This is a genomic window from Oceaniserpentilla sp. 4NH20-0058, from assembly GCF_040371755.1.
Taxonomy (GTDB): Bacteria; Pseudomonadota; Gammaproteobacteria; order Pseudomonadales; family Oceanobacteraceae; genus Bermanella.
In genome coordinates this window covers 1-57,671 of the sequence record NZ_BAABWE010000001.1, presented here as the reverse complement: position 1 = coordinate 57,671, position 57,671 = coordinate 1, and the positions used below count along the sequence as shown (strand labels likewise).

The following is a 57,671-nucleotide window of genomic DNA, read 5'->3' as shown; positions in this document are numbered from 1 at the left end:
GCACCAATTAATCGGGCAACACTGTGCTTCTCCATAAATTCTGACATATCCACTCGAATCATGGCATCTTGAGAATCAAACATGAAGTTAGCTAATGCTTTACATAATTCAGTTTTACCCACACCAGTAGGGCCTAAGAATAAGAAGCTACCATTTGGTCGACGTGGGTCACTTAATCCGGCTCGACTACGACGCACTGCATTCGATACTGCTTGAATAGCATCGTGCTGACCTACAACATGCTTATGTAGTTCGTCTTCCATGCGTAATAATTTTTCACGTTCCCCTTCAAGCATTTTCGAAACTGGAACTCCAGTCCATTTCGATACTACTTCAGCAATCTCTTCATCGGTAACTCTATTTCGAAGTAGCTTGAATTCACTACTGCCTTTAGCGACCTCTTCCGCTGAGTCAATTTGTTTTTCTAACTCGGGGATTTTTCCGTATTGCAGCTCTGACATTCGCTGTAAGTCACCAGCCCTACGCGCTTGTTCCATTTCAACTTTTGCCTCTTCGAGCTGTTCTTTGGCTTGCTTTGAACCTTCTAATATAAGCTTTTCTTTTTTCCACACCTCTTCAAGGTCAACATATTCATGACCTAGGCGGTTAATTTCTTGGTTAATTTCACTTAAACGTTTTATGGAACCCGCATCATTTTCTTTATTTAATGCTTCTCGCTCAATTTTCAATTGAATTAAGCGACGTTCTAAACGATCCATGTCTTCTGGTTTACTATCGATTTCCATACGAATAATTGAAGCGGCCTCATCAATTAAATCAATTGCTTTGTCTGGCAATTGTCTATCTGTAATATATCGATTTGATAATTTAGCCGCTGCGATTATGGCACCATCTAAAATTTGCACCCCATGATGAATTTCATAACGTTCTTTTAATCCACGTAATATAGCAATGGTATCTTCTTCATTTGGCTCATCTACAAGCACCTTTTGAAAACGTCGTTCAAGTGCCGCATCTTTTTCAATATACTCTCGATATTCGTCTAAAGTAGTTGCACCTACACAATGTAATTCGCCACGACTCAATGCAGGTTTTAGCATGTTGCCTGCATCCAATGCACCGTCCGTTTTACCAGCACCAACCATTGTGTGAATCTCATCAATAAACAAAATAATATTACCTTCTTGTTTACTGACTTCTTTTAATACATTTTTTAAACGCTCTTCAAAATCACCACGGAATTTTGCACCAGCCAGAAGTGAACCCATATCTAATGATAGGATTTGTTTATTGCGCAACCCCTCTGGCACCTCCCCGTTTACAATACGTTGAGCCAAACCTTCAATAATGGCCGTTTTACCAACACCTGGCGACCCTATTAAGACAGGGTTGTTTTTGGTCCGGCGTTGAAGTACTTGAATTGTGCGACGAATTTCATCATCACGACCAATGACAGGGTCTAGCTTCCCTTCAGCAGCACGCGCCGTTAAGTCCACTGTAAATTTATTAAGTGCTTCGCGGTTATCTTCTGCATTTGGGTCATCAACAGATTCACCTTGGCGAACAGTATCAATAGCTCGCTCGATTTTTTCTTTATCTAATTTACAATCTGCTAATACTTTTCCAGCTTCGCCTTTATCTTCTAGGGCTGCCAGTAATACAAGTTCGCTCGAAATATATTGATCGCCTCGCTTTTGCGATAAACGATCTGTCAAATTTAATATGCGACCCAACTCAGGTGATAAACTTAAATTACCATCAGGAGAAGTCACCTTGGCTAAGCTTTCTAGCTTTTCATTAAGTTTACTTTTTAATTGATTAACCTGAACATTCATACCTTGGAGTAATGGGCGAATTCCGCCTGGGGTTTGATCTAGGAGTGCCAACAATAAATGCAGAGTATCAATTTGATTATGGTCGTGGCCCAAAGCCAAAGATTGGGCATCAGACAATGCTTGCTGCAAGCTACTAGTAAATTTATCCATTCGCATTTATGAAATCCTCTTACATATTATGCTTGCATTAGTAATGGTGGCGGCATTGTCTTTTTCAAGTGGCCAACCCTTGACCTACATCAAAATAAGTTAGTTTCTGTATAATAGCTGGCCTTTCATGATCTTTCGAACTACCAGAATATGCCAAACAATGTGATTCAAGGTGCCCTGCTTATACTTTTAGGTGAAGGGTTACTCTCTATTATGGGGGCGATCATTAAATATCTAAGCAACGATATGCCCACTGAGCACATTGTATTTTACCGAAACCTTTTTGGTTTAATCATGCTTGTACCTATCATTCTGCATAGCGGTGTCTCGCAACTTAAAACGAAAGTTATGCATTTGCATTTAGTTCGTGCTGGTGTTGGTCTCACGGCAATGTACGGGTTCTTCTATGTCATCGCTAATATGCCGCTAGCAGAGGCTTTTCTTGTTAAGCTAACGAGCCCATTTTTCATGCCAATTGTAGCCGCCATATGGCTTGCCGAGACCATTAAACCTAAAACTGGGTGGGCTATAGCCATCGGTTTTATAGGTGTCATGTTTATTCTTAGGCCCGGTACGGAAGAGTTCACCCCTATTGCCCTAATAGGCTTACTTTCTGCAGCACTTGCCAGTACCGCAAAGGTGTCTATTCGTCGTATGAGTATGACTGAATCCAGCGTGAGAATAGTGTTCTATTTTGGCGTCATTAGTACAGTGTTGTCTGCTATACCACTTATTTGGAGCCCATACCTTCCCAGTTTAGAATTACTACCTTGGATAGTATTAATGGGTCTTGTCGCCACTTGTGGGCAATTAGCCCTTACTCGGGCGTATCGCATCGCCAATCCGGGCCAAATAGGGCCTTATGTTTATAGCTCAGTGATTTATGGTGCCGTACTTGGCTGGGTATTTTGGGGGGAAACCCTAGTTTTAACCACCATAATTGGCAGTGCATTAATAGTCACCGCAGGAATTTGGAATGCGAGTGGTAAAAAGCAAACAAACTGAATCACAATGAAACTAGCTGTTTAAATTATAAGTGCTAGATTTAATCATCATGCTAGTAAAAAATTTTATGCTAAATATACGCAAATTAGCTATTTTTAGCTTCGTCTATCTATACGCCACCTTAGCCCAAGCTACACCTACGACTATTAATGTTGGCGGGTATCTATTCCCGCCATTTGTACAAGTAAATAACGCATCAGTAAGCGGCTTAACACTCGATTTAATTGAGCTTTTTAACAATACTCAATCTGAGTACAATTTTGAATTCATATTAACCTCCCCTAAACGTCGCTATCGTGATTTTGAGCGTGGTTTATTTGATGTTCTCTTCTTCGAAAATAAAAACTGGAGTTGGCAAAAATACGATTTAAATGAAAGTATGGTTTTTCTATCTGGTGGCGAGGTATTTATTGCAAACCTTCATAACAATAGAAACCAGACATATTTTGATGATCTAGGGGATAAACAGCTAGTGGGAATTTTAGGTTACCACTACGGATTCGCCAATCATGAAACTGATATACAGCACCTAAAGAAATCCTTTAACATACGTTTCGTCAATTCTCCTCAAACCGTTATTAGTCAAGTAATCTCTGGTAAATCAGATATCGGCATATTGACGTATTCATACATACAACAGAAAATAAAAAATAATCCAGAATTAGCATTAAAACTGCTCATCTCAAATAAATTTGATCAAACCTACCAACACAAAATTATAATGAGAAACAACAATTTAATAACAACAGAGGCCATTAATCGTCTATTAATGAAAGTATTAAACGATGGTTCATTAAATTCACTGCTAAACAAATACGGATTATCCCCTCTAAAATAACCATTGTCTTTTATCTACAGATCCTTAAGAATCAAATAAACAAAGGAATTCACCATGGATAAAGATAACTTTAAGCAAATCTACCCTTTCCATATCAAACAAGATGTCATCTGGGGGGACATGGATGCCTTCAAGCATGTTAATAACACTGTGTATTTTAGGTATTTTGAAGGTGTAAGAATGGCGCTTTTTGAAGTCACCTCGGTTATTTCAAATATGAATGCCACACAAATCGGACCAATCATGGCTAGCATCCAATGTCAGTTTAAAGCCCCCTTAAGCTTTCCAGATAAAATATTAATCGGTACAAGAATCAAGGAAATTGGGGCAAAAAAATTTACAATGGAATATGCTGTATTCAGCGAACTACAAAATACTATTGTTTCAACTGGTGAAGGGCTGATTGTTTTTTATGACTATAAATCAGGTAAAAGTACAGAAATACCGAATAATATTAGAAGAAACTTCAATGATACTTTAAATAGTAGACACCATTAAAAAGGGGCTAACAGCCCCCTTTTAAATCTAAGTGCTATTTTTTCGTAAACAACAAATCAAAAGTAACAGGGACATCTAAACTTATTGATGAGAGATTAGCCACTTTACGAAGTGCTTCTACACCCTCAGCCAAGCCATAATCACCCGCTTTGATGAGCAAAGGTTCCACGCTTAACACTTGTACTTTATTCGCTGATTTTTTCGTAACCTTAACATTAATCGATACTTCTTTATGTATACCGTGTAAATGTAAGGTAAGTTTTAAAGTTTCAGTATAAGACTGACCTACAGCTAGGGCATTTGTTTTAGCGACATCAACATTACCCTTAACACGTGCCCCTGAAAACTTACTCACATCAAATAATAGAGTATCAAGGCGTTCATTACGTATCTCTATGTTTGTTTGTGCGCTAGCTAAATTAATATCAATCGTCGCACGACCATCCTTTAATACTTGACCTGCAAATTCTTCAAATGTGTGAACTTCGACTACATTTTCTTTTTTAGTAGAGCTAAATGTAATTTTAGATTCATCCTTACTTAGCACCCAATTAGCAAATGCCGCTGGTGACGCTAATAAAGCTGCCATTGTTAAAATAGAGATTAGTTTCATTTTACCCCCTTAAGTTATTTTTGTATTACTGTGATATTCAATTATATCCTATCACATACTGAACATTCACAAATTAATTACGTTGGTTCTACGTTTATTAAGAAGTTCACACTTTCACATAGCATGCTCTCCTCACCTGCAACTCGTTCTTTCAAGTCAACCCCACTAAATCCCAGCCTAATTGACTCATTGATCAGGTATTGCGCTTTTATTGCAGCATCAGAATAAGTTAAACCGCCAATACGAATATTTGAAATACAGTTTCGCATAGCATCATTTGTCCCGACAAACGGCCCATAGGTTAAATACACACCAAGACTATCTGGACTTAAAAGCCCTGGCCTCTCACCAATCAACAGCAAAACTGACTTTGCGCCTAAAGATTGAGCTATATGGTCACCTAATGCTACTCGCCCTTGCTTAGCCACCACCAAAGGCGCCAAATTCAAATGGGAAATTTTTGGAAGCAGTGATTCCAAGAAAGCACCAACATTTGCCGTCACCGCCAACGATGACAAACCGTCAACCACACAAATAGCTAAATCATAATAGCCACTATTTCGTTTAAGCTGTGTCTCGCTACTTTCATTAAGTACACGACCTAAATCCGGCCTTTGCAAGTACTGCTGTCTATCAACCGCTTTTGATTGAACAAGCAAAGCCGGTTCTACCATAAACAAATTATGGTTATAAGTAAGCAGATTTTCTCTCAAATCACGGTATGTCTTATGTGTATCTAAAGACAAGTGCACCGCATCTCTTGCTTGTGCATGCTCCAACTGAAATTTAAGTAATTCATGAGTTGGCAATGAACTCCCAGCACGACCCAAAGCAATTCGCGCAGAGGTAAACTGCCTTAGTTTACCCCACTGGTTACTATTAACATTAGAAGTACTCAATGATTTCATTCAGCAATCCTTCATAATCGATTAAGCGCCTGCTGAAGCTCATTAGGCATTAAACCAGTTAACTGAAAATTTGAATCAACAATTCCCATTTGAACAAGCCACTGATTAAATTCAGGTGCTGCTTTAAAACCCAATAACTGGCGAACATACAAAGCATCATGAAAAGACGTGGTTTGGTAGTTCAGCATAATGTCATCAGAACCGGGGATTCCCATTATAAAATTACACCCAGCATTAGCCAGTAAGGTTAATAATGCATCCATATCATTCTGATCTGCCTCAGCATGATTGGTGTAACACACGTCACAGCCCATAGGTAAACCTAACAACTTACCACAAAAATGATCTTCTAAACCCGCTCTTATAATTTGCTTTCCATCGTATAGATATTCAGGACCTATAAAACCCACTACGGTATTCACTAACAAAGGATCAAAATGTCGCGCAACCCCATAGGCTCGCGCCTCACAGGTTTGCTGGTCCAACCCATGATGAGCATTAGCACTTAAACTGCTCCCTTGCCCAGTTTCAAAGTACATCAGGTTTTGACCTAGTGTGCCTCGCTTTAACGATTGTGCCGCTTGTTGAGCCTCACTCAAGTGCTCTAAGGTAAAACCAAAACTATTATTCGTGGCTTGGGTCCCCCCGATACTTTGAAAAACCAGATCAACCGGTGCACCGTTCTCAATGCATTCAAGAGTATTCGTCACATGGGTAAGTACACAAGATTGAGTCGGTATTTCATAATGTTGAATTACTTCATCAAGCATGTGCAATAAGCGGGTGCATTGCTCAACATTGTCAGTGGCTGGGTTAATGCCAATGACAGCGTCACCATTCCCATATAATAGACCATCCAAAATACTGGCTGCGATGCCCGATAGATTATCACTAGGGTGATTCGGTTGAAGGCGAGTTGAAAAGTGTCCAGACAATCCAATGGTATTACGAAATTGTGTCACCACATTACACTTTTTTGCCACCAGAATAAGGTCTTGATTACGCATGATCTTACTCACTGCGGCTGCCATTTCCGGGGTTATGCCCATTTTTAAATTGGCTAACGCTTGGCTGTCACACCCATAAGAGAGCAAATAATTACGAAAATCCCCTACTGTAAAATGACTTATTGGCTGAAAAGAAGCTTGGTTGTGGTTATCTGATATCAGACGGGTGACATCATCATCTTCATACGGAATAAGCGATTCATTTAAAAATTGCTTAAGCGGAACATCAGCAAGGCACATTTGAGCCACGGCACGTTCTTTTTCAGTGAGTGCCGAAACACCCGCTAATACATCGCCACTTCGTAAGGGCGTGGCCTTAGCCATGAGTTCCGCTAAATCAGAAAAGATATAGGTTTCGGTGCCTAATATATATTTAAATTGCCCCATTAAAGACCCGCAAATGCTCCTAATAAATTCGGATTAACATTACATTAAATCGATGACAATTCTAATATACGGGTTTCACATAAAATGGAAAGCACAAAAAAAGCGCCAGGAGGCGCTCTTAAATCAATCAGCATTAATAATAAAATCAGTTAAACCCACTAACAACAGAAAACGCCCCGTCTGCATCTGGCATTAACTGAAATATGCCTTCTTCACCGACGGTCACAAAGTGCCCGCCACCAAGATGAACGAGATCATTACAAGGTGCGTCAGCAAAAGTAGAAACCGTTGAAACCGTTAAAGGGTCGGTAACATCCAACTGCATCAAACCATCAAGAGGGTCGCATACCATTAAGGTTTTATCCCATAATGCTAAGCCTTTTAAGTAACCTAAGCGTGGATAAAAGGCGAGTTCAGTGATGTTATTGGCAGAATCGATTTCATAAACATATAAATCACCTTGGCCTATTTTAGTGCCATCTTCTGTTTCCGATTCTAGAGTGATAACCGTAGAGTATGCATATTCTCCATCGGTTATGACGGGGTCATCGCCAGGAATATCTCTAACGGCTGAATCAATAAATCGAATTTGGCCATCTGCGTAATCATATATTCGTACCTCACCTGGGCTACCAAGGTATAGTTGCTCGCCATCAGTGGTTAACGTTTGGGCTTCAAAAGAGCCTAATCGTTGTTCGTTATCAATTACTGGCTGAGTCACATCGTCAATATCCACTCTCACCAACTTATTAGACGCCAATGAATAAACGGCCCCATCAAAAAGGATTAATTGAGCACTGGAACCGGACACTCCAGAATGCTTGTCAGATGAGTCACTGGACTCCGTTGTTTGACAACCATTTATGAACATACAAGACAAACTAATTAGAAATAACTTATAGGCAGAAGAAGAAACATGTTCCATGATCGCCCTCCTCTAATGTAAAACCAATCACAACTTCGTCATCCCCTAACTCAATGTTATACCACTCAGCACCATCAGGTATAACCAAGTAATCCTTGTAGTCATACATATTATTAATACGGGAAATTTCTGTCTTACCATCAATAGATACAAACACCATGTCTGAATACTGTTGAGTAATTAGCGTTCCTTCATGTATGACGACATCTTTTGCACCAGGAAGGTTTATAAACTCTTCATGAACCGGATTTAGAGGGTCCGTATTATCAACAACTTCTAAACCCTTATCTTTTACAGAGACAATTATTTTTTGATCATAGGAATAAATTTGGGAATACGGAGCACCTTGCTTAACCGAAGATGCTCCGATTTCAGATTTTAGTTCAGCCCGTGTTTTGGTAATGGGCTTAGCCACATCATGACACGCTACCAGCAGCAAACTAGACAGCACTACTGTCAGTTTAAACTGCCGCTTAAAACATAAATATTTCAACACTTAACATCCTTATTAAATCGAATTTATTTCTTAACCCAAGTAGTGCCTTCACGGCTATCTTGTAGCTCTATTCCCTGCTCATCCAGATCATGGCGAATTTTATCAGCCAAGGCAAAGTCTTTGTCCTTCTTTGCTTGTACGCGTTTCTCGATCATCTCTTGAATATAAGCTTCATCAACATCCACGCCTTGTTTGAAGTAATCCTCAGGATTTGTTTGCAAGCACCCTAATACATCTGCAAACGTTTTAAGCAAGCTGGCCAGTTTATCTTTAGATGCACCCTCCGCTTTATTTATATGAGATACCAAATCAAACATTACGGCGATGGCTTTGGGCGTATTAAAGTCATCATTCATGGCCGACTTAAATTGATCAATGAAAGCAGACACATCAGCATCATTTTTATCCACTGCCACCCCTAAATTACAACCCTTAAGAGAATTGTATAAGCGATCCAGTTTGCTTTGCGCGTCTTGCAGACCTGCTTGGCTGTAGTTAATTTCACTACGATACTGAACAGAAGCCAAGAAGAAGCGAATCACTTCTGCATCGTATTCTTTTAAAACATCACGTATGGTGAAAAAGTTGCCTAACGACTTAGACATTTTCTCACCATCTATACGTAACGCACCTGCGTGCATCCAAGTATTGGCGTATTGTTCACCAGTTGCCGCTTCACTTTGTGCAATTTCATTTTCATGATGTGGGAATTTTAAATCAGGCCCACCACCATGGATATCAAAATTATTACCCAAGCAGCAGGTAGACATAGCAGAACATTCAATGTGCCAACCAGGGCGTCCCTCACCCCAAGGGCTAGTCCAAGATGGTTCTTCTGGTTTAGCCGATTTCCAAAGTACAAAATCTAGAGGGTCTTCTTTTTCTTCAGTTACTTCGATTCGGGCACCGCTTTCCAACTCTTCTAAAATTTTGCCCGATAGCTTGCCGTAACCTTCAAATTTACGCACACGGTAATACACATCACCATTAGTCGCTGCATAAGCAAACCCTTTTTCAATTAAGGTTTGCACCATACTAATAATGCCTTGAATATGATCTGTTGCTTTTGGTTCGCTATTTGGGGTTAACACATTCAGCTTGCCAAAATCTTCGTTCATGGCATTTACCATACGATCAACCAGCACATTGAATTCTTCACCGTTTTCAGCTGCACGGTTAATAATCTTATCGTCAATATCTGTGATATTACGAATGTAATTCACATCGTATCCAATATGACGCAAGTAACGTACGATCACGTCAAATGACACCATCACACGCGCATGACCCATGTGACAAAAATCGTAAACGGTCATACCACACACATACATGCCAACCTTGCCAGCTTGCAGTGGTTTAAATTCTTCTTTTTGACGCGTTAACGTATTGTATATATTTAGGGCCATAATCTTTCTACTTTGAATAACGGTTTCAACCGCCTTACATTTGGAATTATTTTTTGTAGGAGCGTGCTCGCGCGCGAACAGGTTAAATTTAAATCTCGTGCAAGCACGCTCCTACATTTATTACTTTTTAGCTATTTAACGCTCTGTCTTCACGCAAACCAATGGTTAAGTTAAATACAGGTTTATCGCTTGAGTGATTAAAACGATCCGCTACATAGTAACCTTCCCGCTCAAACTGAAACACAGTTTCAGCACTCACACTTGCTAGTGCAGGCTCAATTAAACCCGTTTTAACCACTAAGGACTCAGGGTTCAAACATTCCATAAAGTCTTTTTTGCCGCCATCTGGGTTGGCATCCGTAAACAGTCGACCATACATGCGAAGTTCCGCCTCTACTGCATGTTTACAGCTTACCCAGTGCACTACCCCTTTTGGTTTATCGCCATCTTCCGGATCGCATCCTAATGTATTTTCAATTAACGTGGCCTTCACTTGTGTGATATTGCCTTGTGCGTCTTTTTCAAATCCATCTGCTTGAATCACATAGCCGTGACGTAAACGAATCCGCTTGCCCACACAGAATTTTTTCTTGAATTTTTTACTGTACTCTTCTTTAAAATCATCTTGATCAATGAATATTTCATTGGTGAACGGCACTTCTCGCTCGCCCAACTCTTCACGGTCTTGTAAGTATGGAACGGTAAGTGTTTCATCATGGTCGGCATTCATATTAGTGATCACAACTTTAAGAGGGTTGATCACACACATGGCGCGCGGTGCGTTTTGATTTAAATCATCACGAATAAAAAATTCTAACTGTGCAACGTCCACTGTGCCGTCTGTTTTGGCAACCGCCAATGAATCACAAAAATTACGGATTGCCGCTGGGGTATAACCACGACGGCGCATACCGCTAATGGTTGGCATACGAGGGTCATCCCAACCACTTACCACATTGCCTTCAACCAAGGCGCGTAATTTACGCTTACTGGTCACGGTGTAATTAATATTTAAACGACCAAATTCATATTGGTGAGGCTCAGCCGGTGTTTCTAGGTTTGCTATAAACCAGTCATACAATGGGCGGTGATCAGCAAACTCAAGGGTACACACAGAGTGGGTAATGCCCTCGATTGCGTCTGATTGCCCATGAGCAAAGTCATAACTAGGATAAATACACCATTTGTCACCGGTTTGATGGTGTGTCGCTTTCTTAATACGGTAGATGTAAGGGTCACGCATGCTCATATTTGGTGAAGCCATATCAATCTTCACACGAAGGCCACAAGCACCTTCATCGAATTCACCGTTACGCATTTTTTCGAACAACTCTAAGTTTTCTTCGACACTACGCTCACGGAACGGGCTGTTTTTACCCGGTTGCTCAAAGCTACCACGGTATTCCTTGGCTTGCTCGGCAGATAAATCACACACATAGGCTTTGCCTGCTTTTATCAAATCCAATGCCCATGCATGTAATTGATCAAAATAATCAGAGGTGTAATGGATATCCCCTGCCCATTGAAAACCTAACCAGCGCACATCTTCTTGAATAGATTGTACGTATTCGTCTTCTTCTTTCTCTGGGTTTGTGTCATCAAAGCGTAAATTACACTGCCCTCCAAATTGCTGGGCCAGCCCGAAATTTAGGCAGATGGATTTTGCGTGACCTATATGCAGGTAGCCATTTGGCTCCGGCGGGAAACGGGTAACGACGGTGTTATGCTTACCACTGGCAAGGTCTTCGTTAATGATTTTCTCGATAAAATTAACGGGTTTTGCCTTTTCTTCTGTCATTTCTTAAGCTCAATTGGATATGGCCTTAGGCAGCTCTTGAATAAAGAGTGAGGAGATTCCCCCTGCCCGCTGGCTAGAAAAATATAAAAGCCGTATTATACGCACCCTTTAAACACAAGCACATAGAAAAGGTGATCCCGTGACTCAGGTTGTACTAAAAACCAGTTTTGGCGATATTAAGTTGTCATTAAATGCAGAAAAAGCCCCTAAAACTGTTGAAAATTTCATCAATTACGTAAAAGAAGGCTTTTACGATGGCTTGATTTTCCACCGCGTAATTGACGGTTTCATGGTTCAAGGTGGCGGCATGGAAAAAGACATGAGCCAGCGCCCAGCTACTCAAGGTTCTATTCAAAACGAAGCTGACAACGGTTTATCTAATAAAGAAGGCACCATTGCCATGGCCCGCACCATGGACCCACACAGTGCTTCAAACCAATTTTTCATCAATGTAAAAGACAACGGTTTTCTTGATCACACAGGCAAAAACCCTGAAGGCTGGGGCTACTGTGTATTTGGTGAAGTTGTTGAAGGTATGGATGTGGTTAACCGCATGAAAGGTGTTAAAACGGGTATGGCTATGGGTCACCAAGACGTACCAGTTGAACCAATCACCATCGATAGCACTGAAATCGTAGAATAAGCCTATCTATGAGCACTTGGTTTATTAGTGATTTACACCTAGCGCCTGAGGAAACCCGCATTACTGCGGGTTTTCTTGATTTTATGCTTGAGCCTCAAAGTGGTGACGCCCTATATATTTTGGGTGATTTCTTCAACTACTGGATCGGTGATGATACTCAAGACCCTTACATTGATCAAATCAAACAAATCCTAAAGGCGACACGAGACCGAGGTGTTGCTATTTATTTTATGCATGGCAACCGCGACTTTTTGCTGGGTGAAGCGTTTTGTAACGCTGCAGGCATGACGCTTTTAGCCGACCCAACGGTGGTAAATTTAGACGACGAGAGCGTAGTATTAATGCATGGTGATAGCTTATGCACTCGTGATATTGCCTACATGGAATTTCGTAAAATGGCCCGCGACCCTCAATGGCAAGCGCAGTTTTTAAATCAATCGATTGAAGATCGCACTGCCTATGCACAAAAGGCTCGGGATGAAAGCAAATCCAGTAATAGCATGAAAGATGATTCTATTATGGATGTCACCCCCACTGAAGTGGATGCCGTGTTATCCCAGCACGCAGCTAAGCGTATGATTCATGGACATACCCATAGGCCTGCTACTCACAACTGGCAATATAACGGGGAGAATAGAGAGCGAATCGTACTTGGAGACTGGTACACACATGGCTGGTATTTAAAAGTAGATAACGGCGTATATCATTTAAAGCAGTTTGATTTACCCAACCCTTAAGGGAGGCCTAGATGCTATTACGCTTACTAATTACGGCAATGATGCTATTGGCCATCGCCAAGTTTTACTTACACGATAATCAGCAAGCCGAAAAAGTTAAGCCCGCTCAGCAATTAGAAGACGTTAAAACTCAACTTAAGGACATAAAAAACGAGCAAGAAGCACAACAACAAAAGTATTTAGAACAGATAGGACGCTAAACGCCAGTTTAGTCCCCCTCCATATTTTTCAATTCCATTTTATTCCCAAATCCATTTATACTGATTTAAATACATCAGCAAGGGGAATCATCATGAACGATAATATTGCCAGTATTTTTGGTTACTGCGGTTTAATCAACATTGGGTTTATGATGTTTTGGTTTATTGCGGTATTAATTGCACGAAAAACCATTATTAAAATGCACAGCACTTTATTTGCAATAGATGAAACACAAATCATACCCATACATTATCAACTGATGGGCATGTTTAAACTAATTAATGTTTTATTTTTTATTACTCCTTGGATTGTTCTAACGTATATCATCCCCGCTTAAGATTTAGCAGAAAACGCTCATTTAACTCTATAAATGAGCGTTTTAATCAGAACTCAAAACACACTAAAACCTATTCCTTTCTGTTTAGACTCATTAAAAAGTTAAAAGCCTTTTAACTTAGCCAAGCATCTACAATATTGTCTTAGATCAGGTTTATTTTCTTTAATGAAAAAAAAGTTACTTTAACTTCTGGAGTTGACTTAGATCATTCATGCCACATTTCAAAGGCATATCATAATGAAAAATCAACGGGAACTCTAAGGAAACCCCATGTTAAAACAACTACAAACTTCGGCCCTCATTCTTTCATCTACCATCGCATTTGCAGCACCAGCCATGGCATATGACGCTGGTGATATTCTAATGCGTGTGGGTACAGCCACAGTTACACCTGAAAGTATTTCGGATGATCTGGATCAAGTTGCAGGCGCTCAAGCCTCTGCCAATAGTAATACTCAGCTTGGTATTTCAGGCACATATATGCTTACCAATAACATTGGTGTAGAAGTTTTGGGTGCTACGCCTTTCACTCATAAATTAAAAGGTAAAGGTGGACTTAACGGGGTCAATATTGGCGAAGTTAAACATCTTCCACCAACAGTCAGTGCGCAGTACTACTTCATGGACTCTACCAGCCCGTTACAACCTTATGTTGGTGCAGGCTTAAACATCACAGTATTTTTTGATGAAGAAGTACACTCTGATTTAAGTGCAAACTACCAAGAGCTAGACTTAGATGAGTCTGTTGGAATCGCCGTTCAAGCGGGTTTGGATTACAGCTTTGACGAAAAAATGTTTGTAAATGCCTCAGTTATGTACGCAAAAATTGGTACAACAGCCACTCTGGATGGCACCGCTGGTAAGTTAACTGTCGACTACGATTTAGACCCTATGGTTTACCGCTTAAACTTTGGTTATAAATTCTAAAAAAAACTAATTAGCCTCACCTTGAAGCCCACTTTTAGTGGGCTTTTTTCATTTATAAGCAATGATTGTATTCTCCCCATGAATTGTTAATATCTCGCCAAATGACTAAATTATTGATGCTATGAAATCGATCCTTACTATTTTTATTCAGTTTTTCACACTAGGATGCACCAGCTTTGGCGGTCCTGCCGCTCATCTTGGGTACTTTCGCACTGTGTTTGTAGAAAAGCGAAAATGGATAAAAGAAGATGAATACGCACAACTCATTGCCCTGAGTCAATTTTTGCCCGGCCCAGGTTCCAGTCAAGTTGGATTTGCAATAGGCATGAAAAAAATGGGGGTTCTTGGAGGGATAACGGCCTTTATTGGGTTTACCTTACCCTCTTTTGCTTTAATGGCAGCTTTAGCCGCTGGGTATGTCCATTTACAAGAAGCCTCATGGCTGGATACTATTATCCACAGCTTAAAACTGCTTGCGGTTATTGTAGTATTGGATGCCACCCTATCCATGAGTAAATCTTTTTGCAAAGAAAAATACACACAAATTATTGCCCTGTTAACCTGTGCAGTTTTAATCATTAGCCCGATACCTTTTAGCCAAATTTATTGTCTTATTGCTGCCGCAGCAATAGGAAGCTGGCTACTAAAGAATGACCTTTCAAGTGAAAGCACAACTCCCCCACAAAAAATATCAATACATAACCTTACATTGTTATTTGGTTTTGTGATTTTATTTACCTTATGCTTATTCCAATACACACCCTTCAATGAAGTATTTGAAGAAACCTTCGTAGCTGGTAGTTTAGTATTTGGCGGTGGCCATGTTGTATTACCTCTTCTGAGTGACTTTTTTAATCCTTTAATTGGTGAACAAAGTTTTATTACCGGCTATGCCGCTGCACAAGCTATCCCTGGCCCCATGTTTACATTCGCTACTTACCTCGGCGCTTTAAGCCATGAAAATCCTTTAATTGGTGCCAGCTTAGCAACTCTTGGAATATTCTTACCTGGGTTTATTTTATTAATTATCTTTGAAAAACATTGGCAACAACTGGCTCAGCGCCCAAAAGTGTCAGGTATGGTTAAAGGAGTGAACGCTGCAGTTGTTGGATTATTAGCAGCGACCCTTTATAACCCTATTTTTTCATCTAGCGTCATATCCTCTGTCGATATGGCTTGCGTAGTGATCGGGATATTACTGCTAAGGGTTTTAAATTGGTCAATCTTCCGTTTAATTAGCTTAGCCCTTGTTTTGAGCTTACTTCAAATTGTCATAATGCCCAGATAAGTTGGTAGGTTTGAATGGGGGCTAAAAATGAAAATATGGTTACTGATTATATTGATATCGACTTGCCGTTGGTTATACGCTGAAGAGTTAAACTGTATCATCGAGCCAAACACTCCTAGTATTCGGTATCTTGGTGTAGGTGCCTTTGATATCCACTACCAAGGCAGACGGATTATCACAGACCCGTTCTACAGCCCTCAATCACTCACTGACCTAATAACATTTACGCCCTACACATCAAATCCAATGCAAATTAAAAAAGTGTTGGGTGACACATCAAATACCATCGATGGGGTATTAGTCGGACACGGTCATTATGATCATGCTGCAGACATCCCAGCCATTAATAAATATTTAAACCAAAACACCAATATTTTTGCGAGTAAAAGTACTGAATATATTTTTAATAGTTTTAGTAACCAATATAACGTAACTGGCCTAAAAGAAGGTATGTTCAACCAGTGGTATTACATAGCTAACGGTTTCATTCGCATTAAAGGCTTTCCATCTGAGCATGCACCGCAGTCTTTGGGAATTAACTTGTTTGCTAAAAACCATGACCATGCACTAGATACGCCCCCTAAATACATATGGGATTGGTCACAAGGTGTCAACATAACTTGGCTTGTGGATTTTCTGAAAACTCCCAACACAGAGAGTGTTAAAGAGCGTGTTTTTATTCAAACGTCTGCTTCGGGTTTCCCAATAGGGCTTCCTGATATAAGTGATCAAATTCCGGTTGATAAAGTTTTTTTAGCAGCCGCCTCTTTTGACCATGTTGATAACTACCCTACTGGCATCATAAAGTCTTTAACGCCAAAAAAGATTTACCTGATTCATTGGGAGGATATATTCAAACCTTGGTTTGAAAGCCCAACCACTTTATCGCTTATCGACTTTGATAAATTAATGAGTAATGAAGTGCTCGCCAATCAAGCTAATATTAGCCAAATAGCTCAACCAAACCACTGTTATTAGCCTATGATTCTTGCTTCAATTGTTTTAAAAGTCGGGCAGGAAGATTACTAATAATCAACGTTTCTTTAGTAGCATCAAACTGAATATCATTACCCAATGCCATTGCCGAAAAGCTTAAGGTAACGTCTTTGTTTTTACCGCTGAATCGCACATAGTTTCTTAAGCTTTTTCTATCAGGGATAAATTCTTTTTTATCCTCGACTATAGTATCTTGTTGCTCTGGATTTTGGCTTCTGATTTCAATACGTTTTTCTTTTATAAAGTTTTCAAATTTATCAGGCGATGATTCGTCTAATTCACTTGAAAGTGCTTTAAATTCCACTGTAGAACCATACTTATCTTGTTCCATGCAATAATCAACGATTTTACTGCGAGTTTCATTAGCTTCTTCATCTGGTAATTGTTGTGCGTATTGCTCTACAATTTTCAGGAATTCTTCAGTTTCTTGTTCGACATTAACACTATCTTTAAACCCAGTGAATTCTAAAAATGCATTTTGAAGGGCCTTTTCACCTCGCCCATAACTAAAACTTAAATACTTTTTAGACTCCGGCTGCTGCAATAAAGTGGTATCCAAACACAATGCAAAACCAGTATTAGAAAAGTCGATAAATCGAGTCTCAATTAACTCTTTGTTTTCATTTAAAGCGACATTGGATTTTTCACGAATGTGGTACACATAAAACCGATCTCCATCGGCCAGTTGCTCCGCTAAAAAAGCTAAATAGCCATCCACTTCTAACTGTGTATTGTCTAATGTTTCACAGAATAACTTGGTTAACCTTTGAGTTAGCGAGGTGAAGGTCTGTTTATTATTCAACCAATCCAGCATCAAGCCCTTGAAATGTGGTACTTCTGAACCAAACTCACCATATCGCTTGCTGGCTCGTCCAATAAAAGTATTACGCAACTGCACCATCACCCGTGTGGCGTAATCCTCTTGAAACTCATCCTTTTCAGAGCAGTTAACAATCGCTCTGGGAGCTTTAGGGTCTTTATCTATTTGATGCGTAATAAAATGGGTAACAGGCATTATTCGGCACTAACTATAAAAGACCCATTCTAACACAGAGCTTGTTCCTAATTGCATCTAAAGCTAAAGTAAACATGCTTAATAACATTTGGTTTTCTCCATGCATCATTTACTCAGCGCCATTAAAATTCTGATCCAACCTGAATATCGAAAATATATTTTAATTCCCTTAATGGTAAATCTTATCCTATTTGGGGTATTAACCAGTGTTTTGGTTGTGCTGTTTTCAGACATTATGAGCACCCTACTGGATTACGTTCCTAGCTGGCTTCATTTTATGGCATGGATGATTTGGTTTGTTTTTGGCCTAGGGATTTTAATAGTATATGGATTAAGCTTTACTTTTATTACCAATTTAGTGGCAGCCCCTTTTAATGGCTTACTTGCCGAAAAAATTCAGCGTGACCAAGGTATTATGCTTCCCGATGGTGAATCAATTTTTGGCATCATCACTCGCACATTGTGGCGTGAAATAATTAAAATCAGCTACTTTGTTGCTTACGGTTTACTGGTCATGGTCATACTTGGGCTAATCAGTTTCATCCCCATTATCAATCTAGCCGTTCCAGTTTTGGCTTTTGCTTGGAGTAGTTGGTGCATCGCAATACAGTATTTAGATTACGGCGCTGATAATTACCAACAAGAGTTTCCAAACTTAAGAAAGTACGCCATTAAACCTACACTCCACACATTTAGTTTTGGTGGCTCTGTAAGTCTTTTAACCATGGTACCAATCGTCAACATTTTTGTTATGCCTGTTGCTGTAGCGGCTGGCACTCAACTTTGGATAAAGGATATTCACACTAGAATGCAAGAAGAGTCAATTTAACTACAAAGAAGCAACTTAAAGTTGAATTGTTAATGCTTCATTAATTAAGTTCAGCTTTGAAAAGTTACCACCCGTTAATTTTGTTATCGCTCCTTCTGGCCCAAGAGTTTCTAGACAGATTTGTACTGATGACTTTCCATCATTACTCAAGGCTTGGGCTTTCTCACACAAGTCAAACACATAGTCTCGCTTATCAATTAAAGCTTGCTTACCTGCTTCAATGATTCCGCCATGTGGACAAAACAGCGTATCAAAGTCCAATTTTAATACTTTATCAATGCTCTGAAGAATTTCAGCTAAGTTTTCATCTGACCGAAGTAATTTTAATTTACGGGAAATAAAGAGATCTCCACTAAAAAAATACCCTAGATCAGGCAAGTGAAAACAGGTTAAATCTTTTGCATGGCCAGGAGTATGAACGGGATAGATTTTCACACCATCACTCAAAAACTCAACGTCATTCAAGGGCTGTGTTTCAACAGGTATTGGCGAACCCCAAACAACCTTTTGCAATAAAGGCGTTCTATAACCTTTTGCTAGCTTATCCTGAGCTAGTAGAGGTGCTTTAGGAGTTAGGTTATAAAATTGGCCAATTTTGAATGCGTTACCACTGTGATCCTCATGGTGATGAGTTAACAGTAGTTGATTCACTGGCTGCGCACTAAGAAAGTCTTTTACATGACGCCATTGGTTGCTTGGCCCTGTATCGATGACAGTATCGCCTATTCGATAGACAATAAATTGTGTATTGACCCCTTGATTGAGCCTACCGACTTTAACACCAGAGACCTTTTCAAAATCATAAGTTTGTCTAATTGGCATAGTTATTCCTAAAAATTATGACCTCTTCCTGTCAAATATGACACAAATTACAATCACAAATAAAAACCATTAAATTGTTAAAAACGTCCCTATGGTTAATAAATTTCGACTAAGCTAAAAGGACAAGATACGACAGGTTAAATTATGTTCTATTTACCTAAATCTAGCTTAGAGCTAACGTTTTCACTGATTCGCCATACCCAGCCATCATTGGCATTAAAAATCAGAAATTTAGTAATGAACCCAGATATTCCTAAGGGTGCAAAACAGGCCCCTATAACGATAGAGGAAGATGATGTTTTCACTATTGTTAACCAATTAATGCACATAGAAGATCAAGCTAGAATAGGCTCAAAGGCTGATAAAGGCCGTCAAATTCTGGCCAGTGCATTGATTGCTGACTGGCTAACATTCAATTTAAATGATGATTAATAATAGATAACGGTATAATTAAACCTAAATAAAAAAACCGAGCCAAAAATATAAGCTCGGTTTATTAAATAGTTTAATCCTTATTATGCTGCTTGATGCTCTTTAGAAGCTGTCTCTTCTGGCCCCCATATAATTCCCTTTGACTTATCATCAGCCAACATAAGATACCGTGACTCTACAGCTTCGCGCTTAATTTTTAACGTGGGAGTGATTAAACCGGCTTCAACTGTCCACATAAGCTGGGTAAGAACTAACGTACTCATGTGCTCATGGTGCTCTAATTGACTATTGGTTGCCTCTAGGTGGTCTAAAACTTCCTTCTCAACTGCAGCCTTATCGAGCCCTCTTGCTGTTTCTGATAATTCTAAAACCGCTATAGGCTGGTCTCTACCGGAGCCCATAACACAAGCTTGCTCAATATATTCATGAGATGTGAGCAAGGCTTCTATTGGCGCTGGTGCAATGTATTTGCCCTTTGTAGTTTTAAATAACTCTTTTAGCCTTCCTGTTATATGCAAAAAACCGTTTTCATCGATAATCCCTTTATCACCAGTACGATAGTAACCATCCACAAAAGCTTCTTGAGTTTTCTCGGGATCTTTATAATAGCCTTTCATTAAAGATGGACTTTTAAATAGGATCTCCCCTTCTTCACTGATTTTCACTTCATTCCGATTATAAGGTCGGCCAGCTGAACCAATGCTTCGGCCATCCGAGTCATTACGCGTACCGTAACAAAGGTTTTCAGTCATTCCGTACCCTTCATAAATTGGTAAACCGATTCTGTCATACCAATCCAATAGGGCTTTTGGCATTGGTGAAGCCCCACAGCCACACCGCACAGATTTATCCAAACCCAAGCTCTTTTTGATCTTAAGTTTTATGAAGCTGGACAACAGTGGAATCCGAAGCAATTTGTCTAACTTCTCTTGCCCGCCTAACTTGGCCAATACACCTTCTTGGAATTTTGACCACAACCTAGGTACAGCAAAAAACATGGTTGGACGCACTTCTGTAATATTATCATTAAACGTATCGAGCGATTCCACAAAGGCAATACTGAACCACCCATAGAAGCTTTGCCCTTCAACAATAACGCGCTCAGCAACATGTGCTAATGGTAAGAATGATAATGTGCGATCAGAATTGGTCATACCCACTTGCTCGACCAAATTATTTGCAGCAAATGCAAACCCACCATGGGTATGCATTGCGCCTTTAGGCTGGCCAGTGGTGCCCGATGTATATACCAGTGTCATCAAATCATCTAAATCTGGGGAATCAACTTTGAACGAATCGTCCGCTTGTTGTACTGCTAATTCATCCCACTGATGTGAAACTGGACCTTTGTAGTAAGGAAAGCCTATTGTTGTTAACTCATTGGGGACTGCATCGATTACATCAGATTCATTGTCATGAATCCCCAAAAATAGCACCTTGGCACCACTATGCTCTAATACGTACTGCGCACTGCTTTTTGATTGACCTGGATACAATGGCACACATACAGCTCCTGCCATCATTATGGCTATATCAGCCATAACCCATTGTGCACAATTTTTGGACCAAAGAGCGACACGATCCCCCTTTTCAACTCCTAAAGTGCGCAACTGATAAGCTATGTTTTTAGATATCTCACTTACCTCAGACCATGTATAATCTTGGTATCGACCATTTACTGGCTGACGTAAATAAACTTGATTGGGTTGCTCTTCCACTGCTTTCAAAAACGCTGCTAATGGGCTCAGCATAGGCACCTCTGATTAATTTAGTTATTTTTATTTTTATCTGTACAAATTAATCATATTAATTAGTTAAAGTCTAGGAACCTTCAAAAACGGCTAAAGTCTGATGTTTGGCCCCTACATTAACTATTAATGAATGAGGTAATTTCCTTCTTTATTTATATAAATCAATACGTTAGAAGTATATTTAGTATTATTCAAAGTTAAATATTCAATTTTTCGGGTGAATTCTCTTATTTAGAATGAATTCAATACCCTGTTAATTTTAAAAATAAGAGGTTTCATGGCGCAACAATTACTGGATTTAGTCGAAGTTAAAGAAAGTACAACCCATGGCAAAGGGCTCTTTGCCAAAAAAGACATTTCAAAAAACAGCATAATCGGTGAACTACAAGGCGCACCCAGCCTAAGTGATGACCTTCATGTGCTGTGGATGAATGACGGAAAAGACAAATTTAAAGTAACCAATGAACTTAAATACATTAATCATAACAAAAAGCCCAACGTGGCGTATTATGACGACTATACAGTAACCGCTTTGACTAATATCAAGGCAGGAAGTGAACTCTTTCATGACTACGGCGATGAATGGGACTAAAAAACGAGACTTAATCGCTATTTTTATATGTTAGCGGACCAACTATCGAATAGAACCCACTAGTACGGTTATACTACCCTTTACTACTTTGAAATTGCTCAATTTAGGGCATATATCGCTTAAAACGACACTGGGGATATGCACAATACGCATTCATTAAAAGGCTTCCGGTTTCCGCTGTTTTGGCAAATATTATTAACCACAGCAGCAATCTTAGCCCTTACTATCGGCATTATTTGGAGCTACTTAGATTCAAATTTCAAATCACTGCTACTTCAGCAATCCGATACATTCGCAAAGACCATAACCCAACAGGCGGCCAATAGCGCCTCTGAAATGCTTATGGCTTCTGATAAATTGGCATTAAGTGCCATGCTGGATACATTAGTAGCCGATAAAAGCAGTATTCAGGCCATGCAAATTTTTGATGATAAAAACAAAATCATTGCTCAAAGCTCACTCACCCAAGTGCTGCCACCATCAACCAATATACACACTTATACGACCCCTATTCAGTTTCAAGATGTTCAGGCCGGAAAACTCGTATTACAGTTAGACAATAGTGCCATTACAGATGCCTTATTCCGCTCTCAAAAAGTTTTAGGGATAATAATAATCAGTATTAGCGTATTAGCTTTGATTATTGCTGCATGGCTCGCAACGCATTTAAGTACCCCACTTAAAAAATTAAGAGAAGCCACAAAAGCCGTCTCCAGAGGTAATCTCAACCCAAAACTTCCGCCAACACGCAATGATGAAGTCGGCGACCTAGTCAACAGTGTTGATAACATGCTACAAGGGCTACGGGACAAAGAATCCATTGAGAATAAATTCAGCACCTATATATCAAAAGACATCGCCAAAGGCATTCTAGAAAACCTACACACAAATAGAACACCACTAAGAAGCGTATACGGCTCCGTACTATTTGTAGATATAGTTGGTTTCACACAGCTATGTGAAAAAGTAAAACCTGAAGAAGTGGCAGACATCTTAAATCAATATTATTTCTTACTTCATCAAGCCGCCAAAATGTATCGAGGAACCGTCGACAACTACATAGGCGATGGTGCCATGCTCACTTTTGGCGTTCACAAAGAAGATAATAAGCACACAATTAACGCGATCTGTTCAGCACAGATTTTCTTACGACTTGCAGACATCATGAATACTCAAAGAATAGAAAAAGGGCTTTCAAACTTAGAGTTCAAGCTAGGTATTCATTGTGGTGAAATGCTTGCTGGAACAATTGGCTCTACCGAACGCATGCAATTAACTATTACAGGTGACACCGTTAATGTTGCTGCTCGTATGTGTGAACAAGCGCACAGGAATAAAGTCATTATTAGTGAGAATATTTTTAATCACCCTGCCACTAAAGAACTCGTATTAACTGAAAATCCTATTCTGTTAGATATTAAAGGGAAAGCATTACCACTCAAAGGCCATCATGTTATTGGGCTAGCACCTAAATTTAACCGCTTACTCATGCAACAAGAAACCGAATTAGAAGCCATGAATTATGAATAAGCTTCTAATAGGGCTTTTATGCTTGGTTTTATCTGCCTGCTCCAGCATACCAATGAAAGTATGGTATGACGAGACCGATACCTTAATACAAAACCACAATTATAAAAAAGCCTTATATCAATTAGAAAACACTCAACCTGTGGACAAGAAGAAGATTAAAGACGTTCATAAAAAAGCGAATAAATTCGCACAAAAAGAGCTCAAACACATTCAAGCAATATTAACTAAAAAACAATGGTCAAAGGCAGAAAACTTATTAGAAGCACTATTAGCAAAAGTCCCCAGCAGCCAAGCTATTTTAAAAGTCCAGGAACAACTTAACCAGCAGCGTCATCATGAACAGCTAGATCAAACGATTAAGGTACAAGTTGCACGTGCAAACTTATTATTAGCCAAGCAATCTAATTTTGAGTTCCAGTCAAGAGATAAAGGTAATTCATTTTGGAATTACACCAATAACCAATTAAAAACTGACATCATCCATACCGCCGATGAACTGCTAAGTCTATCCAAACAATCGTTAAATATAGAGCATTTAGACAACGCACAATTAGCCTTGAATTATGCAAAAAAGTTAAACAAAAACCTAATCATTGATGACTTAAAAAAAACCATCAAAGCCAAATTATTAAAGCGCAGTTTAAAGATCATAAAGCAGAAACAATCTCTATATATGAGCCAGCTTAAAAAGGCGATTAACGATGAAAATTTTGAGCAAATTATTCATCTTACCTCAACCCTTTCAAACCCCAAATTCAAAGGCCGAGATCTTAATTTATTAATAGAAAAAGCCAACTTAATACGCCATAAAAATGCCCAAGAAATGAATTTATCCGCCGATCAAGCCTATCGATTAGGCCATATAAAGGAAGCAATTCAGCTCTGGCAGCAGGCGCAAACGTTACACCCTCAATTACCAGGCATTTCAGACAAGATCTCCAGAGCTCAAAAAGTCTCAAATAAACTAGATAATTTACGCCAAAGCCAAGGGCAATAAACAATTGGTTATTTAAAATCAGACCACTACACTTAAACTCCCAATCTTCATAAGAATCGACTAGTATTAATACATGGGGATCTTAAGGAAAACGCATGATGGACTTTACACTAAAGCCAGCCAACCTAAGCGCAGAAAAAGCCCCTCATCTTAAGGCTAATATTCAGCAATTTTATCTGTGTGACGAACAAGATTACGTACAAGATTTATTAGAACAATTCCCAGAAACACATGACGAGAATTTCACCTCATCTGTTGAAAATATAATTAATGTTATTCGTCAACAAACTAACCAATCCATACTGCACCAGCTACTCCAAGAATACGATTTAAGTACAGACGAAGGCATTACCTTGATGTGTCTGGCAGAAGCCCTTATACGAGTGCCTGATTTAGCCACAGCCAATGACCTGTTAATAGACAAACTCTCTGAAAGAGGCTGGCAACACCACCTAAATAAAAGTGACTCATTTTGGGTAAATGCAGCAAGTTGGGGGTTAGCTCTAAGTGGAAAAATGCTCAAACCAAATAAAGCCCACCCTAGTGAAGCAATTCGGGGCTTGGTTAACAAATTAACGTTAAAAATCACTCATGATGCTGTTTCTCACGCCATTCGTATTATGGGGGAACAATTTATATTTGCACAAAGCATCGAAGATGCAGTCGATAGCGCACACTTACTCGAATCAAAAAAGCAATGTTGCTCTTTTGATATGCTAGGGGAGCAAGCATTAAGTGAAGATGATGCTCTACGCTATTATGACTCTTACAGTCACGCGATTGATGTTGTTGCCAAGGGCAATGAACATAAAAAGCAACTCACAGATAATATATCCATTAAATTATCTGCACTACACCCAAGGTATGAACCGCAACAGCAGAAAAAATTCGTACCCGTCATTATTGAGCGTTTACTAAGCTTAGCCAAAAAAGCCAAGGCACTAAATGTTCCCATCACCATTGATGCTGAAGAGCAATACCGCTTGGATATTTCATTAGAAATATTTGAATCGGTTTTATGCCACCAAGATTTAGCAAGATGGGGTGGATTTGGTATTGTTATTCAGGCTTACGGTAAACGAGCTCTAAGTTTACTTCATTGGCTATACGCATTAGCCGACAAAATCCAAACCCCTATACCCGTTCGATTAGTGAAAGGCGCGTACTGGGATAGTGAAATAAAATGGGCACAGCAACTTGGTTTAAAGGAATACCCAGTCTTCACACAAAAAGCCAGTACAGACTTAAATTATTTAATATGTGCACAGTTTTTATTATCGGAAAAGCAAGAGTGGCTTAAACCTAAATTTGCCACCCACAATGCATGGACCGTTGAGTATATAATCAACTTAAATTCCAGTATTCCATTTGAATTCCAAAGATTACAAGGAATGGGACAAGCACTCTATGAACATGTGCTAGAAAAACATGGAATTCCATGTCGTATATATGCCCCTATTGGTCTTCACCAAGAATTATTACCATATTTGGTTAGACGGTTAATTGAAAATGGAGCCAATAGCTCATTCGTGTTTAAAGTACATGATCCACAAACCCCGATGCACAGTTTAACCTTACACCCTGCGGATTACTTAATTCAATCTTCTATAATGAACCCAAATGTGCCATTACCGGGAGAGATATTTGTCGATTACCGAAACAGCTTGGGCATTGAATTACAACACGACCGCTATTATTACAACACCATGGATGCTGTCATTCCTTATTTTGAGGAGCATTATGAGACCTGCCCCATTATTAATGGCAAAGAATTTAAAGATACCCCATGCACTGAAACCTTAAGTCCAATAGATTCAAAAAAAATCGGCGATTTTTATGGCGCTGATAGCCATGTGATCGAACATTGCTGTGAATATCTCAAACAAAATCTATACACCCCGCCCAAAATAGAAATACAAACCAATCAAGTTGACAGTATTGCCGATGAATTGCATAACCACAGACATGAATTAATTTTTTTATGCATGCAAGAAGCAGGAAAAACACTACAAAATGCAGTCGACGAAGTTCGAGAAGCCATCGATTTTTGCAGGTATTATGCAAGACAAGCTCAAAAAAATCTTGCTGATCCAACTATTTTAGATTCAGTAACCGGTGAAGAAAATCTTTTGCAATACCGCCCAAGAGGAACCGTATTATGCATCAGTCCTTGGAACTTTCCTCTTGCTATTTTTGTAGGGCAAATCGTTGCAGCTTTAGCTTGTGGTAATCGGGTAGTTGCGAAACCAGCAAGACAAACTAGCATTACGGCTCATCGAGCAATCGAGCTCATGTTCAAAGCAGGTATAAATAAAGAGCAATTACTGTTCATGCCTGGCAGTGGTGCAGAGATAACAGAACAACTCATACAACAACAACTTATAGATATGGTCTGTTTTACAGGCTCCACTGCGGCGGCAAAAAAAATCCAACTATGGCTATTAAATTACTCCAATAGTTTTATTCCTTTATTAGCAGAAACCGGCGGCCAAAATGTCATGCTTGCAGACAGCACAGCACTGATCGATCAACTTGTCCCAGATGTGATTGAGTCTGCATTTGATAGCGCAGGCCAACGCTGTTCTGCACTACGTATCCTATACATTCAAAATGATATTAAAGATGCGTTTTATTCCGCTCTCAAAGGACGCATGGACGTTCACTTTGTAGAATCCCCATTTTTAAGAGACACAGATATTGGCCCCATTATTGATAAGCATGAAAAAAATAAGTTAGTAAATCACATACAATGGCTAGACAAAAACGCAAAATTCATTGCAAGTATTCCGTTACCAGAAAACCTTCCAAGTGATAATTTTTTAGCACCGTGCGCTTATGAATTAAACGATATAGAGCAACTACCTGAAGAACATTTCGGCCCCATTTTACACATCATTCCATTTGATCATGACGACTTAGACAATATCATCAACCAAATAAATCAAAGCGGTTACGGTTTAACACTTGGTATACACAGCCGTAATCAAAGATGGATCGATTACATCTGCAGTAAAGCCATTGTCGGTAACCTATATATTAACCGAAATATGATTGGTGCTAAGGTAGGTTCACAACCGTTTGGCGGTCACGGTTTATCTGGTACAGGGCCTAAAGCAGGTGGTCCAAATTATGTTCACGCATTTGTGAAAGAATTTACCTTAACCACAAATACTGCCGCATTTGGAGGAAACCAAGAGCTACTAAGTTAGTCGCTCTTGGAGTGTCATTAATCGAGCCTAGCCACATCAACAGATACAGCTAGAATTGGGTCTTCTCCACCACCAAAAATAACCCCTTTTAGTGGAGTCACATCATAATAGTCACGACCCTGTGCCGTGATTATATGCTGTTTCCCCGCTTGCACACTATTAGTGGGATCAAATTCAATCCAGTTGTCATCAGGAGAAAAATAAGCCACCCAAGCATGAGTTGCATCTGCGCCAACCAGTTTCTCTTGCCCAGGTGGTGGTAGTGTTTCCATATAACCAGAAACATATTTTGCAGGAATCCCCATAGCCCTTAAACATCCGACCTGTAAATGAGCAAAATCCTGACAGACTCCTTTTTTATGGGCCAACACATCACTAAGTGGTGTTGCTATAGAAGTAAAGCCCGGAGTGTATTTGAACTCTTTGAAAATGCGTTGTGTTAAGTCTTCAACACAGCTATAAAGCGAGCGATTCAAATCAAATGAGTGCCTTGCATACTCCTTTAAGGCATCAGTCACTTTAATCATAGGCGAGTCTAAACAGAACTCTTTCGCCAATAACACAGGCTCAGAAGTATTTGTAGCTAAGTAGTTCAAAGCATCACCGTAAGTAATGGTTTTATCTACAGTGAAATCCAACTGGGTGTCGTCCATTTCCACTTCACTTTCAGCAATAATAGAAAGCTCTTTATGTGGCGTTTGTATCTCAAAATGAAAGCTCTCGTTTCCGAAATAGTCTGTTTGCTTTCGAGAATGAATCGCGCTTGGCGATACACTAATACTGGACTGTAAACACTTCTGCCTTAGGGAATTCAAAGGTGTCAAACTTGCTAAGTTATAGCAGTGAGACACTCGAGCAGCATAGGTATATTTTGTTTCATGTCTAATTCTATATCGCATGACACATTCCTAAAGTAGACATAACAGCACTGACAATACTGATTGTATCCCGTTTATTCTTCATTATTAATGTGCTTCTTCCACAAATGTCCCAACCAATTGCTTAGGATCAATACGATGATCAAAGTATTTATCTGTGATCACATTATTAAAATCATTTAACAGAACGCTTAACTGCCCTATTATTTTTGATAAATTAGGACGAGTACCTTCTATTTCTTCCACTAAACTTTTAACTCGAGACAGCTTGAGACTAGTGACTGCCTCTAAGAGAACTCGATCTTCTTCATCCAATTCACGCTTGCCTTGATTGTCATTACGCACATTATCAAAATGATGTTGCAATCGTTCAAACTGAAACATCAATGATCTAGGATTCGTGCTATCTAACATAACAAGTTCTATGCCTAACTCTAGACCCGCTCGCGCACGACCTTGCCTGCGATAAACCAAAGAAACTTCCATGGATTTCAAAAGTGCATTTAGTAATGTTCTATGATCGTATTTTTCAGATACATCTGTCATTAATACTGAAACTGTCTTCATGATTTGCGCGGAACGTTCAACGCGACGACCCATTTCTAAAAAGTGCCAACCCACTCCACGAACCATGCTTTCCTGCATAATGCCAGATAGGGCAATTAATGGAATAACCAACGGATCAAGTGCTTCTTCTGGAGCAGATGACAAACCTTGTGAAAGGGACATCTCAAGATTATCCACCTCATCTTGTAGGTCATTAATAATGCGAATCGTATCCGAAGAAAGTAATTCTTTAGATTCATCAGCGCAATAGAACAATGAATTAAGTGTCGACTTAATGCTGCCCATTCGAGCACCATTTTTAATAATATCTAGTAATTCAGGTTCTGGGTTTGCTAACAACTCTTCCGGTGCATTCACAAAACCTGGCAAGGTTGCTGTGATTTCAGAGATTGCATTAAGAAGTACTTTTTGTGATTGCGCACTTATGGCTTGCTCGTCATTTAACATTTCAAAAACGGTTCGCAGCAAGCGTAAAGAAGCTTCTGCACGCTCGGCGTATCGTCCCATCCAGAATAAATTTTCAACCACTCGACTTGGCAGACTCACCAACATGGCTTCTTTTTCAGCTTGTAGAGCATCTTGTTGCGATTCATCAGGAATACGTTCTGGCTCAGATGCTGTGACCCAAGTGTCCTTACTAGGACAACCAATCTGCATACTAATGAGTGGGCTACCTGCACTTAATCCAACACGGGTTAAACCACCCGGCATCACCATATAAGAATTATCCGTTGCAACTGAAAAGGTTCGTAAAATTGCAGGTCTTGGCTCTAAGGTATTATCTTTTGTTAATGATGGTATATGAGTTTTATCGATACGCTCTTGAGCTACGAATTGCAAAGGCTTTTGATGAATTTTTTGCAGCAACTCAGCAAGTTCAGAGTCCGATAAGTCGCCTCCCCAAACGCTATGTGCGCCAGTGCCACGATATATAGGTTTAATAATAAGATTTTTAATATTCTCACTAATAAACTTAAGGTCATCTTTATCGCCACACCAATATGTTTTTACAGATTTTAGCCGTAACTCACGCCCTAAAAGTGCTTTACTAATTTGAGGGAGGTACTTCAACAGAATTGGATTTTCCAATACCCCTGTACCCAATGGATTCGCCATAACAACACGACCCGCTCTTACTACATCTAAAAGACCCGGGACACCCAGTTGCGAGCCGCTATAAAGTTCTACAGGGTCACAGGACACATCATCTATGCGCCGTAAAATAACATCAACACGATCAAGTCCATCTAAGGATTTCATCCAAACAAAACCCTTACGCACTACAAGGTCACCACTTTGTACCAATGGAAAACCTAAATAATTTGAGATGTAAGAATGCTCGAAATACGTTTCATTATGTGGCCCTGGGGTCAGTACCACTACCCTAGCCTTATTTTCAGAGGGCGCTAAAGAAATGAGTTTATGACGTAAACGCTGAAAGAAACTGGCCAAACGATGTACATGACTATCACGAAATAAACTCGGGAATACCCTCGACATAACCGTACGATTTTCTAACACGTATCCAGCCCCACTAGGGGCTTGTGTGCGATCAGATAAAACACACATCGTACCATCAGGCCGGCGAACTAAATCCACAGAGTGTAAAATTAAGTCATGCTCACCCGGTACTTGAATACCTTGACACGCTCGTAAAAAACCACCATGACCAAACAAGGCTTCTGGCGGTATAGCCAACTGTTTAAGAAGCGTACGAGAACCGTAAAAATCACGTAACATAAGGTTAAACAATTCAGCGCGCTCAAGTAACCCTGATTCGATATCAGCCCAATCTTCACTACTAATGACAGATGGAACCAAATCAAGCTCCCACTGACTGCCCGGAGCTTTATCTTTTCCATAGATGTTATAAGTTACACCGTCATCTCTGAGAATACGGCGCGCTTTATCTGTACGTGCATTGAGACCATCAGATCCCAAGTTTTGAATGCTATTCAACAAATACTGCCACTCAGGCTTCACCTCTCCTTCTGGAGTGTGAACCTGATCTGGAATGTGGGCAGCTGGTTTAAAATATTGCAAATTTTGAGAGTCTTGTGTCTGTCCTTGAAACTGCGCCTGCGCCTGAACTTGAGCCTGTGGCAATGGCTGATTCTGCGGATAAATGGATTTTGACACTCTGGTCTACCTACTAAAGATGAAAATAATGTCTTGGTATGAGTTTATTATAATCCTTTTTCCATCTTAAACCCCATACATTATGGAAACCCAAGAGAATGCTAAATATTAGCATCCTCTTGGTCGACGTAAATCTAGGGTGTATGGATATTCATACGTAGGTTCTTCAGGTGGCACATCCATGGGCCTTGGCGGCTCATTATTCGGGAAAAACTCCCTTAACGCATCCACTTCAGGACGAGGTATGATCGGACCTTGAGTATGGCTTACATTATCAAACCGGTTAATACGTCTAGATTCTGCCTCAAACGAGTTAACCGGAAAGGTCTCATAACTGCGACCACCAGGGTGAGAAACGTGATAACTACAGCCTCCAATAGAGCGTCCATTCCATGTATCAATTAGATCAAATACTAATGGTACATGAGGCTCAATTAATGGGTGTAAAGCGGATGGTGGCTGCCAAGCACGATAACGCACTGCCCCCACATACTCCCCTTTACGACCCGTTTCTCTCAACGGCACCCTGCGACCATTACAAGCCAAGACATAACGTCCATCTGTCAGACCTGATACCTTAATTTGTAATCGCTCAACCGACGAGTCAACATATCGAGCGGTTCCAAAACTGCTGCTTTCTTCCCCCAGAACATGCCAAGGTTCAATAGCCCAACGTAATTCCAATTCAATATCATCTAGTTTTACACGGCCATAATGTGGGAAGCGGAACTCTTCAAACGGCAATAGCCAATCTAGTTCAAACGGGTAGCCATGATCGTTCAAGTCTTGCACAACATCTTTCATGTCTTGCCATATATGATGAGGCATCATAAATCGATCATGTAATGCTGTTCCCCAGCGCACTAACGGCTTTTCGTAAGGCGTTTCCCAAAAACGAGCCAGCAACGCACGAATCAATAACGCTTGCACAAGTGCCATGCGACTATGAGGTGGCATTTCAAAACCACGAAATTCCAGAATACCCAAGCGACCACTGGCCGAACCCGGAGAATAAAGCTTATCAATACAAAACTCAGCACGATGGGTATTACCTGTAATATCGATTAAGAGATTTCTCAATAAGCGATCCACCAACCAAGGTTGCGGTACCTCTCCAGATGTCATTTGCGCAAAGGCGATTTCCAACTCATAGAGCATTTCATCACGCCCCTCATCCACACGAGGAGCCTGACTGGTAGGGCCTAAAAACATACCCGAAAACAAATACGACAAACTTGGGTGATGCTGCCAAAACGTTATGAAACTTCTTAGTAAGTCAGGGCGTCTTAATAGCGGGCTATTTTCAGGAGATGAACCACCAAGGGTAATATGATTACCACCACCAGTACCGGTATGGCGACCATCTAACATAAACTTCTCTGTAGAAAGCCTTGACTGCCGAGCCTCTTCATAAAGTTTGGTTGTTGTTTCAACCAATTCCTTCCAATTATTGGATGGATGAACATTCACCTCAATTACACCTGGATCTGGTGTTACCAATAATTTTTGTAATCTTGGGTCCCTTGGGGGCTCATATCCTTCAATAATCACAGGTAACTCAAGATTCACTGCGGCTTCTTCAATGGCTGCCGTAATGTGAACGTAATCTTCAAGGTACTCTAACGGTGGCATAAAAATGTGAATCCGCCCATTTCTTGCCTCTATACACATGGCCGTACGCACTACTTCTTTCCAATTAGGCTTACCTTTGTTTTCCTCTTTAATTTGCTTATTTTTAACTAAGATTTGTTCAGCTTGGGTCAGTTCACTTACTGTAGGTGCTTTGCCTGCAAAACGGATATCGGTTTTTTTCACTAACGGTTCTCTTACGGAGAACGGATCTCGTTGAATAGGCAGCTCTTGCTCTTCTTCTGATAAATGCGGTAAATCATTTAACGGTAAACGTAAGCCCATAGGCGAATCGCCTGGAATTAATACAATACGCTCACGACGCATTGGCCATTTGCTGCTTTTCCACGATTTCCCATCATCTGCTCGGGCAATGGGTATAACCAAGCCCGTTGGCATATCCATACCTTTTTCCATTAACTTCGCTAATCGGCGTCGGTCAGAATCGGATTTCACACCTTGCGCTAATAAATCAATATTAATCGGTGTCGATTGCTGCTGCAGAAGATAATGTAAACTGTCTTCATAAGCAGGTTGGCAATGTTCTTTTGGAACGCCTAATAACTTACCTAGATAACGACTGAATCGACAGGCATCCCTAATGGTGTGGCCATAGTCTTTATCAATTCGCGCAAGGCTATTTGGAGTTGACCATAAAGGTTCACCGTCCTTACGCCAAAATACACCAAGCGCCCATCTTGGTACTTCCTCACCTGGGTACCATTTACCTTGGCCGTAATGTAATAAGCCATTAGGCGCAAACCTATCTCGAATACGTAGTAACAAGGTTTTCGCTAAAGATAATTTATCATCCCCTAATGCATCGGTATTCCATTGCTTTGATTCCATATCATCAATAGAAACAAAAGTTGGCTCCCCCCCCATAGTTAGTCGAACATCATTTTTATCAAATTCATTATCTATATATTGACCAAGAGCTAAGATTTGCTGCCATTGCTCTTCACTGTAGGGCTTAGTCACTCTAGGGTCTTCTAATACCCGCTCTACTGTGTTGCTAAAATCAAACTCGACTTCACATTTATCAGTAAAACCAGCAATTGGTGCCGCTGATACAGGATGCGGCGTACACGCTAAAGGAATATGCCCTTCGCTGGCAAATAAACCTGATGTAGGATCTAAGCCTACCCAGCCAGCGCCCGGTAAATATACTTCACACCACGCATGTAAATCTGTGAAATCCTCTTCTGTACCTGATGGGCCATCTAGGGATTTCTCATCGGCTTTAAGTTGCACCAAATAACCAGAAGCAAATCGAGCCGCCATGCCAAGGTGTCTAAGCAGTTGAACCAATAACCAAGCCGAGTCACGACACGAGCCCTTGGCTAGCGCTAACGTTTCTTCCGGGGTTTGAACTCCGGGCTCCAGACGCACTAAATAATCAATTTCCTGCTGTATTTTTTGGTTCACCTCTACTAAAAAATCATTAATCGGTTGTTTTTTTCTATCGATATTTTTTAAAAGTTTGGCAAATTTTTCCCCACAGCTTTCACCTTTAAGAGGTTCTCTCTCAAGGTATGGTAGCAATTCTTTTTTTAGCTGTTTGGGATAGTAAAATGGATAACTTTCTGCGTATTCTTCTACAAAAAAATCAAATGGGTTAATTACCGTCATATCGGCAATTACTTCAACATCCACCTCAAACTCAGTGCATTTTTCAGGAAAAACCAAACGAGCCAGATAGTTGCCAAAAGCATCTTGCTGCCAATTAATAAAATGAGTGTCAGGCTTAATCTTTAAGCTATAACTATGAATAGGCGTTCGGCTATGAGGGGCCGGACGCAATCTCACCGTATGGGGAGAAAGCGAAACAGGCCGATCAAATTTATAACGGGTTCTATGATTGATAGAAACACGAATGGTCATTTATTCAGCCTTATTGATTAATAAACCAATTTTGAGCAATACGAGAGTGAACAGCAGCAATATCCAACTGAACTTCATTTATAAAATCTTTCATCGGTAAACCAAGGTCGCTATAGTCCGCCGATTTCGTTAAACTTTTTTGAATTTTTGAAAGATTTTTTATGACAGCTTGATTATTTGGGAGTCGTTCTAAAGATTCACTCATGGCCGATATGCAATGGGTAATCGTGCGGGGGAATGATTCATCTTCAATTATGTATTGAGCAACTAATCGGCTCTTTACCGAAGACCTCACCGACCGACGATAACATTGATCCGCATCCAATGAGCGCAATACATTACCCCAAATAATTTGCTGACTATTAATAGCATCGGCTTCATCAATGACTTGTAACTGAGCTCTTACTCCAGCATCTAAAATACGTGTAGTCATGTCTGCTCGTTCAATATTTCGCCCTAGCTTCATAAAATACCAGACAAAATCACGAGACATGGTTCCAATTAAAAGACCTTGAATTTGCTGACAACTTTTAATCACGACATCTAGAAAATTAAAACGCTGACTACGATTAATACCTTGCTGTAAGTTTTCAACCACGAACAAATTTAGTTCATTTATCATCTCCCAACTTTCAGCTGGTACCACATCACGACTGGTTCTTAGGTTTTCTCGTGCAAACTTTAAACTTGAGATAACTGAACAAAAATTACTTTCATCACCAATTAAGAATTTAACAACATTTCGTTCGTCTTGAATTTTATAACGCTCATTAAATGCTTCTTCTGCGCTATTTATGGTAATTAAGTTATACCAACCAATACCAACCGAGCGAGGTAAATCAAACATTAACTTATCATATACACCAATCAACCTAACCGTATTTTCAATGCGCTCTAAATAGCGAGCGGCCCAATAAACTCTTTCTGCAACACGTGATAACATCTACTTCCCCTACTCCACAATCCAGGTGTCTTTACTGCCGCCGCCTTGAGATGAATTCACCACCAGCGATCCTTTTTTCATGGCTACTCGGGTTAAACCGCCCATAGTCACATATATACTTTTCCCCTGAAGCACAAATGGACGTAAATCCAAGTGCCTTGGCTCCAGTTCATTTTTCCCCACAAACGTTGGCGAAGTAGAAAGCGCCAACGTTGGCTGAGCAATATAATTTCGTGGGTTTTCTTTAATTAATTGAACAAACTTATCACGTTCTTTTTTTGTTGAATGGGGGCCAACCAGCATGCCATAACCACCGGATTCGTTAGCAGGTTTAACCACCAGTTTTTCAATATTATTGATGACATATTCCCTTTGTTCATCGTCATAACATAGGTATGTTTCTACGTTTTTAATTAAAGGCTCTTCTTTAAGGTAATAACGAATTATGTCAGGAACAAAAGCATAAATTACCTTATCATCCGCTACCCCTGCACCCGGTGCATTGGCAAGGCCAACATTCCCTTTTTGCCATGCCCGCATTAATCCCGCTACACCTAACTGAGAGTCTTCATTAAAAACTTCAGGGTCTATAAATAAATCATCAATGCGTCGATAGATCACATCTACCCGCTCAAGACCTGCAATAGTTTTCATATAAACACAGTCATCATCCTGTACGACTAAATCAGCTCCTTCAACCAATTCACAACCCATTTGCTGTGCTAAAAAAGCATGCTCAAAATAAGCCGAATTAAAAATACCCGGAGTTAAAACTACGACAACTGGCTTAGAAATTTTACGAGGAGATAATGCCACCAACATTTCAAATAAATTGGGGCAGTAGTCATCAACCCGTGCAATATTCACCTCTTCGAATAACTCAGGTAGGATGCGCTTAGTTATGGCCCGATTCTCAAGCATATAGGATACGCCAGAAGGTACTCTCAGGTTATCTTCAAGTACATAAAACTCACCATCACTGTCACGTACTAAATCGGTTCCGCAAATGTGTGCCCAAACACCCAGCGGCGGATTAACTCCTATGCACTCTTTTCGAAAATTTGCCGACTGCTCAAGCACATAGGAAGGCACTATTCCGTCTTTAATAATGTTTTGATCGTGATACAAATCATCAATAAACATATTCAGAGCTTTTAAACGCTGCCTTAACCCCTCTGCGGTTTTATCCCACTGGGTTTTACTAATGGTTCTAGGCATAATATCAAATGGCCAAGCTCTATCAATATTCCCTTCATCACTGTAAACAGTAAAACTAACACCCATTTGCTTGATAGTTGACTCAGCAGCTTTACGGTGAAAATCAATGGTTTCGTCGGATAGGTTTTTAAAGTAAGAAACGAGTTTTTTGGCAGGCTTACGAGCATTTCCAGGGCTACTAATCACTTCGTCGTAGAAGTCTTGGCAAGGATAATTATCCCATATATTTGTCATTACAGTTCTAAAACCTTTTCTGAAAATTGTCAGATAGTTACGTTTTTTACGCCAAATACTGAGAACTACTTGAACGGTTTATCAGCGTAACGTAAAGCAGTGCTTATAAATTTGAAATAGCATAGCGATTAAATATTTCATTTATTTAACAGCAATAACTAGACCAAATACGCACTCAAAAGCAGCACACTTGTACCCACCTAAAATATTCAGTGATTTTGATTGAATTTGGCACTTTAAAACCAGAAAGTGCGTCCCTTATTGGTACGCAATCTCAGTGTTCGCACCACTAAGGTGCAATGTAATATTTAATTTGAAGTTTTAGAGATTTTTGTATCTTGAATAAATACAAAGGTTTGATTTTGATATTTCTCTTGCTTAACTTGCACATGTAAATTAGATAATGTTTCAAGTGGTGTCTCAACCACAATCGAATTCACCAGCCAATTAGGTAAAGAGCCTCCAGGGTTTGCATGCATTTGATAAATCACTTCTACTAGACCATCAACCTTAGGTGTGAATTTCCAACTACCACCTAAGCTTGATATCCGAACATACTTATCATCTATAGGGCCGAAAGTAGGCTCTGCTTTAATAGTTAAAGTCACCACACCTTGCGCATCAACAGATAATACTGAACGCACATAAGAGTCACGATTGGCTACTGGCCACGGGGTTTCAGTGATGGTATATACAATACTCTCTACATCACTTATGTTTTCCTTAATTTCAAATTTTGCAATGTTGTGCATCCATTTAGTTACCTCTGCTTCATCCATCAATAGAGCAACCAAAGCATTAATATCTGTTTTAACTAATGTGACACCTTTAAACTCTTTTAAGTCAGAGCCAGCAACTGCACGAGTATATATTTGTATATTTTTATCCTCATCGCTGGCCTCCAATACCCACTGCGTATCCTTTGCCATTAAATAATGGCTAAACATTAGACCTATGGAGCAAATTACTAGCGTGAAGTATTTCATTCTTTATCCCCCTTATTTACAGTGAAAGACTTACCAATATAATCAGCCTACGTTGCAAATAAGAACATTTCGAATACCCTGGTACTATTGATGAAACCCTTACTTGCCAGTACCGCCCATACAATTTGGAGATGAAGGCGCACCTTGAGAATCAGCCCATGCTTTTGGGTCATACGTGTGCAAGGCCAAAGCATGTACTTCACCTGACAGCTCTTCAGTTAATACCTTATATACTGCTTGATGTTGTTTAACTTTATTTAAACCAGAAAATTTAGTCGTTACCAAAACCACTTTAAAGTGGCTTTCAGAATCTTTAGGTACGTTATGCATGTGGCTTTCATTTTCTACTTGTAAAAAAACAGGCTCAAACTCACTGTTTAATTTTTGCTCAATATTTTGCTGGATTGTCATGTTTTTTACCCTTTAAATAACGTGATGAATTATACGGCCCTAGTAAAATAAAAACCATGTATGGATATACAGATTCACGTTGACTCACTTAAATCAGGCATGTATAAATTACGCTACTTTTAGCAGAAGGTGACATCATGAGTAATGCGCAATCTTTAATCGAACAATTCTACCAAGAAGAACAAGAGCGTTTAGCTCAAGAATCCACCTTTACTCCCATTGATGTCAGCGTCAGCAGCGCCGATATGGCTATGATTAACACTATCTCCAAGCGTTTTAATAAGGACAAGTCTCAGCTAGTTCGTGAGGCGCTAAGCCAAGCCATTATTGACATGTTTAGCGCCTTAGAGCCTGTTGAACGAAAGATGTTGGCCAAGGACGCTGATGAACTTGCCAACAGCATCGCGGCCGAAATCGCTGAAGAACAAGGACTGCCCTCTCTTGAAGAGAATGGCATTAATTGGGTTGCTCAAGACAAACAATGCCTTAAAGATGAACGCAAAGCTGAAAAAGAGCAACAAAAGCAACAAGATGAGCTAGCTCAGAAAATTTTAGCCGAACTAGAAGCCCAAAATAAACCAGAGCAAGAAGCGACTCAAGAACAGACAACCGCAAATGAAACTGTAGAATCTCAAGAAGAAGCACTTGAAGAGCAACCGCAAACTGATGATGCTCCGTTTGCATCTGACAACGCAGGAAGTGATACCGAAGAAGAAACACCAAGCAATAACTCGATTTTTGCTTAACTCCCCCTCACATGCCCCGATTCAGGGGCATGTTTGTTTTTCCTTCCCCCTAATACTATAACCCCGTAAAATGCCCGTCTTTCAGCGATAAGTATAGGATTCATCATGGCGATTCAGTGGTTTCCCGGTCACATGCACCGAGCACGCAAGCAAATCACGGAGATGATGCCGCAAATTGATTTAGTCATAGAAGTACTTGATGCACGTTTACCTTATTCTAGTGAAAATCCACTAATCCCTGAGCTACGCTCTGGCAAACCTTGTTTAAAGCTATTAAACAAGGCCGACCTAGCCGACCCTGCACGCACTCAAGAGTGGTTAGATTTTTTCAATAATCAACCAAACACTAAAGCTATGGCATTAACGGGGTTAGATAAGAAACAAGTAAAAGCCATCACCCAATTTTGCCTAAACATGCTGCCTGATCGACAAGAAAAAAAGCAAGCTATCCGCACAATGATTGTAGGCATACCTAATGTTGGTAAATCCACGCTTATTAATACATTAGCTGGCAGGACAGTCGCTAAAGCGGGCAACTTACCAGCTTTAACTCGCCATCCCCAACAAATCAAAATCAATGACGGAATTGTACTGTCTGATACCCCTGGGATTTTATGGCCTAAAATTCACAACATCAGCAGTGGCTTTCGTCTAGCCGCCAGCGGAGCCGTAAGAGATACGGCACTGGATTATTTTGAAGTGGCAGAATTTACCGGAAAAATGATGCTCGAATTGTACCCAAATACGATTAAAGAGCGTTATAAATTGTCCGACCTACCCGAGACAGGTGAACAGCTTATTGATGCAATTGGCCGCAAGCGTGGCTGTTTACGCGCCGGTGGTATAGTTGATATGCACAAAGCAGCAGAATTACTGATTCATGAACTGCGTTCTAGTAAGCTGGGTAAAATCACTTATGAAACACCACCAATGATGCTAGCCGAAGAAGAAGCGTTAGCACTTGAAGCACAACGCAAAGCCGAGGAAGCCGAAGCCAAGAAACTGGCTAAAAATAAAGGCAAACGAGCACCACAACCCAATCAAGACGGCGCCCAATAACTAAACAATAAAAAGCCCTTTCGGGCTTTTTTATTGTGTTTTAATGGCATCCCTTAACTGTGTAAAAATTGTCCATTGAGTATCTTCCTCTGCAACAATTTCAATCGGGTACAGGCCAGTATCTGTAGGAATGGTATTGAGGTCTGATTGTAATTGAGAGGTATCTTTACAGTACAAAATCCATTGGTTTATGCCTTGACACATAATTACCATTACTACTAATGCTTGTTCATTTGGCTCAATTGCAGCCATGAGTTTTTGATTAAACCCATCAATTTTTAATAATTCGTTTTCGCTGGGATATCCGGTTTCTTCATCAACCTCTGCAGCCGTCCAAGAAATTTGCACGCACTGAGCATAAGCCCCATTAGCTTGTTCGCTTTCAAGTTCATCACGGTATCGAATGGTAATGGGTTCGTCATTCAAAGTACCATCCGCCAGCACCCATCGATTAGAAAATGCCATCCGCCTTCCCTACTTTTATTTTTGGTTACTATAAAATTAGCAGAATATATTAAAAGTGCACAAGGGAAGCTGTTTTTATGGCTATTTATTTCTAACGATTATTGGGTTACCTAAGAGGTATTTTTAAAAACCGACGGCCTTTTTCATCTGCTTCAGGTAAAAAGCCAGCTCGAATATTCACCTGTAAACTTGGCAGAATCAATCTAGGTGCATCTAACCCTAAATCGCGACCCTGCCTAATTTTGATAAATTGCGCTTCTGTAATGCCATCTGCACAATGAATATTTGATTCTCTTTGCTCTTTCACCGTCACCACTGAACGAACACCTCTTTGCTCTGGCGGGTAATCGTGGCACATATGTAATAGGGTTTCGTCCCCTAAAGCATATAACGTCTGAACAGACTGATACAAAGAATGAGCATCTCCCCCAGGAAAGTCGCAACGAGCAGTACCTATGTCAGGCATAAATAAAGTATCACCGACAAATACATGGGTAACGTCATTGGGCCTTGTAACAACATAACTCATACATGCGGGTGTATGCCCAGGTGTCGAGATAGCTGTAATCACAATGTCCCCCAACATCAGGCTATTATTAGGCTCTATTAAGTGATCAAAAAGAGATTCTTGCAGGCTATTTAAATTGAATACGTCATCAAAGTGTTGCTGTACCTTAGACACCTGAGAGCCAATATACACCTGCCCTCCTATCAATTGCTTAATGTACTGAGCTGCGCTTAAGTGATCAGCGTGCACATGAGTCTCTAAAATATAGTGAAGTGTCAGATTAAGTGTCTTAACACGCTCTATAACTGTATCTGAAAACTCATGACCTATTTTTCCAGAATTGGCTTTATAGTCCAAAACAGGGTCAATAATAGCAGCCTTTTGTGACACCTCATCGTACAAAAGATGACAAAATGTTTGGGTGTCTTGATGGTAAAAACTCTCTATTTTCATGTGACTCCCAGTTAATAAGACTAATTTTACCACTATATTAGCAAAATCTAATTTAGCTTTCATTGAAATCTATGTTAAATTTAGCAAAGGATACTTATATATTCGAGGAAGCCATGGATACATTCCCCGTCGCTGAAGAAATGAAATCTCATGCCAGAGATGCCTCTCAATTACTAAAAGCGCTTGCTAACGAAAATCGACTCATGATTCTATGCTCCCTTGCACAAGGTGAAATGAATGTAAGTCAGCTTAACGAACGCTTAGACTTAAGCCAGTCAGCACTCAGTCAGCATCTTGCTTGGTTACGTCGAGAAAACTTAGTTAACACCCGCCGCGATGCTCAAACCATTTTTTATTCTCTACAGGGGACCAAAGCAAAAGAAGTAATAGAGGTACTACAAACCATCTATTGTGCACCCACTGAGAGCTAATTATGCCTAACTGGCTTTTCCCATGGCGAAGCACTCATTGGCAATTAAAAGATGATGCCGTCGCTGGGCTAATTGTTGCCATTTTAATTATCCCACAAGCCATTGGATATGGGTTACTTGCAGGCCTCCCCCCTTCTGTTGCGTTAGCCAGTTGTATCCTACCTTTAATTGCTTATGCGTTCTTAGGTAAAAGCCATGCTTTAGCAGTTGGCCCTGTAGCCATTATCAGTTTAATGGTGGGCGATGCTTTACAGAACGTCCCACAAGAAATGCTCATTCAAGCAGCACAACTTCTATCATTACAAGTGGCCCTCTGCCTTGCTACCCTGCGTATATTAAACCTTGGCAATCTGGTCCATTTTATTGGTCATCCTGTTGTTCAGGGCTTTACCACCGCCGCCGCCGTCTTAATTATTTCTAAACAGGTCCCCCACATATTAGGGACAAGGGACTTACAAGACTTTGCAATTGATCTACCTACCGCGATTTTTTCTGGCTTCGCATTGATATTCTTAGTGATACTCAAAATATTCAAGCTTCCAGTAATTACCAAAGCGGCCCCTTTATTATTAGTGGGCATAGGAGTGCTAATCACCACCCAATCATCTATAACCCTTAATACTGTCAACATGACACAAGAACTACAGGGGTTTCAATTAACGTGGCAACTCCCATGGTCGCTATTTAATGAATTGCTGCCCAATGCTGCATTAATCGCCATTATTGGCTTTATAGAAAGCACCTCTGTTGCTAAGAACCTAGCTCATAAGCGTAAAGAACGAGTTTACGCAAACAAAGAACTTATGGGGCTTTCGCTGGCTAATTTTGCTGCTGCATTCTCCAATGCCTACCCAGTTGCAGGTGGCTTTGGTCGCACCATGGTCAATGACGATGCTGGGGCAACCAGTCCATTAGCTGGTGTATTCACAGCCCTGTATGTGGTCTGCTTTTTGTTACTGGCAAGCTACCTGATTCAATACATTCCCATGGCGGCATTAGGTGCTATTGTCACCTTAGCCGTATGGACATTATTGGATTTCTCACCTGTTTTTAAACATTGGCGAGTGCAACCGAAAGAAAACAGCATCTGGTTAGTCACCTTTGTGATTGTTCTTTTTGAAGGGGTTGAAAGCGGAATTTTAGCCGGTGTCGCGGTATCGATTTTCTTTTTAATTCGCAGCGCCGCTCAACCTCATATTGCGATCATTGGGCGCATACCCGGTACCGCTCACTTTCGCAATATAAAACGCCACCAAGTTGAAACCCTAGACAACTTACTGGCTATTCGTATTGATGAGGGCCTACATTTTGCCAATAGAGATGCCATTGATGATTTCATCGAAAGAGCAATTAAACAGTTCCCAAATGCTCAAAATCTACTGATAGTATGCTCCGCTGTAAACGTCCTAGACAGTGATGGAATCGAGTTACTACAAATATGGCACGACAACTTGCTCGAGCAAAACAAACTGCTTCATCTGGCCGAGGTTAAAGGCCCCATCATGGATGAGCTAGAAAAGCGCGGATTCATCGATAAAATCAAACCCGGCACTGTTTTCCTAAGCACCCATCAAGCATTTGAAGCTCTATCTCAAAGCACAGATGCACCTCAACCCTAAACAGGTATAATGCACCTGATTTTCCAAAGGTGATTTCATGTTATATCTGATAATAATCGGCATTTTAATTCTATTAGGCCTAGCAGCAACAGCTGCCTATTACGTGATCAAACTACGTAAAGTTCAAGCACAACAAGCCCAGCAAATTGAAAATAACCGTCAAGCTTGGCAAAAACACCGCGATGAACTGGTCAGTGACCTTAGATTCATCGCCAACGCTATGGTTCAAAAGCAATGCGAAATTACCGAAGGCTGTATGCGCCTAGCGGTTCTAATGGACCGTCTCGATGACGAACTACAGCATAAACATCAATTTTCGACCATTAGAGCGCATTTCAGCCAAACCGCTCACATGCCCACTCACGAAGCCTATAAAGCCCTAACCAGAAAAGAAAAATTTAAACTAGATAACCAACGATACGCCCTTGAAGAACAAAACCGAGAACAGGTTTTAAACGAAGCGAAGGTTTTGCTTGAATATCGCTTCGACATACTCACACCAAATTAATCTTTTTATCTAAGTACGCTTTGTTAGAATGATTATTAGATCACATATTTAAGGTTTCCAGGATGAACAAACTCCTAATCGGTATCTGCTCCATTTCGTTATTAACGGCCTGTTCTTCATCAGCCATCAAAGACACCTCACTCATTGAACAAGCCGCTATTAACTTAGTTGAAAGTGGCGAGCAAAATGTTCAAGGAATTTTAGATGAATCTAGAGCATTACAAATTCAAGCTCAGCAAGCAGATTTATATCTGTACAGCCCAAAACACATGAAACAAGCCGAAGATGAAATGGCTAAAGCTGAATCAGCCTTCAAACAACAAGAACCTGATCAAGAAATCATCGCCCATTGCCTAACCGCAAAAGTACTATTTGAGCGAGGTTTAGCCCTCAAACCAGTAGTAGAACAACAATTAAGTGCAAGCTTTGAAGCCTTGGACATGCTAAAAGCGATCAACGCACATGCTCTTTTAGCTGACGATTTCAAAGACTTAGAAAACGATAGAAACGAATTAATCAGCTTGATAGAAGATGGCAAAACCAATGATGCGACACAAGATCAAATCGGTTTTCTAAAAGATGCTACCGAACTTGAAATAGCCACCCTTAAAATATCCTTTTTGATTCCCGCTGAACAAGCACTAGAAAAAGCAGAAGATGTGGACGCAGACGATTACGCCGCCAAAACCTTTGAGACTGCCGAGAAAGAAGTAGAGAAACTAGAGCTTCTGATAGAAACTCAATATAAGGACCGTGAAGCTGTGGGACTTGCTTCAAAATCTGCAGTCCGAAACGCACAACATGCTACAAACATTGCTAAAGCCGCTAAGCCACTGATTAAGCTAAACCCTAAAACCGCTGAACAACACATATTGTTCATCGAATCCCTACTTGATCGCATTACCTCTGCCTTAAATCAAGACAGCGTGGTACACCTCCCCCTTAGAAACCAATCCATTGCCCTTGCTCAAAAAGTTGAAACACTAAATAAACAAGCCCAAACCAATTTAAACAACCCAAACTGGGCCACAGAAAAAAGCAAGCTAGAACAAACAATCGCTAGCTTAAAAGCACAATTAACCACTAAAACCGCTGAACTTGAACTCACTCAAGCAGTACCAGCAGAAACCGAAGCCACAACAGTCTCAACTAACCCCTCTGAAATAGCAGCCGAAGCGGCTCAAACAGAATTAACGGACACCCTTTCAGACGCAGAACTTAACACTGAAAAATCTCAATCTGCCCTAGATTCAATTGACACCACAGCACAAGACACCCAACTTGAAGTGTCCCCCGCACAAGTATTAGCTGAACAAGCGTTAAAGGATGAAACACAAGCCACAACTGAAGCAGCTATAGACAAGATCAAGCCAGAAGCTGAAATAGAAGTTGCTGCACCAACAACCACCCAAGAAGCAAGCACCACTGAAGTTGAAGCAGTCGAAACACAAGTGCAGGCTCCTGAACTTCAAGCAACACAAGAAACCGAAGTAGCTGAACCAAATAAAGTAGAACAAACAGAAAAAAACATCGAATCTCAGGAGATCGAAAAACCACAGGTTGAAGAAATACCTGTAACAGACGAGCCTGACATTGCACCCGCAACCCCAGCCTCTTCAATAACTGAGCCTTAATCATCCGTGAACAATAAAATAATCACTTAAGTAATTTCGTAAAGCCCGTATAATTTTCGGGCTTTATTTTTTTAGGTTTTCACATTGCACACTATTGCACTTATTGACTCAGGCGTAGGCGGCCTTAGCATTTTAGCGGCCATAACAGCACAGCTTCCTAATGCCCGTATTGTTTATTTAGCCGATCATCAATACGCACCATACGGCGAAAAGCAGGCCCAGTGGGTAAAACAACGCATAGTTGATCTTTCCTCCTCGTTGGTAACAACACATGCGCCAGACTGCATTGTCATTGCCTGTAATACAGCAAGCACTCTCTCTCTTAAAGCATTAAGAGCAAAACTAAGCACTCCTATTATTGGCGTGGTCCCTGCAATTAAAACAGCCGCTACCATGGCGCACGACACACCCATCGGCGTTCTGGCCACCAAAGCCACCATTAACGGTGAATATATTCATCGGCTCATAAACGACTTCGCGTCGAGTCATCAAGTTATTAAACAAGCCAGCAGCGAACTTGTGACGATGGCCGAACAGAAGTTATCCGGAATCGCCGTTGACCTAATATCACTAAAAAAAATCATACAGCCTCTCTTAGATGAAAAATGCAAACACGTTGTACTGGGCTGTACTCACTTTCCACTTTTAAAACCTGAACTTGAAATTATCGCACCTGACGTTGCATGGATAGATTCTTCAAACGCCATCGCTCACCGTTGCCATAGTCTTTTATCCCGCTTCTCAACCCCAGTATCACAGACCAATAAGCCGTTAAAAACATTTTACTCAACAGCAGCAATCAGTCTCGACCTAACACTTCACTTAAAAGGTTTAGGGTTTAATTCAATCCAGCAAAAATATTCATTTACATCAGAAAAATCTGCACCTGCTAATTAATCTACTGGATTTAAAACACAGAGAACCCTATCACTCCTAACCATGAATGCTTGATACGGATACGAGGTTATCTTTAAGACATACGGGTAGGAATCATTTCCCGCCAATTATTCCATATCATTCTAAATGAGATCACTTCCCCTAATAAAATTGGTAACCGTATTTGCTGGCCAAGAGGTTAATAATTAAGTTAGAGTGATATCTACTCAAAACTTGTTACTCGAAGTTACAATGAGTAACAGCATGAATATTAATAATTGATCTCCATAGTCGTTATTTATTCAAAAAACCTAGGCACTATCTGCCATTTTTGCTAAAACACAAATAATGGCACATTATGTGCAATTAAATTATTAGGATAAAAATCCTAACTGAAAAATAAAAATAACAAGCAAAAAAGGATCAGTACGGTGACATCCGACTGCATATCTGTATCACTTATTAACCCAGTTATCAGCCACGTTAAATCGTTAGGGTTTGACACGGCTCCAGCTGTATTAGAGGCGGGCATTAAGCCTGATCTTTTGCTGGACCCTGATAACCGCATTCCTGTCACTCAGGTTGACGCACTTTATCAAGGACTGGTAAGTGTGAGCGGCAAGAGCGACTTGGGGTTAAGCGCTGGCGCAAGTTTAGAAGCACGTTCCTACAATTTATTGCAGCACTTGCTTTTATGTTGTACCACCTTAGGTGAAGCACTCTTATATTTAAACCGTTACTACGTCCTTTTTAGTGATGAAGCGCCGCCAACTTTCAGTCGTCAAGGGGATGGAAGTGTCAAATTTTCGTTTCCAATTAGCCAAGCACTACATGAACAGCAACGAATCCGTTTCGATTTAGTGCTGTCCATCACATGCAACTGGTTAAGACAGGTTTGCGGTCGTGAATTCAAGCTCAGCCAACTTTACTTGCCGTTTTCAGCGCCTAGCTACAAAACGTCTTATGAAAGATGGTTACATACTCCAGTCCAGTTTAACTGTCAGGAAGTATCAGCAGTATTCCCTGCTTTCTGGCTTGACAAGCAACTTCATCAAGCAAACCCTCATATTATGAATATAATCAAAACTGAAGTGAAAAACCTGGCAGAGAAAATCAATAACCGTGCATTGTTGAGCGATCGTATTCGCCAAGCAATTGTACAAAATCGTATTGAATTCAGTGCCACTCAAAAGGAAGTAGCAGAGCTATTTCACATTAGCTCTCGTACCTTGAACCGCCACCTACAGCAAGAAGGAACGTCACTGAAATCAATTCTGACTCACTCTCGCATAGAAGAAGCTAAGAGTTTATTGATGGACAACAAACAAAGTATTGAGCAAATCGCCATGAAGATTGGTTTCTCTGGCCGCCGTACCCTTGATCGCATTTTTATCAAGTATGTGGGTATGAGCCCTGCACAATACCGTAACAATCGCATTCATCAAGCTGAACCTGAAAGTGAAAGCGATAGTGAAGTAGCATAAGTCTATATTCTGTGAGGGAGCCCAACTCCCTCACAGGAAATGACTATCTTACCCCTTGCAAACCACCTGTATGAATAAATAAAACCCTACTGTTTTTTCTAATTTCACCTTTTTGAATTAAATCCAATAACCCATAAAATGCTTTTCCCGTATATACCGGCTCTAACGGTAAAGCGGTTTCTTGAAAAACAAACTCTATAAAATCGGTTAATTCTGAATTCCACTTACCATAACCGGAGAAATGATAATCCAATTTTAACGACCAATTTGTCATATTTTTTAGTAAATAATGTGCAACTTCTTTTTCCATCCAGTTAGCCCCTTTTAGTACAGGTATTCCTATAACCTGCACATGAGCCTCGCTTGCACGAATTAAACCGGCCAACGTAGTGCCCGTACCGCAAGCAGCTACAACATAATCATATTGCGATTGATCAACACCACTTAATATATGCTCAGCCCCTTTTACACCTAATTCCCCAGAGCCACCTTCGGGCACCCAATAAGGTTTGTCGTAATTAACAACATAAGCTTGCACCTGACTAGATTCGCTTTTTAAGCGGTATTCACTACGTGAGATGGGCACCAATTCCATTCCCCACTGCAAGCAGTCTTGTAAGGTTGGTGTTGGGGTTTGAAGCTCGTGAGGTTCTGCTCGCACAAACCCTACGGTTTTAATTCCAAGTTTCTGACCTGTGTACGCCATTGCATGTAAATGGTTACTATAAGCTCCGCCAAATGACATGAGCGTTTCAAACTCGCCTTTTTGAAAGTCCTTGATATATTCGCGTAATTTAAACGACTTATTACCACTGATTATGGGGTCAATGAGATCGTCTCGTTTCACATCTAGTTTGATATGAAAAGGAAATAAATTTGGTAATAGCAGAGATTGGATGTTACTAATAACAACAGACATAAAACCATCCCAAAATTCTTGTTGGGATAGTCTGCATAATTTAGCTAGTTACTCAAGAGGTTTGTGTCGCTCACAATACACATCTATTTGCGCATCAAATATTTTAGGGTTTCCAATTAACGCTATTTTCTCATCACACACCACACAATGTGGATGGTCATGATGTTTCAGCCAGACCTTATATTCATACTTACTAAGGCCCACTTGATGAGCCGCGTACTCAATTGGGTCTTCGAGATAATCAAGTATTTTATGGGGAGTTAAATTAATATGCCCCACTCCATGATGAAATACCACACTCATTACATCTTGTTGGTCTAATGCTTCTATTAATTGCGAATCCGATATCTCAATATTTTGCTCTAATGGCACTTTGTTTGCAGCTTTTTCCAGTACTAATTGTAGTTTTCTAACCTGCATGGAAAGGGCTTCGTTTTCTTGGCGTAAACTGATTTCATCATGAGTGGCTTTGCGTTTTTCAAATTGATTAATTTGTTTTTGTAAGCGTTCATTAATCAATTTTTGCTGTTCTAACTCTTGTTGCAATTGCTGAGAAAGATTTCGATAGGCGGCCTCTTCGTTACGTAGGGTACGCTTAATGGTTGTAACAGGGTCTTCATCTTGCGGCTCAGTTGATGCCTGAAATAACGCCCCTTTTGATTGCTCTAGCGCTTCCTGAATATTCGAAAAAATTACCGTAGATGGGTCCCATAATTGTGTTTTATAACCTGATATGGGGCACTGGCTTTTACACGCCAAGCGAATTCGACCAGCACCAAAATCTGGCCCCGGTCCTGCTGTATCGCACATACGTTGCAATGGCAGCGGAAATTGCTCGACCATATAACCTTCGTTATCTAGGTTCACATAGAAACACACAATAGACTGCAGCAACCAATCAAAATTGGTTTGTACATAAACAGCTTTATACGTGCCTGAACGCTCTTTAAGCCCTTCATCACCGTCTAAAAACAAGTCCATTTGATTTTTATCGAGCACATTAAGTACTTGGTCGTCTTTAAACACCAAAAGCATTTCAATGTGGCTAGAGACTGGGTAGACCCAATCTAACGCTGAATTTCCCATGATTTTCACTCTTGTGATCTTGCATAAAGTGTAGGCTATGGAGATGGCCTAAGTTGTGAAAAAGCCTGCATAAATTACAAAAACTGGCTAAATATTAGTCATTTATATAACTACATCACAAAAAAACGCTTACCTGATTTACTCAAATAAGCGCCCTAATATTCACTGACAGTTGGCGACTAGATAGCAGACGCCAACTCCGTACCTTGCTTAATAGCACGCTTAGCATCCAGTTCAGAGGCTTTATCAGCGCCACCAATTAAATGAACCGAAATACCTGCCGCCTCAAGCGGCTGTTGTAGTTCTCGCTGAGGCTCCTGCCCTGCGCAAACAACAATATTGTCCACTTCTAACACCATAACTTCGCCGTCGACCTCAATGTGTAAACCTTGATCATCAATCTTCAAGTAATTAACTTTATTCATCATCTGAACATTTTTATGCTTAAGAGTCGTACGATGAATCCAACCAGTGGTTTTACCTAAACCAGCACCTACCTTTGATTTCTTACGTTGCAGTAAATATATATCACGTGCAGGAGCTTCCACTTGTGTCTCTTTTGCTAAACCACCAGAGGTAGAAACCGTAAGATCTACACCCCATTCTTTCATAAATGCTTCAATATCCAGACTCGGCGTGATGTTACCGTGTACAAGATATTCAGACACATCAAACCCAATCCCACCTGCGCCCATCACAGCTACACGTTTACCAACTGTTTTTTTGTATTTTAAAACATCTAGGTAGTTCAAGACTTTGGGGTGATCAATACCTTCAAGTTCAGGGGTGCGTGGCACAATGCCTGTCGCCAGCATGACCTCATCGAAGTCTTGATCAATCAACGCCTGAGCATCAACTTTTGTATTTAGCTGAAGCTTCACCCCTGTTTTTTCAATCATCTTGCCAAAGTAACGAATGGTTTCGTTAAACTCTTCCTTGCCCGGTACTTGCTTAGCAATATTAAACTGTCCACCAATTTCGCTGGCGCCGTCAAATAAGGTTACATCATGGCCACGCTCGGCCGCAGTGGTAGAAGCCGCCAAGCCCGCTGGGCCTGCACCAACCACGGCGATTTTTTTCTTGGTGACTAATGGTTGATTAATCAACTTGGTTTCATTACAAGCGTATGGATTCACCAAACAAGACACTTCACCGCCACTGAATACATGATCCAAACAAGCTTGGTTACAACCAATACAGGTGTTGATTTCATCAGCCTTGCCTGCAGCGGCTTTTGTTACAAAAAATGGATCAGCCAACATAGGGCGCGCCATGGAGACCATATCTGCCTGACCTTCTGCAATAATGCTATCAGCCACTTGTGGGTCGTTAATACGATTAGTGGTAATTAATGGCACGCTTAATTCTTTTTTCATGCGTGCAGTTACTTCCACAAACGCCGCTCGTGGTACGCTGGTAGCGATTGTAGGCACACGGGCTTCATGCCAGCCAATACCAGTATTAATGAGCGTCGCACCACATTTTTCAATTTCTTTACCTAGGTGAACTACCTCTTCCCATGTACTGCCTTGCTCTACTAAATCCAACATAGATAAACGATAAATAATAATAAATTTTTCACCTACGGCTTCACGGGTACGACGCACGATATCCTTAGCTAAACGAATGCGATTTTCATAACTTCCGCCCCACTCATCGGTACGATGATTGGTACGCTGAACTATAAACTGGTTAATGAAATAACCTTCTGAACCCATGATTTCCACACCATCATAGCCAGATTTTTGTGCCAATTGGGCGCAGGTAACAAAGTCTTGAATTTGTTTTTCAATGCCTTGTGCATCTAATTCTTTAGGTTTAAACGGATTAATCGGTGCCTGAATAGCCGAAGGAGCCACTAATTTGCTGTTATAAGCATAACGGCCTGTATGTAGTATCTGCATACAAATAAGTGCACCCTCTACCGTGTGTACAGCATCCGTTATCATTTTATGATTAGCGACTTGTGAGTCATCAGCCAGAATCGCACCACCTTGTACACCTACACCCTCTTCGTTAGGGCCAATACCACCTGTCACAATAATACCCACACCACCTTCAGCACGCAGACGAAAATACTCCGCTTGACGCTCCCAGCCCCCTTTGCGCTCTTCAAGGCCGGTATGCATAGACCCCATTAATACGCGGCTGCGGGCCTTAGTGAAGCCTAAATCTAGTGGCTCTAACAAGTGGGTATATTGGCTCATATCTCTCTCCGATGTAGCAAATTATTATGTTTTATCCATCACGCTTTCTGGCTTATACATTAGTTTTCTTGCTAGACTTGGCCAATATCCCACTTGAACAAATAACTTACCAAGTAGAACAAATGAAACTAGGCGATATTTCTGTTAGCTATGTTCGAGCCCTACTAGACACCGTAGATCACCTAGGCACAGATGCAACGGAACTGGCAAAACAGTTCAATTTATCCGAAGCCAAGCTGTCGCAGCCAGAAGGTCGAGTCAGTATCCCTCGGTTCATGCGCTTAGGTTTTAACGCTATAGAACAAACAGGCCGTCCAGACTTAGGCCTAGAAATGGGTAAACGAGTTAAAATTCCATTTTTAGGACTCACAGGCTTTTTAGCCATGACAGCCAAAGATGTAGAAGCCGCCTGTACCGTCATCGCCCATTATGAACGACTATCCAGTACTAATTGCCGTGGACAATCTAGCTTTTACCTAGAAGAAAATAAAGGCGTTGCTAGTTTTTACTCCATCAGCCCTTATAACGAATACAACCTATTTGTAGTGGACTCAGTGCTATCTGCTCAACACAAAGTCATTCAATGGCTAACTGGTAAAACCGACGCAGTAGAACGTGTGGAAGTCGAATTTGAAAAGCCTAGCTACGCTGAAGCTTATGAAGCCTGTTTTGAATGCCCAGTCCACTTTGGACAAAGCCGTAACGCACTCATCATCAAAAAAAGCGCACTAAGCTGGCCATTATTACAACATGATAAAAATGCCTTTTTAAACTTACAAAACATCTGTGAAGAACGCTTAAAAGTGGCCGTTAAAGACCGAAGCCTCAGCGAAAAAGTCATGGATGAAATAAGCCCGCTACTTGAAGGCCAAACCCCTAGCATAGAACAAGTTGCTGACAGCCTTGGCATGCCCCCTTGGACCCTGCGACGTAAACTCCAAGAAAACAAAACCTCATATCAAACATTACTGAACGACACCCGTAAAGGCCTAGCACAGAGCTACATCAAAGATACAGACCTCGCCATTGGTGAAATTGCCTACCTACTAGGGTTCAGCTCACCTACCGCGTTTCAGCGAGCCTTTAAACGCTGGACGAATCAATCTCCGGGGATATTTAGAACACAACATAGAGGTGAAAACAAAACAGAGCTAGAAAACATTTAGGGGAGTGTTTGTCTGGCCAAATCAGAATGGTGGCCAGCTCGGCAGACGCCGTTTAGAAAGGACTAAATTACCAATTAAAGCTCAAAACTATCATCAAAATAGTCATCATCTTCGTATTCGTAATCTGTAAAATCCAGAAGTTCTTCTTCGTATTCGCTCATCATCTATTACCAACACTGACTGGGCCTGCAAAATGCAATGCTCTACAGTTGTGTACAAGTAAAGAATAGACAACAAATATGACAGTTTTGTTTCATCAAAATAAAAATCAAGTTATTTATTCAAAGACTATAGATCCAAAATCGAACATACATTTTTGGAGGAAGTTCAGTGTCCGGCGAAGCTAATTATTACTTTTTAATTACTACCACAAGGTAGGGTCGTTAAACTCTTCAACACATTTAGGACGTTCATTTATTTTTGGTATTGGTTTATCTGTTAAAGACAGTCCTTGCCACCCTTGTGGCATTGAAAGTTCTAGCGGGGCTTGAATAACTTGCTCTGACAAACCCTGAAATCCAACCTTGGAATAAAAAGCAGGATCGCCATATGTAATGACCACAGATACAGAACGACTTTTTAGCTCTCTAAGCCCATAGTTTATGAGTGCTTGTCCAGCCCCTACTCCCTGATGCTGAGTACTAACAGCAACAGGAGCAAGCATATAAACCGCGATGGGTTCGTGAAAGCTTAACCTTGTGAAGAAAATTGCACCAATAATTAATTCATTGTCATACGCACCGATAGCTATTATTTCTTTATTGTTCGTATTAAAGGATAGCTTAGATACTAAATTACCAATTATTTTTCCTTCTTCTTCCCCTTCGGATGAAGAGAATGCCTCAGTAAACAAAGCTACTGCTTCTTGCTGATTAGTTTTATCGAGAATTCTAAAGTTCATATTTTAATCTGGCAGTTTATTTTGAAATATAAATGCATATTATCGGAGGAAGTTCATCCAGCTACAAAGTGGCGATTATTATGTAATTTTTAGCTTCACATGAAAATTTAATTTATTACCATCAACATCTCTAAAATAAGCACAATAGTATCCACCAGACCGCATCCCTGGCTCGCCTTCATTTAATGCCCCCATTGAAATGGCTTTAGCATGCAACAAATCAACCTGCTTCTCGCTAACAGCTGATAACGCAATCATAGTGCCATTTCCCGACGTTGCTACTTCACCATTAAATGGCGAAGTAATTGAAAAAATAACCGATTCACCATCAGTAGACCATGCTACGTAGCTATCGTAATCATATACTCGTCTTGCGCCCAATATCTCAAATAGTGGCTCATAAAATTCGGCTGCCTTAGCAACATTATTTGAGCCTAATGCAATATATCCAATCATAATTATTCTCTCACTACGTGTAGTATATAACGCCTAGCTCATTGGAAAAGGAGTGTCAGCGTCTGATCCGGTGCTTCTACTTATTCTATTTATTCCTGTTTAATTACTAAGTTTCCAGCAATAAAATATTGATAAGCTGCCCCACATAGAAAATCATGTGGTGTACTACGACTATGAATTACCCCATTCTATTCATTTGAAACAGTGATTCCCAAAACTTTACATTATCTTCACCCTACCCATAACCGTTAAAAATACAACAATATGGTATGATTCACGGTTATTCAAACCAATAAAGAACTATCTCATATGAAGTATTTCTCACCCTTGCTACCTTTTTTAGCAGGACTTACCTTACTTTTATTCAGTAATACCTTAATGGAATTAAGCATCATTAATGTTATTGCTCAAACCATCCTATTTGCATTAGTTGTGTGTATTCCTACTTGGGTCACAGGCCGTATGTCCTATGTGGATATTGGTTGGCCTTGGGGCTTAGCCGTTATTGGCTGCTTGACCTTTATTTTTGCCGAAGGGGCAGACCTTCGTGTTGCAGTGGTAAGTGTTGCCTATATCTTTGCTGGTGGCCGCATGGGCACAGAGGCCATTAAAATGTGGCGTCGTGGAGACCTTAAAACAGAATTGCCTCGCTATGAATACCAAAAGCGCCGTTGGGAAAGAGCAGGAAAAAGCAATATCAAACTTGTAATGCAAATTGAAGGCATCTTACAAGGCATTGCGAATATGTCATTTCTTGCCATGCCTGCGCTGATTATTTCATCTAACCCAAATAGTGAAATATCCATCTTCGAGATCATTGGCTTAGTGATTTGGTTAGGCGCATTTGGCATGGAATCTATAGCCGATATGCAAAAGCATAAATTCATCGCCCAAATGAAAGCCGCAGGCGAGAAAAATAAAGTCTGCAATATTGGCCTTTGGAAATACAGCCGTCACCCAAACTACTTTGCAGAATGGATGGTATGGAATGGCCTAGTGATAGCCGCCATCCCATCTTGGATAGCATTATATAACGAAGAAAACATCGTCGTTTGGGCCTTACTTGCCGTTGGTGTATTGTTCGCATCTAAAAGCATGTATACCACTTTGGTATACTACACTGGTGCCATTCCAGCTGAATATTATTCAGTGAAAAAACGCCCAGAATATAAAGCATACCAAGAGACCACTAATATCTTCTTCCCTGGTCCAAATAAAAAGTAATCGCTCGTCCTTTGATAATTTACTGAGGTTAATTGAACTCAGTAAATTATCAAAGCCTCATTTCAATACTGCACTGGTGGTGAGCATATTTTTTTATTATCACCACCTAACCCCCTTTTTTGAGCACACCCCGAATCTTTTTACAAAATGTTTATGTTTCTCCACCTGATAGCAGCAGAAGATAGATACCAAAGCCATCGGCAACTTGCTTGACTTGGATATCAAGTTGATAGCTTAAATTAGCAGGTTTGATTTTAAACTCATCAGAGTAAAACCATGTTTTTCTGGGTTATTATGTTTAGGTTTTAAGACCCATTTAAGTTATTTAAAAGGATCTACCTTATCAAATAAAGTTAAGTCAGGTTAATATCAGCAGAGCTGTAGAAGCCGTTTTTGACCGAAACGATTTTTGAAAGCGTTATCAAACACCTTCTGACTCAATTATTTCTTTGAGATTATTTAGCCCAGCACTGGCTTGAAAAATAATATTTTTACGTAACAATACTGGCTCAAGAATGCTTAGCCAGCCTCTCGTCGTATATCTAAATTCACGCTTAAATAAAGTACCTTCTTTGATTGGTGTTAGCGTGTAAGTAGTTATTGAATCTATAAGATCGGAACTAGCATGAATTTGCCAGATTTTTCCATATTCTAATTTAGACACAGTATAACTTAGTGTTTTTTTAATCAAAAATGGAAGTATGCTGATTGGCTTTTGCACCGTGACAATTTCGAATTTATGCCCCACCTCATTTGCAAAATATTGTTCATTAGAAGGCTCTGATGATGGATACCATTCATGCCATCTATTTGAATTAGTGACATAGTCAAATATTAACTTTGGGTCACATGCGATTTCCACTTCATTTGAAAAATATTAAAATTAACCGGATAAAATTAACCGGAT

52 protein-coding genes (1 of these 52 running past the window's edge) are annotated in these 57,671 nt (G+C 40.3%); 26 read left to right on the top strand and 26 right to left on the bottom strand.

What is annotated here, in order from left to right; genetic code table 11:
• Positions 1-1,952: the 5' portion of an ATP-dependent chaperone ClpB gene (gene clpB, locus ABWV45_RS00260; protein WP_353347494.1), read on the bottom strand. It extends 670 nt beyond the left edge of the window; 1,952 of the gene's 2,622 nt are visible here — the first part of the coding sequence; it begins with the start codon at positions 1,950-1,952; its stop codon lies off the left edge, out of view.
• Between the two features lie 144 nt (positions 1,953-2,096).
• Between clpB and ABWV45_RS00255 the strand changes: the two genes are divergently transcribed.
• The 3 genes from ABWV45_RS00255 (at position 2,097) to ABWV45_RS00245 (ending at position 4,287) form a co-directional block, all read left to right on the top strand.
• Complete coding sequence (locus tag ABWV45_RS00255) at positions 2,097-2,951, top strand: DMT family transporter (protein WP_353347492.1); 855 nt, start codon at positions 2,097-2,099, stop codon at positions 2,949-2,951.
• 67 nt (positions 2,952-3,018) lie between these two features.
• On the top strand, positions 3,019-3,789 hold the full coding sequence (locus ABWV45_RS00250) for a substrate-binding periplasmic protein (RefSeq protein WP_353347490.1): 771 nt from the start codon (positions 3,019-3,021) through the stop codon (positions 3,787-3,789).
• A 54-nt stretch (positions 3,790-3,843) separates the two neighbouring features.
• Positions 3,844-4,287: an acyl-CoA thioesterase gene (locus ABWV45_RS00245; RefSeq protein WP_353347488.1), complete on the top strand. Its 444-nt coding sequence runs from the start codon at positions 3,844-3,846 to the stop codon at positions 4,285-4,287.
• 34 nt (positions 4,288-4,321) lie between these two features.
• Here the strand turns inward: ABWV45_RS00245 and ABWV45_RS00240 are convergent, their stop codons facing one another.
• From ABWV45_RS00240 to ABWV45_RS00210, 7 genes are all read right to left on the bottom strand, one after another.
• Positions 4,322-4,900, bottom strand: a complete 579-nt coding sequence (locus tag ABWV45_RS00240; protein WP_353347486.1) for a YceI family protein — start codon at positions 4,898-4,900, stop codon at positions 4,322-4,324.
• Positions 4,901-4,977: 77 nt separating this feature from the next.
• Positions 4,978-5,808 (bottom strand): ethanolamine ammonia-lyase subunit EutC, encoded by an 831-nt coding sequence (eutC, locus tag ABWV45_RS00235; RefSeq protein ID WP_353347484.1) that lies wholly within the window; start codon positions 5,806-5,808, stop codon positions 4,978-4,980.
• Positions 5,809-5,819: 11 nt separating this feature from the next.
• Positions 5,820-7,202, bottom strand: a complete 1,383-nt coding sequence (locus ABWV45_RS00230) for an ethanolamine ammonia-lyase subunit EutB (protein ID WP_353347482.1) — start codon at positions 7,200-7,202, stop codon at positions 5,820-5,822.
• Positions 7,203-7,347: 145 nt separating this feature from the next.
• Positions 7,348-8,127 carry an LVIVD repeat-containing protein gene (locus ABWV45_RS00225; protein WP_353347480.1) on the bottom strand — a complete coding sequence of 260 codons (780 nt, stop codon included), beginning with the start codon at positions 8,125-8,127 and terminating at the stop codon, positions 7,348-7,350.
• Positions 8,099-8,623, bottom strand: coding sequence for a hypothetical protein (locus ABWV45_RS00220; RefSeq protein ID WP_353347478.1), 525 nt, complete (start codon positions 8,621-8,623; stop codon positions 8,099-8,101). Before ABWV45_RS00220 ends, ABWV45_RS00225 begins: the two co-directional genes overlap by 29 nt.
• Positions 8,624-8,646: 23 nt before the next feature.
• Positions 8,647-10,029, bottom strand: coding sequence for a cysteine--tRNA ligase (gene cysS / locus ABWV45_RS00215; protein WP_353347476.1), 1,383 nt, complete (start codon positions 10,027-10,029; stop codon positions 8,647-8,649).
• Positions 10,030-10,156: 127 nt separating this feature from the next.
• On the bottom strand, positions 10,157-11,827 hold the full coding sequence (locus ABWV45_RS00210) for a glutamine--tRNA ligase/YqeY domain fusion protein (RefSeq protein WP_353347474.1): 1,671 nt from the start codon (positions 11,825-11,827) through the stop codon (positions 10,157-10,159).
• 139 nt (positions 11,828-11,966) lie between these two features.
• Here ABWV45_RS00210 and ABWV45_RS00205 point away from each other — a divergent pair, with 139 nt between their 5' ends.
• From ABWV45_RS00205 to ABWV45_RS00175, 7 genes are all read left to right on the top strand, one after another.
• Positions 11,967-12,470: a peptidylprolyl isomerase gene (locus tag ABWV45_RS00205; protein ID WP_353347472.1), complete on the top strand. Its 504-nt coding sequence runs from the start codon at positions 11,967-11,969 to the stop codon at positions 12,468-12,470.
• Positions 12,471-12,478: 8 nt separating this feature from the next.
• The gene (locus ABWV45_RS00200; RefSeq protein ID WP_353347470.1) at positions 12,479-13,207 is read left to right on the top strand and encodes a UDP-2,3-diacylglucosamine diphosphatase; all 729 of its coding nucleotides are present in this window, start codon (positions 12,479-12,481) and stop codon (positions 13,205-13,207) included.
• A gap of 11 nt (positions 13,208-13,218) precedes the next feature.
• Positions 13,219-13,407 carry a hypothetical protein gene (locus ABWV45_RS00195; RefSeq protein ID WP_353347468.1) on the top strand — a complete coding sequence of 63 codons (189 nt, stop codon included), beginning with the start codon at positions 13,219-13,221 and terminating at the stop codon, positions 13,405-13,407.
• Positions 13,408-13,499: 92 nt separating this feature from the next.
• Positions 13,500-13,745, top strand: coding sequence for a DUF6868 family protein (locus ABWV45_RS00190; RefSeq protein WP_353347466.1), 246 nt, complete (start codon positions 13,500-13,502; stop codon positions 13,743-13,745).
• Positions 13,746-14,015: 270 nt separating this feature from the next.
• On the top strand, positions 14,016-14,672 hold the full coding sequence (locus tag ABWV45_RS00185) for an OmpW/AlkL family protein (RefSeq protein WP_353347464.1): 657 nt from the start codon (positions 14,016-14,018) through the stop codon (positions 14,670-14,672).
• 121 nt (positions 14,673-14,793) lie between these two features.
• On the top strand, positions 14,794-15,960 hold the full coding sequence (chrA, locus tag ABWV45_RS00180) for a chromate efflux transporter (protein ID WP_353347462.1): 1,167 nt from the start codon (positions 14,794-14,796) through the stop codon (positions 15,958-15,960).
• Positions 15,961-15,987: 27 nt separating this feature from the next.
• On the top strand, positions 15,988-16,938 hold the full coding sequence (locus tag ABWV45_RS00175) for an MBL fold metallo-hydrolase (RefSeq protein WP_353347460.1): 951 nt from the start codon (positions 15,988-15,990) through the stop codon (positions 16,936-16,938).
• A gap of 1 nt (position 16,939) precedes the next feature.
• Here the strand turns inward: ABWV45_RS00175 and ABWV45_RS00170 are convergent, their stop codons facing one another.
• Positions 16,940-17,971, bottom strand: a complete 1,032-nt coding sequence (locus ABWV45_RS00170) for a nucleoid-associated protein (protein WP_353347458.1) — start codon at positions 17,969-17,971, stop codon at positions 16,940-16,942.
• 100 nt (positions 17,972-18,071) lie between these two features.
• Here ABWV45_RS00170 and cysZ point away from each other — a divergent pair, with 100 nt between their 5' ends.
• Entirely contained in the window at positions 18,072-18,800 is a 729-nt protein-coding gene (cysZ, locus tag ABWV45_RS00165) for a sulfate transporter CysZ (RefSeq protein ID WP_353347456.1), read from the top strand.
• A gap of 15 nt (positions 18,801-18,815) precedes the next feature.
• On the opposite strand, the gene ABWV45_RS00160 is transcribed toward cysZ, so the two are convergent.
• On the bottom strand, positions 18,816-19,622 hold the full coding sequence (locus tag ABWV45_RS00160; protein WP_353347454.1) for an MBL fold metallo-hydrolase: 807 nt from the start codon (positions 19,620-19,622) through the stop codon (positions 18,816-18,818).
• A gap of 144 nt (positions 19,623-19,766) precedes the next feature.
• Between ABWV45_RS00160 and ABWV45_RS00155 the strand changes: the two genes are divergently transcribed.
• Positions 19,767-20,054, top strand: coding sequence for a hypothetical protein (locus ABWV45_RS00155; RefSeq protein ID WP_353347452.1), 288 nt, complete (start codon positions 19,767-19,769; stop codon positions 20,052-20,054).
• Positions 20,055-20,137: 83 nt separating this feature from the next.
• Here the strand turns inward: ABWV45_RS00155 and ABWV45_RS00150 are convergent, their stop codons facing one another.
• Positions 20,138-21,805 (bottom strand): AMP-binding protein, encoded by a 1,668-nt coding sequence (locus tag ABWV45_RS00150; RefSeq protein ID WP_353347450.1) that lies wholly within the window; start codon positions 21,803-21,805, stop codon positions 20,138-20,140.
• Between the two features lie 277 nt (positions 21,806-22,082).
• Between ABWV45_RS00150 and ABWV45_RS00145 the strand changes: the two genes are divergently transcribed.
• The 4 genes from ABWV45_RS00145 (at position 22,083) to putA (ending at position 28,133) form a co-directional block, all read left to right on the top strand.
• Positions 22,083-22,397, top strand: a complete 315-nt coding sequence (locus ABWV45_RS00145) for an SET domain-containing protein (RefSeq protein ID WP_353347448.1) — start codon at positions 22,083-22,085, stop codon at positions 22,395-22,397.
• Positions 22,398-22,535: 138 nt separating this feature from the next.
• Entirely contained in the window at positions 22,536-23,927 is a 1,392-nt protein-coding gene (locus tag ABWV45_RS00140) for an adenylate/guanylate cyclase domain-containing protein (protein ID WP_353347446.1), read from the top strand.
• A gap of 52 nt (positions 23,928-23,979) precedes the next feature.
• Positions 23,980-24,924, top strand: coding sequence for a hypothetical protein (locus ABWV45_RS00135; RefSeq protein WP_353347444.1), 945 nt, complete (start codon positions 23,980-23,982; stop codon positions 24,922-24,924).
• Between the two features lie 95 nt (positions 24,925-25,019).
• Positions 25,020-28,133: a bifunctional proline dehydrogenase/L-glutamate gamma-semialdehyde dehydrogenase PutA gene (putA, locus tag ABWV45_RS00130; protein ID WP_353347442.1), complete on the top strand. Its 3,114-nt coding sequence runs from the start codon at positions 25,020-25,022 to the stop codon at positions 28,131-28,133.
• A 17-nt stretch (positions 28,134-28,150) separates the two neighbouring features.
• Here putA and ABWV45_RS00125 read toward each other — a convergent pair whose 3' ends face one another.
• From ABWV45_RS00125 to ABWV45_RS00095, 7 genes are all read right to left on the bottom strand, one after another.
• On the bottom strand, positions 28,151-29,032 hold the full coding sequence (locus tag ABWV45_RS00125; protein WP_353347440.1) for a transglutaminase family protein: 882 nt from the start codon (positions 29,030-29,032) through the stop codon (positions 28,151-28,153).
• A gap of 66 nt (positions 29,033-29,098) precedes the next feature.
• Positions 29,099-31,717: a circularly permuted type 2 ATP-grasp protein gene (locus tag ABWV45_RS00120; protein ID WP_353347438.1), complete on the bottom strand. Its 2,619-nt coding sequence runs from the start codon at positions 31,715-31,717 to the stop codon at positions 29,099-29,101.
• A gap of 108 nt (positions 31,718-31,825) precedes the next feature.
• Positions 31,826-35,230 (bottom strand): transglutaminase family protein, encoded by a 3,405-nt coding sequence (locus ABWV45_RS00115; RefSeq protein WP_353347436.1) that lies wholly within the window; start codon positions 35,228-35,230, stop codon positions 31,826-31,828.
• Positions 35,231-35,240: 10 nt separating this feature from the next.
• On the bottom strand, positions 35,241-36,173 hold the full coding sequence (locus tag ABWV45_RS00110; protein WP_353347434.1) for an alpha-E domain-containing protein: 933 nt from the start codon (positions 36,171-36,173) through the stop codon (positions 35,241-35,243).
• 9 nt (positions 36,174-36,182) lie between these two features.
• Positions 36,183-37,625, bottom strand: coding sequence for a circularly permuted type 2 ATP-grasp protein (locus ABWV45_RS00105; protein WP_353347432.1), 1,443 nt, complete (start codon positions 37,623-37,625; stop codon positions 36,183-36,185).
• Positions 37,626-37,933: 308 nt separating this feature from the next.
• A complete protein-coding gene (locus ABWV45_RS00100) occupies positions 37,934-38,611 on the bottom strand; it encodes an START domain-containing protein (protein WP_353347430.1) in 678 nt (225 codons plus the stop codon).
• Positions 38,612-38,710: 99 nt separating this feature from the next.
• Positions 38,711-39,022: a BolA/IbaG family iron-sulfur metabolism protein gene (locus tag ABWV45_RS00095; protein ID WP_353347428.1), complete on the bottom strand. Its 312-nt coding sequence runs from the start codon at positions 39,020-39,022 to the stop codon at positions 38,711-38,713.
• 137 nt (positions 39,023-39,159) lie between these two features.
• Here ABWV45_RS00095 and ABWV45_RS00090 point away from each other — a divergent pair, with 137 nt between their 5' ends.
• A complete protein-coding gene (locus ABWV45_RS00090) occupies positions 39,160-39,768 on the top strand; it encodes a hypothetical protein (RefSeq protein WP_353347426.1) in 609 nt (202 codons plus the stop codon).
• Between the two features lie 105 nt (positions 39,769-39,873).
• Complete coding sequence (gene ylqF, locus ABWV45_RS00085) at positions 39,874-40,827, top strand: ribosome biogenesis GTPase YlqF (RefSeq protein WP_353347425.1); 954 nt, start codon at positions 39,874-39,876, stop codon at positions 40,825-40,827.
• Positions 40,828-40,857: 30 nt separating this feature from the next.
• On the opposite strand, the gene ABWV45_RS00080 is transcribed toward ylqF, so the two are convergent.
• On the bottom strand, positions 40,858-41,292 hold the full coding sequence (locus ABWV45_RS00080) for a DUF695 domain-containing protein (RefSeq protein ID WP_353347424.1): 435 nt from the start codon (positions 41,290-41,292) through the stop codon (positions 40,858-40,860).
• A gap of 106 nt (positions 41,293-41,398) precedes the next feature.
• Complete coding sequence (locus tag ABWV45_RS00075) at positions 41,399-42,253, bottom strand: MBL fold metallo-hydrolase (RefSeq protein ID WP_353347423.1); 855 nt, start codon at positions 42,251-42,253, stop codon at positions 41,399-41,401.
• A 113-nt stretch (positions 42,254-42,366) separates the two neighbouring features.
• On the opposite strand from ABWV45_RS00075, the gene ABWV45_RS00070 reads away from it, so the two are divergent.
• The 6 genes from ABWV45_RS00070 to ABWV45_RS00045 all read left to right on the top strand — a co-directional run bounded on the left by ABWV45_RS00070 (position 42,367) and on the right by ABWV45_RS00045 (position 48,805).
• Positions 42,367-42,684, top strand: a complete 318-nt coding sequence (locus tag ABWV45_RS00070) for an ArsR/SmtB family transcription factor (RefSeq protein ID WP_353347421.1) — start codon at positions 42,367-42,369, stop codon at positions 42,682-42,684.
• A gap of 2 nt (positions 42,685-42,686) precedes the next feature.
• Positions 42,687-44,303: a SulP family inorganic anion transporter gene (locus tag ABWV45_RS00065; RefSeq protein ID WP_353347419.1), complete on the top strand. Its 1,617-nt coding sequence runs from the start codon at positions 42,687-42,689 to the stop codon at positions 44,301-44,303.
• Positions 44,304-44,340: 37 nt separating this feature from the next.
• Positions 44,341-44,811, top strand: coding sequence for a DUF2489 domain-containing protein (locus ABWV45_RS00060; RefSeq protein ID WP_353347417.1), 471 nt, complete (start codon positions 44,341-44,343; stop codon positions 44,809-44,811).
• A gap of 62 nt (positions 44,812-44,873) precedes the next feature.
• Positions 44,874-46,445, top strand: a complete 1,572-nt coding sequence (locus ABWV45_RS00055; protein WP_353347415.1) for a hypothetical protein — start codon at positions 44,874-44,876, stop codon at positions 46,443-46,445.
• Between the two features lie 84 nt (positions 46,446-46,529).
• Positions 46,530-47,342 carry a glutamate racemase gene (gene murI / locus ABWV45_RS00050; protein WP_353347413.1) on the top strand — a complete coding sequence of 271 codons (813 nt, stop codon included), beginning with the start codon at positions 46,530-46,532 and terminating at the stop codon, positions 47,340-47,342.
• A gap of 410 nt (positions 47,343-47,752) precedes the next feature.
• Positions 47,753-48,805 carry an AraC family transcriptional regulator gene (locus tag ABWV45_RS00045; protein WP_353347411.1) on the top strand — a complete coding sequence of 351 codons (1,053 nt, stop codon included), beginning with the start codon at positions 47,753-47,755 and terminating at the stop codon, positions 48,803-48,805.
• 43 nt (positions 48,806-48,848) lie between these two features.
• Here ABWV45_RS00045 and ABWV45_RS00040 read toward each other — a convergent pair whose 3' ends face one another.
• From ABWV45_RS00040 to ABWV45_RS00030, 3 genes are all read right to left on the bottom strand, one after another.
• Positions 48,849-49,724, bottom strand: coding sequence for a 1-aminocyclopropane-1-carboxylate deaminase/D-cysteine desulfhydrase (locus ABWV45_RS00040; RefSeq protein WP_353347409.1), 876 nt, complete (start codon positions 49,722-49,724; stop codon positions 48,849-48,851).
• A gap of 48 nt (positions 49,725-49,772) precedes the next feature.
• Complete coding sequence (locus ABWV45_RS00035) at positions 49,773-50,810, bottom strand: hypothetical protein (protein WP_353347407.1); 1,038 nt, start codon at positions 50,808-50,810, stop codon at positions 49,773-49,775.
• 179 nt (positions 50,811-50,989) lie between these two features.
• Entirely contained in the window at positions 50,990-53,017 is a 2,028-nt protein-coding gene (locus tag ABWV45_RS00030) for an oxidoreductase (RefSeq protein ID WP_353347405.1), read from the bottom strand.
• A gap of 26 nt (positions 53,018-53,043) precedes the next feature.
• Here ABWV45_RS00030 and ABWV45_RS00025 point away from each other — a divergent pair, with 26 nt between their 5' ends.
• A complete protein-coding gene (locus ABWV45_RS00025; RefSeq protein WP_353347403.1) occupies positions 53,044-54,183 on the top strand; it encodes an AraC family transcriptional regulator in 1,140 nt (379 codons plus the stop codon).
• A 364-nt stretch (positions 54,184-54,547) separates the two neighbouring features.
• Here ABWV45_RS00025 and ABWV45_RS00020 read toward each other — a convergent pair whose 3' ends face one another.
• Positions 54,548-55,084 (bottom strand): GNAT family N-acetyltransferase, encoded by a 537-nt coding sequence (locus tag ABWV45_RS00020; protein ID WP_353347401.1) that lies wholly within the window; start codon positions 55,082-55,084, stop codon positions 54,548-54,550.
• A gap of 78 nt (positions 55,085-55,162) precedes the next feature.
• Positions 55,163-55,540 (bottom strand): VOC family protein, encoded by a 378-nt coding sequence (locus ABWV45_RS00015; protein WP_353347399.1) that lies wholly within the window; start codon positions 55,538-55,540, stop codon positions 55,163-55,165.
• A 309-nt stretch (positions 55,541-55,849) separates the two neighbouring features.
• Between ABWV45_RS00015 and ABWV45_RS00010 the strand changes: the two genes are divergently transcribed.
• Positions 55,850-56,764 carry a DUF1295 domain-containing protein gene (locus tag ABWV45_RS00010; protein ID WP_353347397.1) on the top strand — a complete coding sequence of 305 codons (915 nt, stop codon included), beginning with the start codon at positions 55,850-55,852 and terminating at the stop codon, positions 56,762-56,764.
• 421 nt (positions 56,765-57,185) lie between these two features.
• Here ABWV45_RS00010 and ABWV45_RS00005 read toward each other — a convergent pair whose 3' ends face one another.
• Positions 57,186-57,626 (bottom strand): SRPBCC family protein, encoded by a 441-nt coding sequence (locus ABWV45_RS00005; protein ID WP_353347395.1) that lies wholly within the window; start codon positions 57,624-57,626, stop codon positions 57,186-57,188.
• Between the last annotated feature and the right edge of the window lie 45 nt (positions 57,627-57,671).

What these genes read in the sequence shown, in the direction of transcription:
- ABWV45_RS00255 (WP_353347492.1), top strand. Translation starts at nt 2,097, where the DNA reads ATGCCAAACAATGTGATTCAAGGTGCCCTGCTTATACTTTTAGGTGAA.
- ABWV45_RS00250 (WP_353347490.1), top strand. Translation starts at nt 3,019, where the DNA reads ATGCTAAATATACGCAAATTAGCTATTTTTAGCTTCGTCTATCTATAC.
- ABWV45_RS00245 (WP_353347488.1), top strand. Translation starts at nt 3,844, where the DNA reads ATGGATAAAGATAACTTTAAGCAAATCTACCCTTTCCATATCAAACAA.
- ABWV45_RS00240 (WP_353347486.1), bottom strand. Translation starts at nt 4,900, where the DNA reads ATGAAACTAATCTCTATTTTAACAATGGCAGCTTTATTAGCGTCACCA.
- eutC (WP_353347484.1), bottom strand. Translation starts at nt 5,808, where the DNA reads ATGAAATCATTGAGTACTTCTAATGTTAATAGTAACCAGTGGGGTAAA.
- ABWV45_RS00230 (WP_353347482.1), bottom strand. Translation starts at nt 7,202, where the DNA reads ATGGGGCAATTTAAATATATATTAGGCACCGAAACCTATATCTTTTCT.
- ABWV45_RS00225 (WP_353347480.1), bottom strand. Translation starts at nt 8,127, where the DNA reads ATGGAACATGTTTCTTCTTCTGCCTATAAGTTATTTCTAATTAGTTTG.
- cysS (WP_353347476.1), bottom strand. Translation starts at nt 10,029, where the DNA reads ATGGCCCTAAATATATACAATACGTTAACGCGTCAAAAAGAAGAATTT.
- ABWV45_RS00210 (WP_353347474.1), bottom strand. Translation starts at nt 11,827, where the DNA reads ATGACAGAAGAAAAGGCAAAACCCGTTAATTTTATCGAGAAAATCATT.
- ABWV45_RS00200 (WP_353347470.1), top strand. Translation starts at nt 12,479, where the DNA reads ATGAGCACTTGGTTTATTAGTGATTTACACCTAGCGCCTGAGGAAACC.
- ABWV45_RS00195 (WP_353347468.1), top strand. Translation starts at nt 13,219, where the DNA reads ATGCTATTACGCTTACTAATTACGGCAATGATGCTATTGGCCATCGCC.
- ABWV45_RS00190 (WP_353347466.1), top strand. Translation starts at nt 13,500, where the DNA reads ATGAACGATAATATTGCCAGTATTTTTGGTTACTGCGGTTTAATCAAC.
- ABWV45_RS00185 (WP_353347464.1), top strand. Translation starts at nt 14,016, where the DNA reads ATGTTAAAACAACTACAAACTTCGGCCCTCATTCTTTCATCTACCATC.
- chrA (WP_353347462.1), top strand. Translation starts at nt 14,794, where the DNA reads ATGAAATCGATCCTTACTATTTTTATTCAGTTTTTCACACTAGGATGC.
- ABWV45_RS00175 (WP_353347460.1), top strand. Translation starts at nt 15,988, where the DNA reads ATGAAAATATGGTTACTGATTATATTGATATCGACTTGCCGTTGGTTA.
- ABWV45_RS00170 (WP_353347458.1), bottom strand. Translation starts at nt 17,971, where the DNA reads ATGCCTGTTACCCATTTTATTACGCATCAAATAGATAAAGACCCTAAA.
- cysZ (WP_353347456.1), top strand. Translation starts at nt 18,072, where the DNA reads ATGCATCATTTACTCAGCGCCATTAAAATTCTGATCCAACCTGAATAT.
- ABWV45_RS00160 (WP_353347454.1), bottom strand. Translation starts at nt 19,622, where the DNA reads ATGCCAATTAGACAAACTTATGATTTTGAAAAGGTCTCTGGTGTTAAA.
- ABWV45_RS00155 (WP_353347452.1), top strand. Translation starts at nt 19,767, where the DNA reads ATGTTCTATTTACCTAAATCTAGCTTAGAGCTAACGTTTTCACTGATT.
- ABWV45_RS00150 (WP_353347450.1), bottom strand. Translation starts at nt 21,805, where the DNA reads ATGCTGAGCCCATTAGCAGCGTTTTTGAAAGCAGTGGAAGAGCAACCC.
- ABWV45_RS00145 (WP_353347448.1), top strand. Translation starts at nt 22,083, where the DNA reads ATGGCGCAACAATTACTGGATTTAGTCGAAGTTAAAGAAAGTACAACC.
- ABWV45_RS00140 (WP_353347446.1), top strand. Translation starts at nt 22,536, where the DNA reads ATGCACAATACGCATTCATTAAAAGGCTTCCGGTTTCCGCTGTTTTGG.
- ABWV45_RS00135 (WP_353347444.1), top strand. Translation starts at nt 23,980, where the DNA reads ATGAAAGTATGGTATGACGAGACCGATACCTTAATACAAAACCACAAT.
- putA (WP_353347442.1), top strand. Translation starts at nt 25,020, where the DNA reads ATGATGGACTTTACACTAAAGCCAGCCAACCTAAGCGCAGAAAAAGCC.
- ABWV45_RS00125 (WP_353347440.1), bottom strand. Translation starts at nt 29,032, where the DNA reads ATGCGATATAGAATTAGACATGAAACAAAATATACCTATGCTGCTCGA.
- ABWV45_RS00115 (WP_353347436.1), bottom strand. Translation starts at nt 35,230, where the DNA reads ATGACCATTCGTGTTTCTATCAATCATAGAACCCGTTATAAATTTGAT.
- ABWV45_RS00110 (WP_353347434.1), bottom strand. Translation starts at nt 36,173, where the DNA reads ATGTTATCACGTGTTGCAGAAAGAGTTTATTGGGCCGCTCGCTATTTA.
- ABWV45_RS00105 (WP_353347432.1), bottom strand. Translation starts at nt 37,625, where the DNA reads ATGACAAATATATGGGATAATTATCCTTGCCAAGACTTCTACGACGAA.
- ABWV45_RS00100 (WP_353347430.1), bottom strand. Translation starts at nt 38,611, where the DNA reads ATGAAATACTTCACGCTAGTAATTTGCTCCATAGGTCTAATGTTTAGC.
- ABWV45_RS00095 (WP_353347428.1), bottom strand. Translation starts at nt 39,022, where the DNA reads ATGACAATCCAGCAAAATATTGAGCAAAAATTAAACAGTGAGTTTGAG.
- ABWV45_RS00090 (WP_353347426.1), top strand. Translation starts at nt 39,160, where the DNA reads ATGAGTAATGCGCAATCTTTAATCGAACAATTCTACCAAGAAGAACAA.
- ylqF (WP_353347425.1), top strand. Translation starts at nt 39,874, where the DNA reads ATGGCGATTCAGTGGTTTCCCGGTCACATGCACCGAGCACGCAAGCAA.
- ABWV45_RS00080 (WP_353347424.1), bottom strand. Translation starts at nt 41,292, where the DNA reads ATGGCATTTTCTAATCGATGGGTGCTGGCGGATGGTACTTTGAATGAC.
- ABWV45_RS00075 (WP_353347423.1), bottom strand. Translation starts at nt 42,253, where the DNA reads ATGAAAATAGAGAGTTTTTACCATCAAGACACCCAAACATTTTGTCAT.
- ABWV45_RS00070 (WP_353347421.1), top strand. Translation starts at nt 42,367, where the DNA reads ATGGATACATTCCCCGTCGCTGAAGAAATGAAATCTCATGCCAGAGAT.
- ABWV45_RS00065 (WP_353347419.1), top strand. Translation starts at nt 42,687, where the DNA reads ATGCCTAACTGGCTTTTCCCATGGCGAAGCACTCATTGGCAATTAAAA.
- ABWV45_RS00060 (WP_353347417.1), top strand. Translation starts at nt 44,341, where the DNA reads ATGTTATATCTGATAATAATCGGCATTTTAATTCTATTAGGCCTAGCA.
- ABWV45_RS00055 (WP_353347415.1), top strand. Translation starts at nt 44,874, where the DNA reads ATGAACAAACTCCTAATCGGTATCTGCTCCATTTCGTTATTAACGGCC.
- ABWV45_RS00040 (WP_353347409.1), bottom strand. Translation starts at nt 49,724, where the DNA reads ATGTCTGTTGTTATTAGTAACATCCAATCTCTGCTATTACCAAATTTA.
- ABWV45_RS00035 (WP_353347407.1), bottom strand. Translation starts at nt 50,810, where the DNA reads ATGGGAAATTCAGCGTTAGATTGGGTCTACCCAGTCTCTAGCCACATT.
- ABWV45_RS00030 (WP_353347405.1), bottom strand. Translation starts at nt 53,017, where the DNA reads ATGAGCCAATATACCCACTTGTTAGAGCCACTAGATTTAGGCTTCACT.
- ABWV45_RS00025 (WP_353347403.1), top strand. Translation starts at nt 53,044, where the DNA reads ATGTTTTATCCATCACGCTTTCTGGCTTATACATTAGTTTTCTTGCTA.
- ABWV45_RS00020 (WP_353347401.1), bottom strand. Translation starts at nt 55,084, where the DNA reads ATGAACTTTAGAATTCTCGATAAAACTAATCAGCAAGAAGCAGTAGCT.
- ABWV45_RS00015 (WP_353347399.1), bottom strand. Translation starts at nt 55,540, where the DNA reads ATGATTGGATATATTGCATTAGGCTCAAATAATGTTGCTAAGGCAGCC.
- ABWV45_RS00010 (WP_353347397.1), top strand. Translation starts at nt 55,850, where the DNA reads ATGAAGTATTTCTCACCCTTGCTACCTTTTTTAGCAGGACTTACCTTA.